Genomic DNA, 55,756 nt, shown 5'->3' with positions numbered 1-55,756 from the left:
GTTGGCCGTGGCGATGTGATCACCAACCGATGCTGCAATCCGGTGTCGACGTGCGGATGCCCAAAACGCACCCCAGAACCGGTCATAGGGCGAAAACAGGCCGCATCCGGGCGATCGGGGTGCGTTTTCATCCATCGGAGGTCGGTACCACGTCGGCATCTCCATGACACCGCTCCCACCGGCCACCCGAACACGCCATACTGACGCCCGTGACCGCGACCATGGCGCTGACCTATGCCGAGGCCGAGAACTGCTGGGTGACCTGGCAGTGGACCGACCGGCCCACTCCCGAGGCGGCCCGACTGCACCCCAATGTGCTCACCGCCGTGCCGCAGACGATGTCGGCCACCCTGCCCGATGCGGCACCGCAGGAGTCCATCGCCGAGGCCCTCGAGCGGGCCGGGAACGGACCCTTCGGATCACCCGGGGCCACCACCCACCTGCTCGATCAACTCGCCGACGGGCTGCTGCCCGGTGAGGTCGTCCTGGCGCTGCTCGACCGGGCCCAACGCGACGGCACCACACCCCGGTTGCGGATCCAGCCCTCCCCGGCGCTGGCCCAAGTGCCGTGGCCGCTGCTGCGGGTGCGGCTCAACGCCGACGGTTCCCGACGCAGTTGGCTGGCCGCGATCGCCGACGTCTGCCTGGGCGTACCCCGCGACGTCGCGGCCGACGCCGAACCGCCCGCCACCGGTGAGCAGGTGGTCGCGGTGGTCGATCCCCGAGTGCCCGGATATGCCGCCGACTCCGCCCTCGGTTCGGTACTCGGCCGACCCGACCTCACCGACCCCTTGGCCGCGCTGATCAGCCGGCACGGCCCCCGCCTGAACCCGCAGGTCGCCCAGTACCCCGAGCTGGTGCGTCGTCGCGATCTCGACCGCACCTGGCTGCGCAGCGCGCTGGCCGATGCCGCCCGTTTCCTCTATGTCGGACACGTCAGCGCGGCCGGGGTGGAGCTGGCCACCGGCGAATCCTCGTCGATGCACCTGAACTGTGTGGACCCGACCGGCCGCCATGCCCCGCTGACCGCCGCCGACATCCTGCGCGAACCGGGCTGGCGCTTCCCGTCCCGGGTGGCCCTGCTCGGCTGCGGGTCGGGCACCGACCTGCGCTACCCCGAACCCCTCGGCCTCACCCTGGCCGCGGTGCTGCGCGGTGCCCGGCTGGTGACGTCCTCGATCTGGACCCTGCCCACCGATGCGGCCCTGGCCGGCCAACCCCTGCGCCGACTGATCCTGGCCGTCGATGCCGCCCACGACTCCGATGACCCGTTGGCCGCGCTGGGGGCGTGGCAACTCGAACGGGCCGAGGCCTGGCTCGCCGACGGCGCCGAAGCCGACTCACCCCTGGTCTGGGCGGCGGTGGCGACGCACCTGCTCGGCTGAACCCCGGCCACCCGGAAACACCGAAAGCCGAAAACGCCGGGAAAGGCACGAAGCCCTTCCCGGCGCTGATCCGGATGTCGCCCGGAGGCGTCCTTCACTCGGTGAAGGCGTACTTGTTCGGGTCGGCCGGATCGACCGCCACGTTGTGCTGGGTGCCGGGGGCGTACAGGTGGGCGGTCACCGAGGCCACCAGTTGGTTGTTCTCGGCCAGGTAGGGCGGACGACCGGGCAGCGCGATCTCGGTCTGCACCACCATCCAGTCGAGGCCCGGATCGAGCTTCTCGGCACCCGGCACCGGGGTGAGGCTGCGCACCACGCCGGTGCCGCGCAGGCCCACCGACTGGATGCGCTTCAGTTCCTCACCGTAGGCCTGCAGCTTGGACACATTGCCGGCCGCGGCCATCGGGTTGGCCATCTGGGCGGCCGCCGAGGACATTCCGGCCGACCACCCGGCCTTCATGTTCGAGGCGGTCATCGCTTGCTTGGCCTGCTTGAACTTGTCGAAGAGTCCCATTGTTGTGCTCCTTGTCCTTGTCTTCTTCTCGTTGATCCCAACGCTAGGTTTCGGTCCCGGCTACCGATCACGGATTGCGCGTCTTCGCAGCGGGTGTACCGCCCCCGGCGGCGGCTCGACGGGGTCGGATCGTTGTATGGTCGAAGCCGTGACGATCTCGGTGCGCCCCATATCCAGCAGCGAACATCTGGCCTTCATCAACAGCCAGGCATCGGCGAGCTTCCTGCAGACCCCGGCCTGGGCGAAGGTCAAGAGCGAGTGGCGCAGCGAGTCGCTCGGCTTCTTCGACGGCACCCGGCTGCGCGGCGTCGCCCTGGTGCTGTACCGCCAGTTGCCGAAGATCAAGCGCTACCTGGCCTACGTGCCCGAGGGCCCGGTACTGGACGAATGGTCGGCCGAGACCATCGCCGAGTTCCTCGAACCCTTCCGTGATCACGTGCACCGCAAGGGTGCCTTCGCGCTCCGGATCGGCCCGCCGGTGGTGGTGCGGCGCTGGTATCCCGAAACCATTAAAGCCGGCATCGCCGACCCGAAGGCCACCCGGCTGCGCGATCTGCAACCCGATGAGTTCGTCCCCGAAGCAGTGCGGCTCGGCGCGAAGCTGGCCCGGCTCGGCTGGCTGCCCCCGAAGGCCGGGGACGGGTTCGCCGCCGGACAACCGCAGTACGTCTTCCAACTGCCGCTGGACGGCAAGGACGAGGCGGCCACCCTCAAGGGCATGAACCAGCTCTGGCGGCGCAACATCAAGCGCGCCGACAAGGAAGGGGTCGAGGTCACCCTCGGCACCCGCGACGACCTCGATGCCTTCCACACCCTCTACCTGGAGACCGCCGAACGCGACCGCTTCACCCCCCGGCCGGTGGAGTACTTCCGGGTGATGTGGGACGCGATGGCGGCCGAGGATCCCGACCGACTGCGGCTCTACCTGGCCCATCACGAGGGCGACCTGGTCGCCGCCACCACCTGGGTGCGGGTCGGGGAACACGCCTGGTACTCCTACGGCGCATCGCCGACCCACAAGCGCGAGGTGCGCGGCTCGAACGCCATCCAGTGGCGGATGATCCGGGATGCGATGGAGGCCGGGGCCACGGTCTACGACCTGCGCGGCATCACCGACGGCATCGGCGCCGACGACCCCGAGATCGGGCTGATCCAGTTCAAGGTCGGCACCGGCGGCCAGGCGGTCGAACTGCTCGGCGAATGGGACCTGCCGCTGAACCGGGTGCTGTACAAGGCCTTCGACTGGTACCTCTCCCGTCGCGGTTGAGGATCGTGTGACATTTTGTTCGCCTGTCGATCAAGAAGTCACACGATCTCGGCGGTGGGGCGCATCCCTGCCAGCGGAATCGAGCCGGGGCCCGCAGGAGCCCGCTGGCTAAGGTGGCAGGCGGTCTTGGCGAGTGGTTCGCCAGGGTCCCCGACATCGACCTGAGAGGAGGGGCCGTGAGCGCGACTCCCATCATCGACTGGTTCACCACCGGTGATGAGCCGGCCTTGCTGGGTACGAAGTGTGTTGCCTGTGGCACCGTCTACTTTCCCCGGCAGGACATCTTCTGCAAGAACCCGAGCTGCTCCGGCGAGGAGTTCGAGGAGTACACCTTCTCGCGCACCGGCACCGTGTGGAGCTACACCGACTTCCAGTACCAGCCGCCGGCTCCCTACATCGCCCAGACCGATCCCTATGAGCCCTTCGCGCTCGCCGCGGTCGAACTGCCCGAGGGCATCGTGGTGCTCGGCCAGCTCGCCGAGGGTTACTCGGTCGACGACGTGAAGGTCGGTTCCCCGGTCGAACTGGTCGTCGAGGTGCTGAACACCGACGAGACCGGCGACCGCACGATCTGGCGCTGGAAGCCCTGCGAGGAGGCGGCACGATGAGCGAGAAGGTCACCATTGCCGGTGTCGGCATGCATCCCTGGGGCAAGTGGGGCAAGCCCTTCGTCCAGTACGGCGTGCACGCCGCCCGCGCGGCGCTGTCCGACGCCGGTATCGCCTGGGACGACGTCGACCTGATCGTCGGCGGCGAAACCGTGCGCGGTGGTTACGCCGGTTACGTCGCCGGCTCCACCTTCGCCTCCGCCCTGGGCTGGAACGGTGCCCGGGTGGCCACCTCCTATGCCGCCTGCGCCACCGGCGCCCAGGCCCTCGACGTGGCCCGGACGAAGATCCTGGCCGGCCAGTCCGAGGTCGCCCTGGTGGTCGGCGCCGACACCACCCCGAAGGGCTTCCTGGCCCCCAATGCCGGGGAACGCTGGGACGATCCCGACTGGTTGAGGTTCCGGCTGATGGGCATGACCAACCCCGGCTACTTCGCCCTCTACGCCCGCCGCCGGATGGACCTCTACGGCGCCACCCAGGAGGATTTCGCCCGGGTCAAGGTGAAGAACGCCAAGCACGGGCTGAACAACCCCAATGCCCGCTACCGCAAGGAAGTCAGCGTCCAGGACGTGCTCGACTCGGCGGTGGTCTCCGACCCGTTGCACCTGCTCGACATCTGCGCCACCTCCGACGGTGGGGCCGCGATCGTGCTCACCTCGGCCGAATACGCCAAGAAGCACGGCCTGGCCGACCCGGTGCGGATCGACGCGATCTCGACGGTCACCCCGACCTTCCCGAACACCGTGATCGACATGCCGCTGTTCTCCACCGATTCGGCCGCGGCCGTGCCGGCGGGGGAGCGCACCTTCAAGGAGTCGATCGGGCACGCCGCCTATGAAGAGGCCGGTATCGAGCCCTCTGACGTGTCGGTGGCCGAGGTGTACGACCTGTCCACCGCCCTGGAGTTGGACTGGATGGAAGACCTCGGGCTGTGCGGTAAGGGTGAGGCCGAGCAGTTGTTGCGCGCCGGTGAAACCAGCATCGGTGGCCGGATCCCGGTCAACCCGTCCGGCGGTCTGGCCTGCTTCGGTGAGGCCGTCCCGGCCCAGGCGCTGGCCCAGGTCTGCGAGTTGGTCTGGCAGTTGCGCGGTCAGGCCGAAGACCGTCAGGTCGAGGGTGCGAAGGTCGGTATCACCGCCAACCAGGGCCTCTTCGGCCACGGCTCCTCGGTGATCGTCTCCCGCTGATCCACCCAAACAACGCAAAAGCGCCGGACCCACGATCGGGTCCGGCGCTTTTCACGTCCGGGGGAGTCCGGGAAACTCAGCCCTCCCAGTCGTCCGAAATGATCGCGATACCGGGCTCACCCTCGTGCAGGATCTTGCCCGGGTTCAGGTTGTTGCCCGGGTCGACGCCCTCGAAGAGCTTGCCGGTGATGAAGGTACCGGCGGTGGAGATGTCGGCCTCGATCCACGGGGCGTGCTCCAGACCCACCCCGTGGTGGTGGCTGATCGTGGCCCCGTTGTCGATGAACGACTGCTGCACGGCCCGCTTCACCTCGTCGTACTTGCGCAGGCTGTCGGGCGAATCGTCGGCGATCGCGAAGGTGAAGTAGAGGCAGGCGCCGGCGTGGTAGGAGTGCGACAGGTGGCACATGATGTAGCCGCGCACGCCCATCCGCTCCATCGCCTGTTCGGCGACCTCGATGGTGCCCTCGTAGATCTCCTCCAGCCGTGACCACGGGGCGGCGGTCTCCGACACATCGGCCACCGCACCCCGGTCGAGCAGGAAGTCACGAATGTAGGGGGTGTCGAACTTCTTCTGGTCGTACAGCGCGCCCGGGCCCTTGCCGACCAGGAAGCCGCCGTGCTTGGCAACGATCTCCTTGACCAGCGACTTCTCGTAGGCCACGTGCGACTTCGAACCCTCGTAGCCGATGAACGACATGCAGAGCTGGTTCAGATCCCAGCCGCGCCGCTTCAACACCGTCTGCAGCGCCTTGGTGACGTACTTCGACAAGCCCTTCGACTTGCGCTGGGTGGCCATCGAGAAGGCGGTCTCGCGCGAGTCCGACACCCGGGTCACCGACGGGGCGGCGTCCGACTTGGCGATGTCGTGCATCGCGCGCAGGCCCGAGGCCATATCGGGGAAGAAGTAGGCCAGAATCTGGCGTTCTTCGGGCACCCGGTGAATGTGCACCCACACCTCGGTGATCACACCGAGACGACCCTCCGAACCGATCACCATCTCGCGCACCGACGGGCCGGAGGAGTAGGACGGCAGCGGCCGCAGCTCCAGGATCTGCCCGGGCATCACCATCCGCAGGCCGCGGGTGATGTCGGCGATGTCGCCGTACTTGTCCGACTGCATCCCCGACGAGCGGGTGGCCACCCAGCCACCGAGGGTGGAGTGGGTGAAGGAGTCGGGGAAATGTCCCATCGTCCAGCCGCGGCGGCCGAGCTGTTCCTCGATGGACGGGCCGAGTGCGCCCGCCTGAATCCGGGCCAGCCCGGCTTCGGCGTCGATCTCCAGCACCTTCGACATCCGGCCCAGATCCAGCGAGATCACCGGACGGGTTTCGTTCGCCATCGGCTCCAGCGAACCGACGATGTTCGAGCCACCGCCGAAGGGAATCACCACCGCATCGGCCTCGACCGCGGCGTCCACGATCTTGGCGACCTCGTCCTCGGTGCCGGGGTAGACGACCACATCGGGCACCCGCTTGAAGTCACCGCGCCGCACCCGCACCAGGTCGCGCACCGACTTGCCGAAGGTGTGCACCACCCGGTCCATGTCGTCGGTGAACAGGTAGTCGACGCCGACGATGCCGCGCAGGGTCTCGCGAAGCTCGTCGGGCAACAGCGAGGCGGGCACCTCGAGGTCTTCGAAGGCCGGGGCCGGCGACTTGGCCTTGGTGGAGATGTCGAGTCCCACCTTCTCCAACACGAAGGGCTGCAGCTTCGGCTTGTCATCGGGGTTGAACGCGGTACCTTCCACGCCCCAGCCCCACCACTTCATGTGTTTCACGCCGGTCACGATGACTCCTTGTCGTTGTCGGGTTCGGATTCGTCGGGACCGTCGCCGGCCTCGTCGTCGGCCGCGGTGGCCTTCGCTTCCAACGCCTCGCGCTGGTAGTCGATGATGCGCGGGAAGCCGGTGGCCAGCGCGGTCTGGTCGTGCATGGTGAAGACCTGTTCGCGAATCCGTTCGGCGAACTTCACCGCGGTTTCGCCCTGTTCGGCCCACATCGGTTTGCCGAACACCACGTGCACCTCCGGGCGGCCCGGCACCGGCAACACATTGCCGTGCGGCATGGCCTGGCGGATGCCGACCAGGGCCACCGGCAGGGCCGGGACGTGTCGGCTGATGCACAGTGCAGCCGCCCCGGGTTTGAACGGGGCCATCGTGCCGTTGCGCGAGCGGGTGCCCTCGGGATAGATCAACAGCGGCACACCCTTGGACAGCAGGCCCCCGGCCAGGCCCTTGCGGTTGCGCATGCCGGTGCGTTCGATCGGGAAGGCGTTGAAGAACAACGCGGTCGGCGCGGCCCGCCACCAATGGGTGAAGAAGTAGTCGGCGGCCGCTCCGGTGGCCAGGTACTTCGACAGCCGGTACGGCAGCGAGGAGTGGATCACCGGGGTATCGAGGTGACCGTTGTGGTTCGGCATCACCACATAGGGCCCGTCCAGGGTGCGCAGGTTGCGTTTGCCGTGCACGTGAATCCGCGTCAGAGCGCGGATCACCGGGCGCATCACCAGTCGCTGGGCGACGAAACGCGCAGCGGTGTGTCCCCGCGACGTGTAGCGATCATCCCTTGGCACTGTTACAGACTATTGGGCCGGGAGGAAAAAGTCGCTCGGGCCCCGATATCGGACGCGCCTACTTGCGTCGCGTCGACACGAGGATGCTCGACACCTGCCGGATCACCACGCGCGGCACCAACCGGGCCAGCACGGTGGCAACCTTCCAGCCGATCACCGGCACGCAGACGACCTTGCCGGCCTCGCTCGCGGCCAGACCCTCGCGCACCACGTCCTCGATATCGACCCAGACGATGTTGGGCAGCTTGGACGCGTCGATGCCGGCCCGGTCGTGGAACTCGGTGCGCACCCAGCCGGGGCAGACCGCGGTGACCGCCACGCCGGTGCCGCGCAGCTCCACCGACAGGCCCTCGCTGAGGGTGAGCACGTAGCTCTTGATCGCCGAATAGTGACCCATCGTGATGTAGGCACTGGACGAGGCGACGTTGATGATCCGGCCCCGGCCGCGGGCCACCATCGCCCGGGCGGCGGCATTGGTGAGCACGAACACCGCTCGCATCATCACGTTGATCGCCCGCTCGTGGACGCTGATGTCCTCACCGAGCAGGGTGGAGTGCAGGCCGAAGCCGGCGTTGTTCACCAGCAGGTCGATCGGACGGCTCTGGTCGAGCAGCCGCTCGGCCACCCGCTGGGTGTCGTCATGATCGTCCAGATCGGCCGCCAGGATCTCCACCTCGATACCGAAACGCCCGCGCAGATCCTGTGCGGTGTCGGCGAGACGTTCGGAGTCGCGGGCGACCAACACCAGATCGGTGCCGCGGGATGCGAGTTCGGCGGCGAAGGCTGCCCCGATTCCCGAGGTGCCGCCGGTGACCAATGCAGTGGACATGGGGAACACCCTAGTAGCACCGGGCGACAGGGCCGGTCACAACCAGTTCGCGGGCTCGGCCAACACCCGGTTCAACCCGTACTAGGTCGCGCCGGTGGCCACCGGCGCCGGATCACACCACAGGATGCGCAACGGTGACAGGCGCCACCGGGCGGTCACCACATTGGCGTGCAGTTCGGGTTCGACCACCGGCAGCAGGTGCTCGGCCAGCATCACCAGGTCGCCCCCGATCACCGCAGTGTCGACATCGAAAATGTTGATGGTGTTCGCCAACACCCGTCCCAGCGCCGTGCCGGCCTGTCGTGCCGCGGCCCGGGCGGACGGGTCGCCGTCGTCCAGTCGGGCCAGCAGGTCTTTCGGGGTGGCGGTGATCGGCAGCCCCGCCGCGCGCAGCATCGCATGCCGGCCGGCGTACTGCTCCAGGCAACCCACCGCACCGCAGACACACGACGGTCCCTTCGGGTTGACCATGATGTGGCCGAGCTCACCGCCCCAGCCGTTCGGGCCGGTCAACACCTCTCCGTCGCGCACCAGGGCGCCGCCGATCCCGACCTCGCTGGAGACGTAGATGAAATCCTGCAGTTCCTGGGGGCTTCCGGGCCGGGGGCTGGCCACCATGCCGGCGGACAGATCGGCCTCATTACCCAGTACCGGGGTGATCCCGTCCAGATCGCCGATCAACTCACCGACGCGAACATTGGTCCAGTTCAGGTTCGGTGCCCACAGCACCGATCCGGACGCCTGGTCGACCAACCCCGGCACGCCGATCACCACCGACACCGGACGCATGTTCTGCTCCCGGGCCCGGGCCAGGCAGCGCCGTCCGGCATCGCCCAGCAGGCCCAGCACGGCGCGGGGGTCACGGTCGACGCCGTGCATCGGCAGCCACTCCTCGTCGACCAGGGTGCCGCGCAGGTCCACCACCCGGGCGCACAGGTGCTCGACGTTCACCTCCAGTCCCAGCGCCACCAGGGTTCGGGCGGCCGGACGCAGCGGCACGGCGGGGCGCCCCCGTCCCGCGGCGTGGGGTTCGAGTTCGTCGAGGAAACCACCGGTGATCAGTTCATCGACCAGCCGCGACACCGTGGATCGGGTGAGGCCGGTCTCCTCGGCCACCTGGGCCCGCGAGATCGGCTGGTCGGCGGCGTAGATGGTGGCCACGACCAGTTGCAGATTGGTTTGCCGCAGCAACGATTGGCTGACTCCCACACGTGGAAGGACGTTCCCCCGTCGCACCGACATGAAGTGATCCTAAACCTTCGGAGGTCCCGCCGGGAGGGTTCGAGGTGACCGTCCCGCCGCGCCGAATACGGGGATGAAACGGTTTCCGGATCCTTCGCCGTGGGGCACAATGTCCCGTTTCTTTATCAAACCGGAAGTGTATCCCGGCCCGATGGGGCGCGGTGATCGGCAGAAAACCTGTTGGGCACGAGACGTACGGTTCATTACGCTCAACCAGCTGGCCTCCCACTCGGGTCGACAGCCGACTCCCATGGAAGGAGGCCCGGTGGCGATCATCGAGGCCCATGGCCTGGTCAAGACCTATCGTTCCGGCGCCGTGCGCGCCCTGGACGGTTTGAACCTGACCGTTCCCGAAGGCACGGTAAAGGGACTGCTCGGGCCCAACGGCGCCGGCAAGACCACCACCGTCAAGGTGCTGAACACCCTGATCCGCCCCGACTCCGGTACCGCCACCGTGGACGGGGTCGATGTGCTCACCGATCCCCAGAACGTCCGCCGGATCATCGGCGCCTCCGGCCAGTACGCCGCGGTCGACGAGAATCTGACCGGGCTGGAGAACCTGGAAATGGTCGGTCGGCTGTACCACCTGGGCCGCAATCGGGCCCGGGCGCGGGCGGAGGAACTGATCGAGGCCTTCGATCTGGTGGAGGCCGGTAAGCGCCCGGTGAAGGGATTCTCCGGCGGTATGCGCCGCCGGATCGACCTGGCCTGCGCGATCGTGATCAACCCCCGAATCCTGTTCCTGGACGAGCCGACCACCGGCCTCGACCCGCGCAGCCGGCTCGCGCTGTGGGGCATCATCGCCGACCTGGTGAAACAGGGCACCACCGTCCTGCTCACCACCCAGTACCTGGAGGAGGCCGACCGGTTGGCCGATCACATCTCGGTGATCGACCACGGACGGGTGATCGCCGAGGGCACCGCCGACGAGCTCAAGGCCCAGGTCGGGGGACACCGGGTGGTGTTGACCGTCGTCGACGAGGCCGACGTCCCCGCCGCCCATGAGGTGCTGGCCCGGGCCGGGCACGGCGAGGTGCACCGCGGGGTGAGCAGTAACCGCGAACTCGAGGTGGCCGTCGACACCGGCCCCCGGGCACTGCAGAAGGTGCTCACCGACATGGCCGACGCCGGCATCGAATTGCATGACGCCGGCATGCGTCGTCCGACCCTGGACGACGTCTTCTTGACCCTGACCGGCCGCGCGGCCGAAGAAGTCGCCGATGAGGCGACCGCCGAGGAGAACTCATGACCACCACGATCAGCACCGCGACGACGGCGGGGCCACTGACTCCCGCCTTCAACGGCGGGCTGCGCGGGGCTCTTGCCGATGGCTGGACGATCACCTGGCGCAACCTGCAACGGCTGCGCCGTTCGCCCGACATGATCCTGTTCGCGGTGCTGCAGCCGATCATGTTCGTCCTGCTGTTCAGCCAGGTGTACGGCGGATCGATCCACGTCGCCGGAACCGACTACACCGATTACATGATGGCCGGCATCTTCGGCCAGACCGTGGTTTTCGGATCGACCTTCTCCGGCTCGGCAATGGCCCAGGACCTGAAGGAAGGCATCATCGACCGCTTCCGCACCCTGCCGATGTCACCGGCCGGAGTGCTGATCGGACGTACCAACGCCGACCTGGTGTTGAACTCCATCTCGATGGTGATCATGATGCTGACCGGTTTCCTGGTCGGTTGGCGCTTCCACAACGGAGTGCCCTCGCTGCTGGCCGGGGTCGGACTGCTGCTGATGTTCAGCTATGCCTTCAGTTGGGTGATGTCGCTGCTCGGAATGATGGTGCGCACCCCCGAGACGATCAACAACGCGGCCTTCATGGTGCTGTTCCCGTTGACCTTCATCTCCAATGCCTTCGTCCAGCCGCAGAACATGCCGAAGGTGCTCGAGGTGGTGGCCAACTGGAACCCGGTCTCGGCCCTGGTGCATGCCGCCCGCACCCTGTTCGGCAACATCGGCAGCGCCCCCACCCCCGACACCCTGCCGCTGCAACATTCGATCGTCACCGTGCTGGTGGGGTCGGTGGTGATGCTGGTGATCTTCGTGCCGCTGTGCGTGGCGCGGTTCCAGAACACCTCCTCGCGCTGAGGCGCGGTCGGTTCGGTCAGGAACCCTCGCGTCAGGAAACCCACTCGCGCAGTTGGGCGAGTTCGTCGACGTGGCTGGTGGCCGGCCCGGGCGTCTCCAAGCACAGTGGGGCGCCCGCCAGCCGCACCACCTCGGCCAACCCGGCCGGGTCGACGTGTCCCTGACCGATGGTGGCGTGCCGGTCGGCACCGGAATCGAAGGCATCGCGGGAATCGTTGACGTGCACCAGGTCGATCCGTCCGGTGATCGCCTTGATCCGGTCAACCAGGCCGACGAGTTCCTCACCCCCGGCGTGGGCGTGGCAGGTGTCCAGGCACAGCCCGACGGTGTCCCCGCCCTCGGCCTCCCCGATCGCGTCCCACAGTTGGGCGATCCGGTCGAGTCGACGGGCCATCGCGTTGGCACCGCCGGCGGTGTTCTCGATCAGCACCGGGGTGGTCATGTCCAGCCCATCGATGCACTTGCGCCAGTTGTCGAAGCCCAGCGCGGGGTCGTCCTTGGCGGTAACGTGCCCGCCGTGCACGATCACCCCGGCCGCACCGATCTCGGTGGCCGCATGGACGTGCTGTTGCAGCAGTTTGCGGCTCGGAATCCGGATCCGGTTGTTCGGGCTGGCCACGTTCAGCACATAGGGGGCGTGCACATAGATCTGCACCCCGGCCTCCTCGGCGGCCGCGCGCAGGGCAGCGGCCCCACCGGGGTACTCGACCTTCGGTCCCTTCCACCCCTGCGGGTCACCGAGAAAGATCTGCACCAGGTTCGCCCCGCGGGCCAGGGCCTCGCCGATCGGGTCGAGTTGGTCGACGTGGGCTCCCATCGCAACGCTCATGGCCCCGACTGTAGCCCGCCGCGCGGACGAAAACCGGGCTCGGTACGCCATTATCGTGCCCACCGGGCGGACTGATTGAATGGTGTCGTGCACGACGTACCTCCACATGACCCCCACCGGCGCGGCTTCGCCTCCGACAACTACTCCGGGGTGCATCCCGAGGTGCTGGACGCGATCGTCGCCGCCAATGGCGGGCACCAGTCGTCCTACGGCGCCGACTGGTACACCCACCGGTTGCAGGACGTGATCGGCCGACACTTCGGGGACGGGGCCGTTGCCTGGCCGGTGTTCAACGGCACCGGCGCCAATGTCACCGCGCTGCAGGCGGTACTGCCGCGCTGGGGCGCGGTGATCTGCGCCGAGGGCGCCCACATCAACAACGACGAGAACGTCGCCCCCGAACGGGTCGGCGGGATGAAACTGCTCGCCGTACCGACCCCCGACGGCAAGCTCACCCCCGAACTGGTGCGCTCCCGATCCGCCGGACGCGGCGATGAACATCGGGCCCAACCGGCCGCGGTGTCGATCGCCCAATCGACCGAGGTCGGCACCCTGTACACCCCCGACGAGATCGCCGCCCTGGCCGAGACCACCCACGAACTCGGCATGGTGCTGCACGTCGACGGATCGCGGCTGGCCAATGCCGCGGTCGCTCTCGACCTGCCGCTGCGCGCCTTCACCACCGACGCCGGCGTCGACATCATCAGCCTGGGTGCGACCAAGAACGGCGCGATGGGGGCCGAGGCGATCGTCACCCTGACCCCCGAGGTCGCCGACGGGCTGATCTTCCTGCGCAAGATCAACATGCAGTTGGCCTCCAAGATGCGGTTCCTCTCGGCGCAGTTGATCGCGATGTATGAGGCCGATCTGTGGCGCCGCAACGCCGAACACGCCAATGCGATGGCGCAGCGACTGCGCGCGGCGGTCGAGGACATCCCCGGGGTGTCCTTCGCCTACCCGACCCAGGCCAATGCGGTCTTCGCCCGTTTGCCGCAGGGGGTGGCCGATCGGGTGCGGGAACGATTCTTCTTCTACGACTGGGATCTCGACGCCGGTGAGGTGCGCTGGATGTGTTCCTTCGACACCACCGAGGCCGATGTGGACGAGCTGGCCCGGTTGGTGCGCGCAGCCTGCACGCAGTAGAGCGGTACCGAAACACCCACATCCCCCGTGCACCCACATCCCCGGGTACCAAAACCTCCAACTCACCCCCTCGGAAACCTCGATGACGGCCGAATCCGCGGGGTGAGTTGCCGGTTTTGGTACCCACCGGCCCCGGGCGTGTACCCGCGGGGAGGCATGATGGGGCCCATGAGCTACGTAGCCGCCGAGAACCGTTACGACGCCGGCATGCAGTACCGCTACTGCGGCCGCAGCGGGTTGCAATTGCCCGTGATCTCCCTGGGTTTGTGGCAGAACTTCGGCGATGACAAGCCGATGGAAACCCAGCGCGCGATCGTCCGCCGGGCCTTCGACGCCGGGATCACCCACTTCGACCTGGCCAACAACTACGGGCCGCCGTACGGGCAGGCCGAACTGAACTTCGGTCACCTGCTGGCCACCGACCTGGCCCCGTACCGCGATGAGTTGATCATCTCCACCAAGGCCGGTTACGACATGTGGCCCGGGCCGTACGGTCAGGGCGGCGGGTCGCGCAAGTACGTACTTGCTTCGCTCGATCAGTCCCTGAAGCGGATGGGACTGGATTATGTCGACATTTTCTATTCGCACCGGTTCGACCCGCACACCCCGCTCGAGGAGACGATGGCCGCTCTCGACCATGCGGTGCGCTCGGGACGAGCACTGTATGTGGGTATTTCGTCCTATTCGGCCGATCGCACCCGGGAAGCCGCCCGGATTGCTCGCGAAATGGGTACCCCACTGCTGATTCACCAGCCCTCGTACAACATGCTGAATCGCTGGGTCGAGAACGGTTTATTCGAAGCCGTTGACGATTGCGGAATGGGCATGATTGCATTCACCGCCTTGGCCCAAGGGGTATTAACCAGCCGATACCTGGACGGGGTACCGTCCGATTCCCGGGGTGCCCGGGGCGGCTCGCTGCGGCAGAGCCATCTTCGCGACGAGGTACTGGAACGGGTACGGGCATTGAACGAGATCGCCGCCGAACGGGGCCAATCCCTGGCTCAGATGGCGCTGGCCTGGGTGCTGCGCGACGAGCGGATGACCTCGACGGTGATCGGGGCATCGAGTGTCGCTCAGCTCGACGAGAACCTGGCCGCGCTGGAGAATCTGACTTTTTCGGATGCCGATTTGGCCCGTATTGATGGGCATGCCGTGGACTCGGACATCAATCTTTGGGCAAGGCATGTTGAAATGTGACCCTCGGGTATGCGTAGGGTTTATGGCTGATCTCCAAAGCACGCGAGTGATTGAAGGAGTAAATGAAAATGAAGAAGCACTATTTCGCAACCGCTCTGGCCGTCGGATCCCTGGCACTCGCCGGGTGTGCGGGGGCCGGTGATGACATTTCCGGTACTCCGGAAGACACCACGACGTCAACGAACCAGGAGACCGAGCAGCCGGCGCAGACCCCGGCAACCGACGCTCCCGAGTCGGACGCTCCGCAGAGCGACGCTCCGGAGAGTGAGCCGGCCGATGACTCCGACGGCGGCCAGCCCGCCGGCGACTTCACCAACGACGCCCTGCCCACCGCCGAGGACATGGAATGGCAGAAGCCCGGCGACTGGGAGGTCAAGCAGGGTGGTGAATACGACCCGATGAAGGAGACCGACACCTGTCAGCAGAAGGACTTCACCGAGCTCGTCGAGAACGACGACGATGCCAAGGCCGGGGCCTTCACGCTGAAAACCGGTGATGCGGCGACCGACCGTGCCCGCGCTGTGGTGATGAACTTCTCGGACGAGGAATCTGCCGAGAAGGCCTACGAGGAAATCCGCGGCTGGAGCCGTGACTGCACCGCCGATGCCGAGGGTGTCCCGAACCAGCAGAACGAGGTTGAGGTGTCCGAGGGCGAGGCCGAGTTCAGCGACTGGACTCGACCCGATGAGGGCTTCACCATGGTCGGCGTGACCCATCGCGAGAACCGGGTCGGCTGGGTCGTGATGGAGGTCAACGCTCAGGACAACAACTGGGACTACGAAGAGGGCGGCGAAGTCGGCCAGCTCCATCCGATGTTCCGCACCCTGCCCAAGGTGAACGAGCGCATCGTCAAGTGATAAATCTGGACCATGCGTAAATTCGGGAAGATCCTCTTCTTCGGGGGGCTGATCGCGACCATCGTCGCACTGGCGTTGGGTATCGGTGGCCTGGTGTACGCGCTGAGCGCCGTCACCAGCACCGTCCGCGACAGCCCCTCGGGGATGGGGGAGGTGAGCACCCAGAGTCCATCGGACGCCACCTGGTACGTCTTCGCCGATTCCCCCTCGTTCTCCGAGTGCGTGGCACGGGGGCCCGAGGGCGACGACATCGAAATCCGACGTCCGAATGGCTCGATGACCTTCACCGTCGATGGTCGCCAGGTGCATCGCATCGCCGAGTTCACCGCCGACAAGGCCGGTCAATACCAGGTCGAATGCGACGCGAATTCCGGCACGATCCGGCTGGTCGAGGCCGACAAGGCCACCGGCGGAATCGGGTGGATGATCGCCGCCCCGTTCCTGATCGTGGGAGGCATCTTCCTCGGCTTGCTCACCCTCCTGGGATTGATCCTGTGGTTGGTGGGACGCAGCCGGGAGAAGAGTGCTCCGGTGACTCCGGGGCCCTACAACCAGGGGCCACCCGGTAGCCCGCCCCACAACCAGGGCCCGCCCCGTCAGGGGCCACCGGGTAACCTGCCTTACCAGCAGGGTCCGCCCGCCTGAGTCGGGCGGAGCTCCGACCGGATCAACCGACCACAAGCAAACGGCGCGGATGTACACCATGACATCCGCGCCGTTTGCTTTGCCCTATACCTTCGGCAGCGGCGGAACCACCGCCGGCGTGGGCCCGTCATCGTTGAGCTCGGGCGGGGTACCGCCATGGTCGGCCCAGACATGGCGCGGAATCAGCCGGACGAGTTCGGCCAGGGCCTGTGGTGGCTGCGTCCCCCGTTCGCGCATCACATGGTCTTTCATCCAGACGGTCACCACGCCGCGTTCCAGGGTGAAGTTCGCATCGCGCAGTGGACTGTTCATCAGGGCGTGCATGAACCGGGGATGCACGACCTGATAGGCGAAGCGTTCGTCGGCGCAGCGCACATCGTAGGTGCGGTTGAACTCGGCGGATTCGAAGTTGATGTCCCGGCTGCCGTTCAACAACTCGCCGCGGTAGACCACCAGGGTGGGAAAGTCGGCGTCACCGGCGAACTGGGCGACCGTGGCCGTGATGGTGCGGCTCGACTTACCGACCCCGGTGTGGCGGGTGTAGTGGTACATGGTGAACGGCAGACCGTCCCAGGTACCGCTGATGATGTTGCTCGCGTGCGCCAGGCCACGACCGAAGGGCTGGGCCCTGAGGCCACCGAACACCCCGCGGGACTCGGCCAGGTGATGCCAGCCGCGGGCTTGGGCCCATTTCGCCCACTCCCGTCGCTGTCGGCGGATCTCCGGCATCAGTGCGAGTCCGGACAGGACCCCGATACCGACGACGACGGCTGCGGTGATCGCACCGGCGATGGACATGGGCGGCTCCGTTCGGTCAGCCGTGCTGGGGTGCGGCGATGCTGAAGTGGGGCGACGCCGGGCCGGGGCCCCGTCCGGGGTCGAGCGGCGGTGGCGCCACCCGGGCATCGGCCCACACGTGGGAAGGTACCAGCGCCAGCAGGTGGGTCAGCCGGGCCGCCATCTCGTCCACCTCGTAGGGGCTCAGCCGCTGGCGTTCCCACAGGGTGAACACGCCGTTCTCGATCGAGTAGTGGTATTGCCCGAGGGCGCCGTCGAGCAGGGCGGCCATGAACTGCGGATGCACGATCTTGAACACGAAGCGCTTGTCGAGGCCGCGCACGTCGAAGGCATCGTTGAAGTTGTCCGATTCGAACTGGATGTCCTTGGTCAGCGCCAGCCGCCGACCCGAACGGATCTGCATCATCGGCAGGTGCACCGCGGCGGTCGGAATCTGCAGCACCCGGTGGTGATAGGTCGTGCTCGACTTACCCGAACTCACCGTGTATTGGTACGTGAAGCCGCGAAACGGCACCCCATGATAGGTACCCTCGACGATATCGGTCGCCCGCCGGCTGCTGCCCCGTCCGAAGGGCTCCTGGCGCCACTCCCGGAAGAAGTTCCGGTCCAGATGGATGTACCTCCAGCCGCGTGATGCGGCGAAGGCCTGCCACTCCTTGCGTCGCTTCTGCGCCTGACGCACCGCAACCACGATCACCACCGCCACCGCGATCAGGATCAGCATGTTGAAGATGATCACCACAGACGGGTAGTCGAACACAGGAGCGCCTCCTTCCAAAGGGCCAATTGTGCTTGCCGGCGGGGTCAGCGGCTGTGCAGTGCCGTCCGGGTGCCGGGCAACCTACGGCCACTGTCGGGGCGCACCGAGGCCCGGGAACCGGCCCGGGTGCCGGCGGCCCGGCCGACCTCCGACTGCACCCCGGTGGAAGCACCCCGCCACGACCCGCGGACGTTGAGTCTGGCCCGTGCCGCCTCATGGGCGGCGGCCACCTTCTCGCGCTTGCTCAACAGGGCCAGCTCGGCCCCGGTCGGGTTCTCGGCGTGCTCATCGGCCCAGGCCCGCACCGCCTGTTCGTGGCCCTCGCGCAGGCGGGTCAGCACGCGCATCACGAAGGCCTCGTAGAACGACTTGCGGGCGGTGGAGGCGTGCATCGGCTTGTAACGCTCCCGTCCCCAACGGTCGTACTCCACCACCACTTCCTGCTTGTATTCGCCGGTGGCGATCCAGGCATTCGCCGCCCGCACCATCTGGGCCCGCAGGGATTCGAACAGGGCGTTGGTCATCGCGATGTCGGAGGGAAAACCGGTCGGGTACACCGCGGTGGAGTTGCTGGCGATGAAACACGACACCTCGTTGACCCGGGCGATGCCGGTGTAGAGCACCACGGCGATCCGCAGCCACCGTTGCCCGGGTTTGCCCAGCGGGTAGGTCTGCTCCTCGGGCAGTTCGGGAGTCTCGTCGGCCCGGATCGCCTCGCGGGCCAGAGCCAGGTCGATCGCATGCCGGGTGGCGAGCTCCTGGGCGGCCGCGGCGAAGGTCTCGGCCTCTGCGGCATTCGAGGTCGATTCGGCCTTGGCCAGCAGTTTGCCGATCGTGGCCGTCCAGTCCTTGGCCGGACGGGTCGCTGCGGCATGGGCGAGTTCCAACAGCCGGGCGTTGCTCGGCAACCCCAGGTCGTGCAACACCCGGTAGAAGTGGGTGCGGAAGGCCGGACCGTGCCCGGGCGGATCGCCGGCGGTGTGGGCGAGGTGATGGGCGAGTTCGTGCATCACCACCAGCCCGCGCATCGCCCAGGCACCCCCGATGTCCAGCGGTGGCACCCGAATCTCGCCGTCCACGTACTCGGCCTTGGTCGCACCCCGCCGGGCGCGCACACTCACCGGCGGGACACCGAGTCGAGCGGTGGCTTCGGCACAGAAATGGGCAACCTCGTCGATCGTGGCGAACAACGGGTCGGCTTCCGGAATCCAGGTGGTGCCGTCCAGCCGGACGGGCTCACCGCGGTCGATCCAACCGATCAACCGGTTCTCCGCGTCGTAGAGCGTGACGCGATCGGGGTCGGGGGTGGTCATGGGGCAATCCTGACATCCGGCACCGAAATATCCGGCCTCGGCGACAAACCGCAACCCGGGTGCACGCGTTCGACGACCGTCCCCGATCACGCCGCCCTCACGCCAGGTGCGTGATTGGGCCCGTCCGAGTTGTTCGTTCTGGGCGTAAGTGGGTTAGAAGGGTGACATGCGAATCATCAGCCGGCGGGTCGAGTACCTCGTGGACGCGATGGCGGCCTTCGAGACCTGCTTCGCCGACGGTGACCATCCGTGGTTGCTCGATTCCGCCCTGGCCGGGGCGCAGGCCCGATTCAGCTACCTCGGCTCTGCCGACGGCCCGCTGGCCCGGGTGCTGCGGGTGCACCATGGGCCCGGAGTGGAACTGCGCGAACACGGCGCCACCCGCCGGCTCGACCGCGACCTGCTCGATGTCCTGGTCGATGACCTCGTGGGGGACGTCCCGGTCGACGGCCCGCCGCCACCGCCGGGGTTCCGGCTCGGCTGGGTCGGGTACCTCGGCTACGAGTACGCGATGCGCCTGCTCACCGGCCTCGACGTGCCGGACGAAACTCCTGAGGCCGTGCTGGTCTTCACCGACCGGGCGGTGGTGATCGATGCCGTTGCCGGTGGGGCGTGGATTCTGGCCCTGACCGATGCGGCGCATGAGGCCGAGCAGCAGGCCTGGGTCACCGAGACCGCCGCCGTCCTCGCACATGCAACCCGTAGTCGTTCCTGCGTGGCGAACTGTCCCGCGCAGGAACGAGTTCCGGTTGCAACTGCGGACGTGACGGTGCGACACCCGTACCGGCGCTACCTCGACCTGGTCGAGCAATGCCGAGCACACATCGCCGCCGGCGACAGTTATGAGCTCTGCCTGACCAACCGGATCACCGTCAGCGCCCGCACCGACCCGTGGCAGCTCTACCGGCGGTTGCGGGACTCCTCGCCGCGTCCGTTCGGGGCCTATCTGGCCTTCGATGGGGGACGAGTGCTCTCGGCCTCCCCGGAGCGGTTCCTGTCGATCGGCATCGACGGCACGGTGGAGGCGAAACCGATCAAGGGCACCCGCCCCCGTGGCGTCGACGCCGAGGACGACCGGCGGCTGGCCGAGGAACTGGCCGGTGACGAGAAAGAACTCGCCGAGAACCTGATGATCGTCGACCTGCTGCGCAATGACCTGAATCGGGTCTGCCGGCCGGGCAGCGTGCACGTGCCGAAGCTGTTCGACGTCGAGACCTACCCGGGGGTGCACCAACTGGTCAGCACCGTCCGGGGGCGCCTGCGACCGGGGCTGACCGCTGTCGATGCGGTGCGCGCCGCCCTGCCCGGTGGTTCGATGACCGGTGCCCCGAAACACCGCTCGGTGCAACTGCTGCGCGAACTCGAGGACGGCCCGCGCGGGGTGTACTCGGGCGTGATCGGTTACTTCTCCCTGGACGGCTCGGCCGACTGGTCGATCGCGATCCGCACCGTGGTCTGGCACCCCGACCACCTCAGCTACGGCACCGGCGGAGCGGTCACCGCCGACTCCACACCCCGCGGTGAATGGGACGAAACCGTGGTCAAGGCCCGCACCCTCGGCACCGCCCTCGGGATCGACCTCGACGCCGTCCTGCCCACGGCGCCGGCGACCCAGCCCGCACTATGGCCGGGTAGTTACACCCGCCGCGATCAACGCTGGGTGCCCCTCGATGACCCGGACGGCGAGCTGCTCCTTGCCGATTCCTGGCGCCGAGCCGACGGACATACCCACCGCCTCGACCTGCACCGGGAGCGCTTCCTCACCAGTGCGGCCGAGATCCCCGATGCACCCGAAGATCTGGACGGCTTCTTCGATGCGGCCGCCGGCGCAGTGCCCGCATCCGGTGAGTGGTTCCCCCGAGTGCGTCTGCTGCGAACCCCCGACCGCATCCGAGCGGTCTTCGACCTCCGCCCCGGACCTCCCCGCCAGGACACCGTCGTGGTGGAGGTATTGCCTCCCGGTGACCCGCGCAGCAACCCGTCGGTGAAGGGCCCGGACCTCGACTTGGCCGGGGAACTGATCGCCCGAGCGCGCATCCGGGGAGCCGATGAGATCCTGCTCCGCACCGAGAACGGAACGGTGCTCGAAGCAGGCTGGTCGTCGGTGGTCTGGTGGGACGGCGACACCCTCGTGCTGCCGTCGTCCGACCTACCGGTACTGCCCGGCATCACCCGGCACCGGCTCGTCGACCTGGCCCGCGTCGAAGGCGTTCGCGTCCGCGAAGTCCACGCCGGAATCGAAGAGCTGGACGGCCGGGAGACCTGGCTGCTCAATGCCTACCAGGGGTTGCGGCTCGTCACCGGTTGGCTCGGAGCCGAGATCACCCCCGGCGCGGGGGAGCGGTTTGCCCACTGGCGAGCGCTCCTCAACACCTAGTTGCAGCGGGTTGCACGTGCGAGCTAGGAGGATGCTTGCCGTGCTCGCCATTCGGAGGCGAGCAGCGCGTAGCTGGCACCGTCCACCCAGCCGAGTTCGTGATGCAGGGACTCCTCGATGTAGAGCCCTTCCAAGCGCATCCCGGCCTTCTCCAGCACCCGGCGCGAGGCGGTGTTCATCGCGAAACAGCCGGCTTCGACCCGGCGCAGGCCGAGGTCGTTGAAGGCGATCTCCAGGATCGCTTCCAGGGCCTCGGTGGCGTAGCCACGGTTGGCGTGTGCCGGATCGATCGTGTACCCGACCTCACCCAACGAGCGGGCGGCCTCCTCGTCCGGCACCTGCGCCCAGGCGTCGCTGATCGACAGTTTCGCGTTGCCGACCAACCGGCCGTCGCGTTCGATCGCGATGCCGATGTAGTTCGGGTCGCTCAGCCGCTCGCCCAGGTGTTCCAACACCTCGGTGGGGGATGAATACGTGCGCGAGGTCAGCCCGTACACCTCCGGCAACGACAGGTAGGACGCGATGTCCGGAAAGTCCTGATGGGTGATCGGACGCAGCACGAGTTGAGCGGTGACCTTCGGCCACGTGATGGGCAATTCCGGACGCGTCACCGTGTTGCCTTCCCGAATCATGCTGCCTCCACAGGGGATGGCTGAGTAAGAACGTGCTCGTTCACCAGCAGTGCCGAAACTGCTTGGTGAAAACAGTGCAATCCCAAGCAGCCGTTTTTCAAGACCCTTTATTGTCCGAGACGCCGGTCGGCGCTCACTGGGGCGAAACTGTACCGACCGGCCGAGCGAGCAGATCCGGATGGTGCCGGGCCGCCACGTCGGGGTGGGCGCGGAGCCTGGCCTTGAGCATGTTCTCACCGAAGGTGCCCGAGATCGGGTTGTTCGGGTCGCGGGTCACCCCCGGCGCCAACGCCGCCAGTTCGTCCGGCAACTGCAGCACCGGGACGGTGGAATCGGTGGCCGGGTTGAAGAAGAAGGGAATCGACAGTCGCGACTGGCCGGGCGCCGGCGACAGCACCCGGTGGTTGGTGGCCTTGAGGTAGCCGTTGGTGGCGAACTCCAGCAACTCGCCGATGTTCACCACGAAGGCCCCCGGCACCGGCGGAACGTCCACCCAGTGCCCGTCGCGCTCGACCTGCAGCCCGCCCTTGCCGGGTTCGATCAGCAGCAGGGTCAGCACGCCGGGATCCTTGTGCGGCCCGACCCCCTGCCGGGACGCGACACCCTCGCGTCCGGGGTAGTGCACCAGCTTGATCAGGGTGGACGGCTCGACGAAGGCGTGATCGAAGAAATGCCGGTCGGCCCCCAGCGCTTCGGCCCACTCCTGCATCAGCCGCATCCCGATGGCCGACATCCGCTCACTCCACCCGGTGATGACCTCGCGCAGCTCCGGCAGGGCCGCCGGCCACTGGTTCGGCCCCTCCAACCGCAGGTAATCCGGCACGCCGGGGCCGGACGGGACGACCTCGCGTTCGGCCCCCAGGTCGATCTGTTCCCGCCAATCGACCGCCCCCTGGGTGAGCTCGCCACCGGTGCGGGTGTACCCCCGGAAATGAGGGCTGTGGAGCATCTCGATCGCCAGCTTGTCGGCCTCGGGCAGGTCGAAGAACCGCTGGGCCAACGCGAACAGGTCGCTGATCGTGTCCTCGTCGACGCCGTGACCGGTCAGATGGAAGAAGCCGACCTCGTGGGTGGCCCGGCGAAGTTCGGCACGAAAAGCGGCGGCGGACTCGGGGCCGTCGGCCAACTGCGACATGTCCAGTACCGGCAGGTTCGCCTCGGCCATCGACGCATGCTCCTCACTCGAACTCTTCGGACTCCTCCGCGGTGCGAAACAGCACCAGCTCGTCCGGGTCGAGCACCCCGCTGGTGCTCGCCAGGAGCCGTTCCTCGTTGTGGATCCGGGCTTCGGTGGCGCGGGCGCGCATCCGGCGCAGCTTCTCCAACGCCCCCGAGGTCCGCATCAACTCCTTGCCCTGCTGAAACAGCTCCTCCGATCCGCGAAGGTACTGACATTCGATGAAGATCTTGCTGGCGACCATGTGCTGGAACGTGTCATAGGCCGACTGCTTCTCCAGCGTCGCCATGTTCTTGACGATGTAGTCGATCTCTTCCTTGTGTGCCGGATTGCGCAGCAGTTGGAACTTCTTCTTGTACATCCGGTCGTCCAACTCGCCGGCCAGACCTTCCGGGGCGTCGTCCGACAGCAACACCACCAGATCCAGATCCGACCCGTTCACCAGCACCCCGGTACTGCGTTCGGGACGGGGTACCTCGTGCGACATGCCGTAGGCGATGTCCCCGGCCACCACCACGCAGAAGTGTTCGGCGGTGGCCGGGTCGTCCAGGTAACGGCCGCAGACGTCGTCGACGATCCGTCCGGCGAGCAGCAGTTTGCGGTGGGTGACCTTCGCGATCCGGTCGCGCACCTGTTCGGCACGCTCCTCGACCGCGGCGCGTTGGGTGAAGTGGCCGATCACGGTGTAATCGGCGAACTCCCGCTGAATCGACGGCGACAGTCGCTCATAGCCGGGCAGTTGAATGTCCAACCGGACGTAACGCTGACCGACGATCACCGAATACAACTCCCGGTCGAGCCGGCTCGCCCGCCACAGGTCGAAGGCATCGCGTCCGGTGGCCGACTGCAACTGCGCCCCGGTCATCGGGCCACGTTCGATCAGAAGATCGCCGAGGGTCATGCATGGCATTCTTCACCGGGCCCGGCCCCGTCCGCCGCTGACACACCGGTTACCCAGCGGGACCGTGGTTGTAGAAGCAATCACCTACCTGCTGTAGTTCCCTCAACTGAAGGAGGGGGCATGGAACTGTCGGACAAGGTGGCGATCGTCACCGGCGGGGCCGCCGGTATCGGTGGCGCGATCACCCGCATTCTGGTGCAGCGCGGCGCGAAGGTGGTCTTCGTCGACCTCAGCGCCGAGGACGGGAACAGCCTGGCGGCCGAACTCGGTGCCGAGCGGGCCATCTTCCTGCACGGGGATGTCAGCGACCGCGCGATCGCCGACCGGGCCGTCGCCCTGGCGGTGGAGAAGTTCGGACGGCTCACCTCGCTGGTCAACAACGCCCACGCCTCCCGGCAGAAGCCCTTCATCGAACACACCCGCGAAGACTGGGAGCTGTCCTTCGGCACCGGGTTCGGAGCGACGGTGAACTTCATGCAGGCCGCCTACCCCGAGCTGCGCAAACAAGGCGGCTCGGTGGTGAACTTCGGCTCCGGGGCCGGCATGGAGGGCCAGGCCACCCAGGCGTCCTACGGGGCGGCCAAGGAGGCGATCCGTGGCCTCACCCGCACCGTGGCGATCGAATGGGGTCCGGACGATATCCGGGTGAACGTGGTCTGCCCGCGGGCGCTCACCCCGGGGGTGGAACGCTGGCGGGACAACTACCCCGAGATGTATGAGGCCTCCCTCAAGCCCGTGCCCCTGGGACGCTACGGCGACCCCGACACCGATGTCGCCCCGATCGTGGCCTTCCTGATCAGCGACGACTCCCGGTACATGACCGCGCAGACGGTGATGGCCGACGGCGGCGGACAGAAGCTGCGCTGACGGAGCCGGTCCCGGTTCAGTCGCCGGTGCGCCCGTCCAGGGCCTCGGCGAGGAAGTCGGCGTGCCCGGCGTGCCGGGCATACTCCTCGATCAGGTGCACCAGCACCCAGCGCCGCGAGAATCGTCCCGGAGCCTTGGCCGGCCCGACGGTGGCAGCGGTCAGATCCCGGTCGGCGTCGGCGATCTCGCGGGAGCGCTGCACCGCGGCGAGCCACAGTCCGCGCAGTTCATCGGGGGCATCGTCGGCGGCCGAATGCCAGTCCCAGTCCGGATCGGCCTGCCAGTCGACCTTGTTCCACGGCACCGCGGAGGGCGCACCGGCCCACACCCGGGCGAACCAGAAGTCCTCGACGTAGGCCAGGTGTTTGAGCATCCCGCCGAGGGTCATCTCCGAGGGGGCCAGCGGACGGGCGAGTTCCTCGGCGGTGAAGCCGGCGGATTTGCGCTCGATCACCGCCCGGAAATAGTCCAGGAACCCGGTGAGGGTGTCCCATTCGTCGCCGTGCAGCGGTGGTTCGGTGAGCTCCATCCCGCCACAGTAGGGGCCGGGGCTGCTCCGGGTCATCAGCTTTTTCGGCGATCAGCCGGTCGTGGGCCGATCTTCGTAGGAGCGGACGAACACGGGCCGCTGCGGGGTCGATTCGGCCTCCAGGTAGCGGTAGCCGTCCTCGGCGAAGTCGGTGAGCTGCCCCGGACGGCGCACCCGGTTGCGCACCATCCAGGCGGCCATCGCACCGCGGGCCCGCTTGGCGTAGAACGACACCACCGAACGTTTGCCGCGGGCGCTGGTGTCCTCGAAACGGGGTGCGATCACCTCGAAGGCGTCGGCGTCCACCGCCGAGAAGTACTCGTCGCTGGCCAGGTTCACGATCACCGCCGCCCCGGGGGATTCGGCCAGGTCTTCCTGTAACCGTTCGGTGATCCGCGTCCCCCACCACTGGTAGAGGTTCTTGCCCCGGTCGGTGGCGAGTTTGGTGCCCATCTCCAGCCGGTAGGGCTGCATCAGGTCCAGCGGCCGCAGCACCCCGTACAGGCCGGAGAGAATCCGGACGGTCTTCTGGGCCTCGGTGAAGTCACGTTCGCCGAACTCGGCCGCCGCCATGCCCTGGTACACATCCCCGTCGAAGGCCAGCACCGCCGGACGGGCGTTGTCGGTGGTGAAGGGCAGCTCGAAGTCGTGGTAGCGCTGGGCGTTCAACGCGGCGAGCTCATCGGAGATCCGCATCAGGCCGGCGATCTCGGCGACCGGCTTGTCGCGCAGTACCTCGATCAGTTGCATCGACTCGTCCAGCATCCGGGGTTCGGAGTGCTTGCGGGTGGGCAACTTCGATTCGTAGTCCAACGACTTCGCCGGCGACAACAGCGTCAACATGGCCCCACCGTACCGGCCTCAGACTTGTTCCAGCAGCACCCGCACCCGGCCGTCCCAGGGCTGCACGGCGCGCAACAGGTCGGTCAGGTCGAGGGGGTAGACGGTCTGCCCGCCGGCAATCAACTCCTCCAGTTCGGTGGCGGAGAACCAGCGTGCCTGATCGAGCAAATCCTGTTCGGTTTCGGTCCAGCCCGCGGTCGAGATACCCGGACGCACCCGGTCGGTGCGCCACACGAAGAACTCCTCGTCCTGGCGCACGGTGCGGCGGGCGAACCGGAAGATCGCGCTGCGTTTCGCGACCGGGCCGACCAGTTCGGCCGGATCGACCACGAAGCCGGCCTCCTCGGCCAGTTCCCGCACTGCGCCGGTGCGGGCGTCCTCACCGGTGGCGATACCGCCGCCGATGGTGAACCACCAACGGTGATCGCCGTCGTCGTCATCGTGGCCCTCCAACAGCAGGATGTTGCCCTCGGCGTCCAACACCAGGACGCGGGCGGCGGCCCGCCAGGGGATGCCATCGGGGCCAGGCCGCCATTCTTCGCCGGGGTCGGCGGGAAGGTTCTCGCTCACCCGTCCGAGCCTAATCGCAGCCCAACAGGCCGGCTGCCATCCGGTGCAACTGGGCCAAGGTGTGCTCGCGGTCGGCGTGCCCAGCGTCGACCAGCTCGGCACCCCGCTGCACCGCGGCGTCCAGCAGGGCCAGGGCGGTCGCCCCGTCCGAGCCGGGCCGGTCGAGCAGATCGCGGATCTGCGGCATCAGGGCATCGTGTTCGGCGCGCACCCGCGGGTGGGCGAAGGCTTCGGGGACGGTGCGGGCCGCGGTCATCAGCGCGCCGTGCCGGCCACCGGCGAACAGGTCGAAGGTGCCCTCGATGTAGACCGCGAGCCGGGCGGCCGGATCGTCCCCGGCGGCGGTCAGGCGCTCGATCAGTTCGGCATTCCAGGCCGGAATCAGGTCCAACAGCAGTTGCACCATCAAGTCGGTGCCGTTGTGCACGTACTGGTAGATGCTCGAGCGGGCCAGGCCGACCGCGGCGGCCACCTCCGACAGGGGCGGCACCTGCCCACCGGAGCCGGTGATCAGCTCGGCGGCCGCATCGAGGATCGCCCGGTGCTGAGCGGCACGGTGCTCCACGACCGTGGCTGCGGTGATCCTGGGCATCATCCCCTCCTCGGCCGGATGTCACGCTGCCTTCCAGAGTACTTGGCGGGGTTCACCGCAGCCCGCGTCGAGGCGGGCGAATCCCCGCTGAACCGGACGCGTAGTGTGGTAGGTCACATTCGCCAAGGGAAAGGGAAGATCATGGACGACCACGTCTACCGGGTCATCGACCTGGTCGGTAGTTCCTCCGAGAGCGTCGAGGACGCCATCCGCAACGCCCTGCGCCGGGCTTCATCCACCCTGCGCGAGATCGGCTGGTTCGAGGTGACCCAGACCCGCGGCCACGTCGTGGACGGCGAGATCGGCCACTTCCAGGTGGTGCTGAAGGTCGGTTTCCGCGTCGAGGACGGCGACGCCGCACTCTGAGCTTCAGCGGGTGGACGTGTCCCCGGCGGCGGGATCCGGCAAACTGGTGCAATGTCGTTGCTCGATCACGCCATTTGGTGGCACGTCTACCCCCTGGGTGCGGTGGGCGCACCGATTCACGACCGGCCGGACCATGATCCGGGCCACCGGCTGGGACGGCTCACCGCCTGGCTGGACTATGTCATCGAGTTGGGCTGCTCCGGGCTGCTGCTCGGCCCGGTCTTCGACTCCACCTCGCACGGCTACGACACCCTGAACCATTTCCGGATCGACCCGCGTCTGGGTGACGACGCCGACTGGGACGCCTTCGTGGCCGAGGCCCACTCCCGCGGCCTGTCGATCGTGCTGGACGGGGTGTTCAACCACGTCGGCATCAACCACGCCCTGGTGGCCGAAGGGCCCGAGGGGCCGGTGAAGTTCTCCGGCGAACACGTCCACGGCTGGGAGGGCCACACCGACCTGGCCGAACTCGACCACGCCGACCCCCGGGTCGCCGATCTGGTCACCGAGGTGATGTGCCATTGGCTCGGCCGCGGTGCCGCCGGCTGGCGGTTGGACGTGGCCTACGCCGTCCCGCCGGAGTTCTGGCGCGAGGTACTCGGTCGGGTGCGCGAGCAATACCCCGAGGCGATCTTCATCGGTGAGGTGATCCACGGCGATTACGCGCGGATCGCCGCCGACGGCACCCTCGATTCGGTGACCGCCTACGAACTGTGGAAGGCGATCTGGAGCTCGCTGGTCGACGCGAACATGTGGGAACTCGCCCACGCCCTGGAACGGCACGATCAGTACTCGCGCAGCCTGGTGCTGCAGACCTTCATCGGCAACCACGATGTCACCCGGATCGCCAACCGGGTCGGCGATGCCGGGGTGGTGCCGGCCCTGGCGGTGCTGATGACCGTGCCCGGCATGCCGAGCATCTACTACGGCGACGAACAGGGCTACCGCGGCGAGCGCCTCGACGGGTACCACGCCGACGACCAACTCCGTCCGCCCCTGCCCGACACCCCCGAACAACTCGCCGATGCCGGACGTTGGCTGTACCGGGTGCACCAGCAGTTGATCGGCCTGCGCCGGCGGCACCCGTGGCTGACCCGCGGACGGATCGAGGTGGTCGCCAAGGACAACGCCTGGATCGAGTACGCGGTCACCGGTGAGGACCAACGGCTGGACGTGCGGATCGACCTCGAACCGTCCCCGGCGGTGCGGATCTCCTCCGGCGGGTCGCGGATCTTCGAATGGCGCTACGCCGGCTGAGCCCAGGGTGTTCGGGACGACTCAGGGCTGGCGGCGCGGTTCCTCCGATTCGATCCGCTGACCGCGCAACAGCCGTCCGGTGACCCGTTGGCCGAGCTGTTCCAGGGCGAGCCGGCCGACCAGTTGCTGGTTGGTGGTGGCCCGTTCGGTGCGGCCGTTGCTGATGAAGCTGATCGCCCAGTGCAACAAGGTGGTGACCCGGTTCTTGAACCCGGCGATGTAGAGCAGGTGCAGCGCCAGCCACATCACCCAGGCGATGAAACCGGTCAGTTCCAGCTTGCCGACCTTCACCACCGCGGAGTACTTCGAGATGGTCGCCATCGAGCCGCGGTCGAAGTAGCTGAACGGACGGTCGTCGGTGGGTCGTCCGGCGGCCCGGTCGGCGATCCGGGAGGTGACGTACTTGGCCTGCTGGATTGCCCCCTGGGCCACCCCCGGCACACCCTCACGGAAGGCCAGGTCACCGATCACGGTCACCTCCGGGTGTCCGGGCACAGACATGTCCGGTTCCACCACCACCCGTCCGGCTTTGTCGAGTTCGGCCCCGGATTGTTCGGCCACGGTCCGTCCCAGGTCGTTGCCCTGCACCCCGGCGGCCCACACCTTGCAGGCGGCCGCGACGGTGTGATCGGTGCCGTCCGGGCTGCGGTAGGTGACCGAATCGGCGTCCATGTCGACCACCGGGCTGTTCAGGATCACCTCCACCCCACTGCGTTCCAGGGAACGTTGGGTGGCCCGCCCGAGCTTCGGGCCGAAGGGCGGCAGCACCTGGGGTGCGGCGTCGATCAGCAGCACCCGGGCGCTGCTGGAATCGATCTCGCGGAATTGTCCGCGCAGGGTGGTGTTGGCCAGTTCGGCGATCTGGCCGGCCATTTCCACCCCGGTCGGGCCGGCGCCCACCACCACGAAGGTGAGCATCCTGCGGCGCTCGTCCGGGTCGTCGGTCAACTCGGCACGTTCGAAGGCCCAGAAGATCCGGGCCCGCAACTCCAGCGCGTCGTCGATGGTCTTCATGCCGGGGGCGAAGGTCGCGAACTGGTCGTTGCCGAAGTACGACTGCCCGGCCCCGGCGGCCACGATCAGCGAGTCGTAGCCGGTGACCGATTCGGATTCGTGGAACCGGTGCCGCACCGTGCGATTGTCCAGATCGATATCGGTCACCAAACCGGTCAGCACCGTGACATTGCGCTGGCGCTTCAGCACCTCCCGGGTGGACGGGGCGATCGCGCCCTCGGACAGGATGCCGGTGGCGACCTGGTACAGCAGCGGTTGGAACAGGTGGTGGGTGGTCTTCGCGATCACCGTCACGTCCACGTCGGCGTTCCTGAGGCCTTGCGCGGCGAACAAGCCGCCGAAGCCCGACCCGATGATCACCACATGGTGCTTTTTCATGCTTCATTCTCGCCGAGCCGAAGCTGTGCCAAACAGGCGGGGTATCCGACCGCGGCACACCCGAAATCAGGAACTTGTCGATTTATCACCGGTGGTTGGTGTCAGAATGCTCTGCATGAGCGAAGCCCAAGCGTTCGACTTCCTCGGCGACTGGTCGGGGCAGGTGGTCGCCACCGCGATCCATACCGGCAACCGGGTGCGTCCCGAACTGGCCGAGAAGATGGTGCTGCCCGACGACGTCCGATTCCGTGAGGAGGACCCCTTCACCGATCTGATCGGTGCGCTGATTCCGGCGCGGGTGGTGGTGCACACCTCACGCTTCGAGGTCGACCTGAACCGCCCCCGCGACGGCGCGGTGTACCGCACCCCGGAGGAGGCCTGGGATCTGGACATCTGGCGCGACCCGCCGTTGGATCAGGAATCGGTGGACGGCTCCCTGCAGATCTACGACGCCTTCTTCGACGCCCTGGCACCCCGGTTCGACGAACTGGCCGCCCGCGGGCCGTTCATGGTTTTCGACGTGCATTCCTACAACCATCGTCGCGACGGAGCCGATCAGGTGGCAGCGCCACCGGCGGAGAACCCCGAGGTGAACGTCGGCACCGGATCGCTGAACCGCGACCGGTTCGGGTCGGTGGTGGACACTTTCATCGAGGCCCTCGAGACGCAGGACTGCCCCGGGTTGGACGCCGACACCCCGCACCTCGACGTGCGCGAGAACGTCCGCTTCAAGGGCGCCAATCTGGCCCGCTGGACCCACGAGCGTTACCCCGACACCGCGGTGGTGCTTGCCCTGGAGTTCAAGAAGACCTTCATGGACGAGTGGACCGGTGAACCCGACATGGACCGGATCGACCACTTGGCCAAGGCCTTGGCCGGGACCGTCCCGGCGGTGGAGCAGGCCCTGGGGGCGCTTCGATGACGCCCTACTCGGGTGAGGCCGAGGCGGTGTCGGCCGAGCCGGCGCTGCTGTCGGCGGCCGACCTGGCGGCCGATCACCTGATGGCGGGGTTGGCCGACCAGGTGCGGTTTCTGCTGGAGGTCACCCCGGTCAATGCCGACGAGGTGCGCGCGGAGTTTCTCGCCGACCCGAACACCGAGCCGGTCTTCCACTACCGCGAACTGGACGTGCGCCCCGACGTCCTGTCCTCCCAACTGGACGCGCTGCCGCTGGAGAGCATCGAGGACCCCACCGTCGGCAACCTGCTGCGGGCCCGGCACCGGGAGATGGAACTGCGCGTCGAGATGTTGCGCGCCCGTGACACCCCCGACTTCCTGGCCCTGTCGATCGAACAGTACGGTGCCGTCCTGCCCCGGTTGCGCAAGGTCGCCACCGACCTGTTCGAACGGCTGCCCACCGGCAAACTGGACGACGAGCGGGTGGGGGCCGAGGAGTTCCTGGAGGCCGCCCTGGCCGAACTCGACTACTACCGTGAGATCGACCCCGATGTGGGCATTCATGCCGAGATCCGCGACGACGTCACCGGTGTGCTGGTCGACGGCGACACGTTGATGATCTCGGTGAATGCCACCGTCGCCCAGGGCCGGGTGCACGCCTTGCTGCAGCACGAGGTCGGCACCCATCTGGTGACCCAGGTCAATGGCGCCAACCAGCCGTTGAAGATGCTCGGCTCGGGGTTGGCGCACTACGACGAGACCCAGGAGGGTCTGGCGGTGTTGGCCGAGGTCGGCTGTGGCGGGTTGACCGCGGCCCGGCTGCGACAGTTGGCCGCCCGGGTGGTGGCGGTCGATTCGCTCACCCACGGAGCGAGCTTCATCGATACTTTCCGGCTGCTGACCGAAGCCGGGATGCCCGATGGTGGGGCCTACCTGACCACCATGCGGGTACACCGTGCCGGTGGGTTCACCAAGGACGCGGTCTACCTGCGCGGGCTGCTCGACCTGTTCGAGCACGTCGCCCATGGTGGATCGCTCGACATGTTCTTCCTGGGCAAGTTCTCCCTGGAGGACTTGCCTCTGGTTCAGGACCTGTATCGACGGGGCCTGCTGCAACCGGCCCGCATCCTGCCGCGCTGGCTCAACGACGACGAGGCGCTGAACCGGATCCGGCAGGCCGCCGGCACCGACGACCTGCTCACCCTGGTGAGCCACTGATGGCTCCATCCGAAACGCCGAGAAAGGCTGCACTGTGAAGATCGGTTTTGTGGTCAACGATGTGATGACCGAGAAGGACACCTACACCACCACCCGCCTGGCCCTGGCCGCCAGCCAACGGGATCACGAGGTGTGGCTGATGGGAATCGGGGATTTCGGTTACGAACCGGACGGCACTCTCTCGGCCCGGGCCCGCGCGGCCGACGGGTCGAAGAACTACCGCTCCCTGGAGCGCTACCTGGCCGATGTGCAAAAGCCCGACACCGAGAAGCTGGTGACCCTGTCGGACTTCGACGTGGTGATGCTGCGCTCCGACCCGGCCGATGACGCCACCGAGAACCCGTGGGCGAACACCGCGGCGGTCGCCTTCGGTCACCTGATGGCCGAATCGGGCGTGCTGGTGGTGAACGACCCGGTCAATCTGTCCAGTGCGCTGTCGAAGGCCTACTTCCAGCACTTCCCCGAGGTCGTCCGGCCGCGCACCCTGATCTCGCGCGATGAGGAGCGGATCCGCAACTTCGTGGAGGACCTCGGCGGCCGGGCGGTGCTGAAGCCGCTGCAGGGTTCGGGCGGGTCGGGGGTCTTCCTGGTCAACACCGACGAATCACCGAACCTGTCGCAGATCGTCGAGGCGATCGCCCGTGATGGTTACGTGGTGGCGCAGGAATACCTGCCCGAAGCCCAGGACGGCGACGTCCGGATGTTCGTGATGAACGGTGAACCGCTCAAGGTCGACGGTGCCTACGCCGCCTTCCGGCGCCGCTCGGAAACCAACGACGTGCGGTCCAACATGTCCGCCGGCGGCAAGGCCATCAAGGCCGAGGTGACCCAGGACATGTTGGACATGGTCGAGATCGTCAAGCCGAAGCTGCAGGCCGACGGCATGTTCCTGGTCGGTCTCGACATCGTCGGCGACAAGCTGATGGAGGTGAACGTGTTCACCCCCGGCGGACTCGGTTCGTGCGAGGCCCTCTACGGGGTGAACTTCGCCCCCGCGGTGATCGAGGATCTGGAACGCAAGATGACCGTGCGCGCCCACTACGGCGATGCCCTGTCGAATATCCGGATGGCGACGCTGTAATCGGCTGAGGTGAGAATGCGCCTCATGTTGCCTTGCGGATTCCAGACCGGGTAGGGCATTGGCAATGTACGCCAACCGCATCGTCCTTCGTGGCTGGAACGCCATCATCTCTCCGCCAGCAGACTCACCCCGCAATCGAGACAGGCTTGGCGTAGTCGCTTGTCCCGAGTCCACAGCCGGGCCCCGGGCGTGATGGCCACCGCGCCCAGCAGGTGGACGTCGACCGTGCTCAATCCGCGGCCCCACAAGGTGCGCTGTTCGGTCAGCGTCATGAACTCGTCGTGGCTGAGCATGGGAAATCGGTTGAGGTTGCCCAGTAGTTGCAGCACCGTGGCGCGATCTCTGATGGAGCCGAGCGCCAGTTCCTCGATGACCAGCGCGTGACTGCCCACCTCGTCGGCGCCCAGCGCGTCAACGAGGTGCGGATCCCCGGCGTGGAGGTGGTCGATCCACACCGAAGTGTCGACCAGTATCATGCCGCGCCGGATCGTCGGCGGGGTGCGGCCGTGGCCTGCTGGTCGGTGCCCCCGAGGGCAGCCAGCCGACGGGCGCTCTCGACTCTGACCAGGGTTTCCAAGCCCTCCCTGATCAGGGCCGATCGCTCGGTGACGCCGGCCAGCTCGCTGGCCCGGGCCCACAACTCGTCGTCGATCGTCACGGTCGTACGCATGGCTACCTCACATCGAAGGGGACGACACCCCCGCAGGCATCAGTGGGAGCATCATATGATGCTGATACTGATGATACCTCCGGCACTCTCCCCTGGGAGGGCGAGCCTCAGCGTCCCATGTTGAGGAACCGCGAGTAGTGGCCCTGGAAGAGGGTGACGATGTCGCGGGTGGGGCCGTTACGGTTCTTGGCCACGATGAAGTCGGCCTCACCGGCGCGGGGGCTCTCCTTGTCGTACTCGTCCTCGCGGTGCAGCAGGATCACGATGTCGGCGTCCTGCTCCAGCGAACCGGATTCACGCAGATCCGACATCGCCGGACGCTTGTCGGTGCGCTGGGTGGAACCACGGTTCAACTGCGAGATCGCGACCACCGGAACGTCCAGCTCCTTGGCCAGCAGTTTGATCTGACGGGAGAACTCCGAGACCTCGAGCTGACGGGATTCGACCTTCTTGCCCGAGGACATCAACTGCAGGTAATCGATCACGATCAGCTTCAGGTTGTGTTGCTGCTTCAGCCGGCGCGCCTTGGAACGGATTTCCAGCATGGTCAGGTTCGGCGAGTCGTCGATGAACAGTGGCGCCTCGGAGACCTCGCCCATCTTCTTGACGATCCGGTCCCAGTCGTCATCGTTCATCGGGCCGTTGCGGATGTGGCTGAGTGACACTTGCGCCTCGGCCGACAGCAGCCGCATGGTGATCTCGAGCTGGCTCATTTCCAGGCTGAAGATCACCGAGCACAGGCCGTTGTGAATCGAGGCGGCCCGGGCGAAATCCAGACCCAGGGTCGACTTGCCGATCGCCGGACGGGCCGCGACGATCACCATCTGGCCGCCGTGCAGACCGTTGGTGAGCTCATCGAGCTCGTCGAAACCGGTCGGCACCCCGGCCATTCCGTCGCGGGCGCCGATCGCCTCGATCTCGTCGATGGTGAGTTCCATCAACTCCGACAGCGGCTTGTAGTCATCGCTGCTCTTGTTGCGGGCGACATTCCACACCGCGGCCTGGGCCGAGTCGACGATGTCGGCGACCTCGCCCTCACCGGAGTAGCCCATCTGGGCGATCTGGATCGAGGCATCCACCAGGCGGCGCAAGGTGGCCTTCTCGGCCACGATGTTGGCGTAGAAACCTGCATTGGCTGCGATCGACACACTCGACAACAGATCGTGCAGGTAGATGTGTCCGCCGACCCGGCCGATCTCACCGCGCTTGGTCAGCTCGGCCGAGACGGTGATCGCATCGGCCGGTTCCCCGCGTCCGTACAGGTCGATGATGGCGTTGTAGATCAGCTCGTGGGCCGGACGGTAGAAGTCGATGCCCTTGACGATCTCGACCACCTCGGCGATCGCGTCCTTGGACATCAGCATCGCGCCGAGCACGCTCTGCTCGGCGGCAACGTCTTGGGGCGGGGTGCGGTCGGCCGTGCCGGTGGATGGGAAGGGAGCTTCGGCCAGGCTCACTGGGTCGGCCTCCTCGGGTCGATGGCGATCACGACAAACCTAGAACCCGGCACCGACACTTTCGGCGACCTCGGGCGCGAGGCACGTTAGTACCGATCCGGCACCGGAGCCCAACATTTATCCAGAGGGGGTGTGCACAGTTTCCGGAAAGGTGTGGAGACACGCGCGCACAGTTCCACACAGCTTGTGGAAAGTCTGTGGAGAAAACTCGGCGGACATCCCAGAAAGCTCTCTGGCTACGGGAAACATCATCCACCGGGGGTGGATGAAAATAGTTCGTGTGATGTCGACTACCGCCTCGGCGTGTCGCCGCTCGTCGGGCTGCTAAGCCGTCGCGGGTTCGCTCAGCGGGTCGTCGGCACAGTCCAGCTCGCGCACCGTGATCCGCTCCACGAAGTCGGGATCCGGCTCGAAGGACGTCGTCGGCGAGGCGACCGCCGAGGCACCCCACAGGGCGGCCCGGGCCAGGCTCTCGGCGGGGGACAGGCCCTCGACGGTGGCTGCGGCGAAACCGGCCAGCAACGCATCCCCGGCCCCGACGGTGTTCACCATTGGGATGTCATGACTGCGGGCCAGCAGCGTGGCGTGGTGGCTCACCAGCATCGAGCCGTCCCCGCCCATGCTGGCCAGCACCACCGCGTCCGGGTCGTCCGGCAGCACCGTCCGGGCAGCCTCGGCGACCTCGCCGAAGGTGCTGATGCTGCGTCCGGTCAGCTCGGCCAACTCGTGCACATTGGGCTTGATCAGGGCCGGACCAGCGGCGACCGCGGCGGTGAGCGCCGGGCCGGAGGTGTCCACCCAGACCGGACGCTCCTGGGCCTGCAGGGCCTCGATCAGTAGGGTGACGAAGGTGGTGGGCACCTCGGCCGGCAGGGTTCCGGCCAACACGATCAGCGCGGCATCGCGGCAGGCCTCGACCCCCTTGGCCACCAGCGACACCAGGTGGTCGTGGGCCAGCGGGGTGCCGGGCTCGTTGATCTTGGTGGATGATCCGGGAGCCAGCAGGGTGATGTTGGTGCGCACCTCGCGACCGGTGTCGACCACCACCGGCGTGACGCCGAGCCGTTCGAGTTCGCGCACCAGGAAACGCCCGGTGTCCCCGCCGGCGGGGAAGATCGCCCGCGTCGAGATCCCGGTGCGGCGCACCGCGCGGGAAACGTTGATGCCCTTACCGGCGGCCTCGCGTGAGGACTCGACGATGCGGTTGACCCCGTCCACTTCGAAGGAGTCCACCCGCACGGTCCAATCGACGGCCGGTGCGGGGGTGATGGTGACCACTTCGTGTGGCATGACGTGCTGCGGCATGACGCTGCCCTCCTGGTTGAGGCCAGCTTTTCATGGTCACCGAATGACGCGGAAGAAAGCCTCGCCCAATCGGCCGTGCCCTAGCGCGTGCTTGGCCGCGACCACCTCGCCCCACTTGCGCAGGAAGGCGTCGAGCTGGTCACCGAGGTGCCCGGTTTGGGACTCGTGTGCCCGCAGGGCGGCGACCTTGCGCTCGAAGCGGTCGGTGATGTCGACGGCGTAGTTGGTGGTGGGGTGACCCATCACCCAGAACTCCGGCACCGAGAACCGTTCCAGGCCCTCGTCGTGCAACAGTTCCGGGAAGGCGAACTGGTTCTCCGCGGCCGGGTAGATCGCGCGGATGGTGGCCTCACCGCAGGCCAGGTGGTCGGGGTGTGAGGCATTGATGCGCTGGTAATCGCGCTCCGACGACTGGATCACCATCCGTGAGGGCCGCACCTGGCGGATCACCCGGACGATGTCTTTCTGCAACTCGTGATGGGGTTCCAGCCAGCCGTCGCGGTAGCCCTGCAGGAAACGCACATCGGTGATGCCGAGTTCGGCCGAGGCCGCGCGCTGCTCGCGGTCGCGGATCTCCGGCATCCGTTCGTGCTGTTCGTCGTCGAAACCGCCCTGCTCGCCATGGGTGCAGACCAGCAGGGTCACCTCCCAACCCTCGGCCACCCACCCGGCCAAGGTGCCGGCGGCTCCGAAGTCGGCGTCGTCGGGGTGTGCCACCACTGCCAGGGCGGTCTTCGGTGCGGGTTCCTCGGCCGATTCCGGCTGCGGGCGATGCGGGGCGTCGTCGGCCTGGTGTTTGCTGCTCACTGCTGTCCCTTTCTTCGCTGCCGACCATACTTGCGACTTCAACGCGGTATCCGGACCTGTCCGAAGGGTGCAGTGGGAACTGCGCGCGGTTCACTGTGCCCGACCCTGTGTTTCCCGGCCGGACCCGGGTCAGGCGGTACCAAAACCCCCAACTCACTCGCCGGATTCGGCCCAAACCGGCGGAAGGCAGGGGTGAGTTGGGGTTTTTGGTACCCGGGGTGGGCAGGAACGAGGTCCGGTCACCGAGGCACTGCGACGGGCTGCACCGGCTTCACCGGTTCCACGCCCGCGCGTCGGTTCGGTCCTCGGCCCGAAGGGTGCTGCTGCAAACGGCCTGATTATTGGTGGCAAAGCCGTATAGGTGGATGGCGGGCCGAGAACAGGCATGTTGCAGCAGGGGCCCGATCGGCGAGTCCTCCCGTCACCCACCCGCACCTCCGCCGGGCTGTACCGAACCGGGTGAACACCCCAGTGAGAGCCGGATTGGGCTGCCCATCGAGCTCCGAAATGAACTCACCGGGAACGAGCTCGGTCGGTGTGGAAAGCCGATCCCGCAGACCCGAAGAGGCCCCGGAACCCCCACTTGTGCACACCCGGTGTGGATAACTGTGGAGAAGCTGTGCAGACACGCCGTGGGGCAGTGGAAGGATCTTGGGGAAGACCTTGTCGAAAACCTCAGAAAACGATTGTGACTACGGCAAACAGTGTCAGGTGAGGCCTGGTCCGGTGGTGCTAAATCGATAAGACCAGACCAGTGGGGGTAGTGGATCCACCCCCATAGTGGGTCCACTTGCTCACAGTCAACCCCCAGGATTGTGGAAAGTTGTGGCGATTCCCACACCGCTGGAAATTCCCCGATCCACATCAATCTTTGAAACCATACCCCCGTAGGGTATAGAGTCGGGTAGTGGAGGTGGGGCAATGTCCGAGACGAAACAACCGCAATCGGCCCCGGGGCACGGAACCCACGGGTATGCCGATCACAAGGCCGCACACCTGCAGCGGCTGCGCCGCATCGAGGGCCAGGTGCGTGGGCTGCAGAAGATGATCGAGGAAGACAAGTACTGCATCGACATCCTCACCCAGGTCTCCGCGGTCACCCGGGCCCTCGAATCGACTGCACTCAACCTGCTCGACGAGCACCTGCATCACTGCGTCGCCCACGCCATCCACTCCGGCGGGGCCGAGGCGGATGCGAAGATCAACGAGGCCTCGGCGGCAATCGCCCGCCTGGTCCGTTCCTGACCACCGACGAAACGAGGAAACCCATGGCCATCACCACCGCCTACACCGTGACCGGCATGACCTGTGGCCACTGCGCCGCGGCCATCACCGAAGAGGTCTCCGAACTCAACGGGGTCACCGAGGTCAAGGTTGACCACGAAACCGGCGAGATGAGCATCACCAGCGAGACCAAACCCGACTTCGCCGCGGTCAAGACCGCCGTCGAGGAAGCCGGCGACTACGAGGTCGCGGTCGCCTGACCCAGCCGGCGGCACCAACCCGCCGGCCAGCTGAGCACCACCCCCACCAGCCGGGCCCCGGCGCCCCCACCAAGGCTCCGCCGTGCCCGAAAACACCCGAAGGGAGCGAGATCATGACCATCACCCGCGAAGCACCCGAACAGGTGCACCTGGACATCGGTGGCATGACCTGTGCCTCCTGCGCCACCCGGGTCGAGAAGAAACTGAACAAACTGGACGGGGTCACCGCGACGGTCAACTACGCCACCGAACGCGCCACCGCCCGCTTCGAACCGGGTACCAGCGTCGAAGATCTGATCGCGGTGGTCGAGGGCATCGGCTACTCCGCCACCCTGCCCGATCCGGACGAGGACGAGGCCCGGGCCGACCGCACCACCAAGCTGCGCAACCGGTTCATCGTTTCCGCCGCGCTCTCGATTCCGATCATCGTGCTGGGCATGGTGCCGCCGGCCCAGTTCCCGGGTTGGCAGTGGGTGTCGTGGGTGTTGGCCACCCCGGTCGTGGTGTGGGGGGCCTGGCCCTTCCACCGGGCCGCCTGGCTGAACCTGCGGCACCGGATGACCACGATGGACACCCTGGTGTCGATGGGCGTCAGCGCCGCCTACCTGTGGTCGGTGTGGGCCCTGTTGTGGGGTGGGGCCGGCGAAATCGGGCTGCGGCACGGCTTCGACTTCTCCCTCAGCCGCACCGGCGGCATGGCGAATGTGTACTTCGAGGCCGCGGCCGCGATCGTCACCTTCATCCTGGCCGGACGCTGGTTCGAGGCCCGTTCCAAGCGCGATGCCGGGGCGGCGATCCGAGCCCTGATGGACTTGGGCGCCTCCGAGGTGACCGTGCTGCGCGATGGCACCGAGGAGCGGGTGCCGATCGCCGAACTGCGCACCGACGACGAGTTTTTGGTGCGGCCCGGGGAAGCGATCGCCACCGATGGGGTGGTGCTCAGCGGACGGGGCGCGATCGACGCGTCCATGGTCACCGGCGAGTCGCTGCCGGTCGACGTCGGCCCCGGCGATCAGGTCACCGGCGCCACGGTGAACACCGACGGACGCCTGGTGGTGCGCGCCACCCGGGTCGGCGAGGACACCAAACTCGCCCAGATCGCCCGCCTGGTCGAACAGGCCCAATCCGGCAAGGCCAAGGTGCAGCGCCTGGCCGACCGGATCTCCGGCATCTTCGTCCCGATCGTCATCGTGATCGCGATCGGCACTCTGATCACCTGGCTGCTGCTGGGTGCCGATGTCTCCTTCGCGCTGACCGCTGCGGTCGCGGTGCTGATCATCGCCTGCCCCTGTGCGCTGGGTCTGGCCACCCCGACCGCCCTGATGGTCGGCACCGGCCGCGGCGCCCAACTCGGCATCGTGATCAAGGGCCCCGAGATTCTGGAACAGACCCGCACCATCGACACCATCGTGCTGGACAAGACCGGCACCGTCACCACCGGGCAGATGGCCGTCGCCGAGGTGCTCACCCCCACCGGCGCGGACCCCGACGAGGTGCGCGGGCTGGCCGCGGTCGCCGAATCCGGCTCCGAGCACCCGATCGCCCGGGCCATCGCCGACCACGACAACCCGCCCGATGACGAACTGATCGACTTCCGCAATGTCGCCGGGCAGGGCATCCGTGCCACCGTTCGGACGGCCGGACGCACCCGTGAGGTGCTCGTGGGCCAACCCCGACTGATGACCGAAGCCGCGGTGACCGGCGCCTCCGCCGACCATCTGGACGAGCAGTGGGCCGACACCCTCACCGAGGCCCGCCGCGGCGGACGTACCGCGGTGCTGGTCGCCGTCGACGGTGAACTGTGCGGGGTGATCGCGGTCGCCGACCGGATCAAGGACGAGGCCGCCCGCGCGATCGGCGAGTTCGGCGAACTCGGCCTGCGGACCATGCTGCTCACCGGTGACCACACCGAATCCGCCCGCGAAGTGGCCGAACAGGTCGGCATCACCGACGTCCTGGCCGAGGTGTTGCCCGAGCAGAAGGCCGCCGAGATCGAACGCCTGCAGGCCGAGGGACGCCACGTCGCGATGGTCGGTGACGGGGTGAACGACGCCGCCGCCCTGGCCACCGCCGACCTCGGCATCGCGATGGGCACCGGCACCGATGCCGCGATCGAGGCCAGCGACCTGACCCTGATCCGCGGTGATCTGGTGCTGGCCGCCGACGCGATCCGGCTCTCGCGCCGCACCCTGGGCACGATCAAGACCAACCTGTTCTGGGCCTTCTTCTACAACACCGCGGCCATCCCGCTGGCGGCACTGGGCTTTCTGAACCCGATGTTCGCCGGTGCGGCGATGGCGCTCAGCTCGGTGATGGTGGTCGCCAACAGCCTGCGGCTGCGGGGGTTCACCCCGGTGGCCCGCAGGTCGGGGGAGTAGCGTGGTCTGAGGTACAGGCTGCGCGGTACCACAACGCGTACTGCCGACAGCACGCACTACCGACAAGGACGTGAGGTGGCGAGATGGGTATCAAGAAATCACTGGCCTGGACGACCCCGATGGTGACGGCCGCGGCCGCGATCGGCTCGGTCGCCACCCAGGACGGGATGGAAAGCCGCTGGTACAAATCCCTGAAGAAGCCGGCCATCCAACCGCCGGCGGTGGTCTTTCCGATCGCCTGGACCTCGCTGTATGCCGCGATCGCCGGCTCGGCCGCCACGGTGGACGCCGAACTCGGGGCCCGGCCGACCAAGGAAGCCGCCCGCACCCGCCGCAACTTCCGGATCGCCCTGTTGATCAACATGATCCTCAACGGCGGCTGGTCGTGGGTCTTCTTCCGCTGGCACAAGCTCCCGCAAGCGACGCTGTTCGCCGGCATCCTGGCCCTCAGCAGCGCAGACCTGACCCGCCGGGCCGCCGCGGTGAAATCGGGCGCCGGTGCCGCGATGGCTCCCTATGCGGCCTGGACGGCCTTCGCGACCGTGCTCACCGGCGCGGTGTGGCGGAAGAACCCGAAGAAGTGATCTGCATCCATCACGAACGCTGCGCCTGCATCAAGAGCGATGCGCGTACAGATCGCGCAACAGGGCGATCTCGGCGCCGTGGTGGATCAACTCCCGGTTGATGTGCAGCACCAGGGTCGACATCGGGTACTCCGCCCACGGCCCTTCGGCCGCACCGGACGAAGCCGCCAAAGCGGCCTCGTCCAGTTCTCGGACCCCGTTCGTCCAGGCCGCATAACCGGCATCGAGTTGGGCCAAAGCCTCCTCGGCCGTGCCGGCGTAGTGGTGAATCCGGTAGTCCATCGGCGGACCACCGAAATGGCCGGCGACCCGGGCGCCGAGCACCCCGACGATGATGTGCCCGAGGCGCCACGCGATGGTCGTGATCGGTACCGGATCCGGTTCGGGGAAGGCGAAATCGATCGTGAAATCCCCGGCGCCGGCGGCGATCGGGGCGGTCGACGTGCCACGGGGACGGACATTCCAGCAGTCGGCCACCGGCTCCCAGAAGTACTCCGCATCGCTCAGCCCGTCGAGCCGCGGGCGCAACTGGTTCACCCAGTGCCATTCGATCTGCTCGAGCAGTGTGCCGGTGAGATCCATCGACCCAGCCTAGGCAACCGCACCCCTGCCGGGAAGGTTCAGTCGAGGGCTTCGGCCAACTCGACGGCGTGCCGGGCCACCCGGGCGGCCTGATCGCCAAAGGATTCGGGGGTGCGGTCGGTCGCACCCATCGCGCCGCGCACCATCCGCGAGTAGACGTCCTCGAGAATGCAGGCGACCTTCCACCAGTTGAAGGCGAGGTAGTAGTCGATCGGCGCCGGGCCGAATGCCTCCTCATAGCGGGCGGCCAGTTCGGCCCGGGTACTGAACCCACCCACCGAGGTCGGCGGGGCGAACAGCGCCGTCTCGGCGTCGTCCGGTTCGGTCCAATAGACCAGCAACTGCCCCAGGTCGGCCAACGGGTCACCGATCGTGGCGAGCTCCCAATCCAGCACACCCTCGACCCGTCCGGACGCGTCGAAGACGCAGTTGTCGAGCCGGAAGTCACCGTGCACGATGCCCACCCGGGTCTGCTCGGGCACCCGCGCGGCCAGCAACTCGTGCGCCCGCGGCAGGTCGGCCGACTCCCGGGTACGGACGCGTTCCCAGTTGCCGATCCACCGCTTCAACTGCCGGGGGACGAAATCACGCCGGTCGAGCAGATGCGGCATCTCCAGCACGGCCGGGTCGACCCGGTGCAACTGCACCAGGGCGTCGACCAGCGCCGGACCCATCGCCGCCCGTCGCTCGGGCGCAATGGTCTCGGCCACCTCGGGGGAGGCCACCACCTGCCCGGTGAGTTGGCTCATCACGATGAACGGCGCCCCGGTCACCTCGGTGTCGGTGCACATCGCGAGCACCTCCGGCACCGGCACCTGCTCGTGCAGGGCGGCCATGATCCGGCCCTCCCGCAACACATCGTGCGCGGTGGCGGGGTGATCACCCATGGGCGGGCGCCGCAGCACCGCGGTCCGGCCGTCCTCGGCGGTGATCAGGTAGGTGAGGTTCGACCGTCCGGTGCCGACGCGGGCGAAGGACGCCCCCGACAGGCCCAGTTCGGTGGCCAACCAAGGACGCAGGGTGGCGGACTCAATACCCAGGATGCTCACGCCGGACACGCTAAGGCACCCGCGCCGGGCCCAACACGAACATTGCGGCAGCCGGGACGATCGCGCCGGTCGGGACGATTGCGCCGACCGGGATCAGGCAGCTATGAACGGCTGCATGGACGAGTCCGAGAAGGTGACCTTCAACGTCAGCCCGATGCCGTTCCTGCATCTGCCGCTGGCCACCGAACTGCAACTCGCCGACGACTGGCCCGAGCACACCAGCCAGGGTCTCGCCATCGACAAACTGCGCGACACCGGTTGGGCCGAGTCCGGCCGCCTACTGCACCGCGCCGAGGCCGACATCTCCTACCTGGTCACCGGCACCTTCTGCCCGGTCGATGACGACCTCGGGTGGCAACAGCACCGGCAGATCCTCACCGATGCCGTGCATTGGGCCGGTGACCACAGCGTCCCGATCATCTACTTCACCCCCGGCCCGTCCGGACGGCTGACCCCCGACCAAGCCGTCGACGCCTTCGCCCGTCAGGTCGCACCGCTGGTCGAGTTGGCCGAACGCAACGCCGTCACCTTGGCGGTGGAGAACACCGTGTGGGTGCGCTCCGACCTGGGTTTCACCCATTCGGTGCGCGAAACCGCAGCCCTCGCCGCCAGCGCCGGGCTCGCCCTGTGCGTCGACCTGTTCTGTGCCTGGCAGGAACAACACCTGGCCGACACCCTCACCCAGCACCGCGACCGGATCGTCATCGTGCAGTACTCCGATTACCAACTGGGCACCCACTATCAGCCGGCCCGCCGGGTGCCCGGCGACGGTGACATTCCGCTGCCGTGGCTGGTCGATCTGGTGCCGCAGATCGGCTACACCGGCCTGATCGACCTGGAACTGATCGGCCCGGCGATCGAGGACGAAGGACCCGAGGCCGCAGTGAGCCGGGGATTGGCCTGGCTGGCCGCCCAACGCTGGCACGGATCGTGACCCCCGCCCGGCCAGTGGCACGTTCGGTGTCGGTTCTGTGTGCACGCCGTAGTCTCGCCAGCGAGCACCAACCGTACGGAGGAACCCTGCACTATGAGCGGCACCATGAGCGAATCGACCCCAGCACCCCAGTACCACCCCGCGCTGCGCACCCGCGCGTGTGAACTGTTCGGTGTCGATTACCCCATCGTCCAGACCGGCATGGGCTATGTCTCGGACGCCAAGCTCACCGCCGCCACCGCCAACGCGGGCGGCCTGGGCATCCTGAGTTCCGGCCTGCTCTCCTACGAAGAGCTGGTGGCCGCGATCGACGAGATCAAATCGCTCACCGACAAGCCCTTCGGCGTCAACGTGCGTGCCGACCAGCCCGACGTCGAGAAGCGGATCGCCCTGATGGCCCGCACCGGCGTCAAAGTGGCCTCCTTCGCGCTGGCCCCCAAGCAGCCGCTGATCGAGAAGTGCAAGGAGGGCGGCATGGTCGTCGTCCCCTCGATCGGTGCCCGCCGGCACGCCGAGAAGGTCGCCGGCTGGGGTGCCGACGCGGTCGTCGTCCAGGGTGGTGAGGGTGGTGGCCACACCGGTTCGGTACCCACCAGCCTGTTGCTGCCCCAGGTCGTCGACGCGGTCGACATCGTGGTGGTCGGTGCCGGCGGCTACTTCGACGGCCGTGGCCTGGTCTCCGCGCTGGCCTACGGCGCCGACGCGATGGCGATGGGCACCCGCTTCATGATGACCAGCGACTCCCCGGTGTCGCAGGCGGTCAAGGACGTGTACCTGTCCAAGGGCGTCACCGACACCGTCGTCACCACCGAGGTGGACGGGGTGCCGCAGCGGGTGTTGAACGCCGGCACCGTCGCGAAACTGGAGAAGACCAACTTCATCACCCGACTGCTGCGGGCCGGACGCAATGCGCTGGCCTTCCAGAAGATCTCCGGCATCCCGATCCCGGAGATGATCAAGGAGGGTCTGGCGATGAAGAAGAACCAGGGCCTGACCTGGAGCCAGGTGGTGATGGCCGCGAACGCCCCGATGCTGTATCGGGCCGCCCTGTTGGAGGGCCGCACCGACATGGGTGTGATGGCCACCGGCCAGGTCGTCGGCCTGATCGACGATGTCCCCAGCGTCGACGAACTGATCACCCGCATCATGCGCGAGGCCGACGAAACCCTGAACCGCCTCGTCCCGACCAACTGAGCCGCGCAGCACGCGGACGCGAACTCCGAAAGGCAGAACTATGGGCAGCTTGACCGACAGAGTCGTTGTGGTGACCGGAGCCGGACGAGGGATGGGCCGCGAACACGCCCTGCTCGCCGCGCAGGAAGGCGCGTCGGTGGTGGTGAACGACTCCGGCGTGGACGCCGACGGCACCAACCCCGACGCATCGATCGCCGAGAAGGTGGCCGCCGAGATCACCGCCGCCGGCGGTACGGCGATCGCCGACACCCACGACGTGGCGACCACCGACGGTGCCCAGGCGCTGCTGGAATCCACCCTGGACAAGTTCGGGGCGGTCCACGGTCTGGTCACCAACGCCGGCATCCTGCGCGACAAGATGTTCGTCAACATGTCGGACGACGACTGGGACACCGTGATCACCGGCCAGTTGCGCGCCACCTTCGCCCCGGTGCGGGCCTTCGCCGCGCACTGGCGCGGCCTGTCGAAGTCCGGCACCGACCCGCAGGCCTCGGTGGTGACCGTTTCGTCCACCTCGGGCCTGCTCGGTCAGGTCGGGCAGAGCAACTACGGTGCCGCCAAGGCAGGCGTCGCCGCGATGACGCTGATTCTGGCCGAGGAGTTCTCCCGCTACGGCACCCGGATCAACTCGCTGGTGCCGGTCGCCCGCACCCGGATGACCGAGGACCTGCCCGGCATCGGTGAGATGGTCGCCGCCCCGTCCGACCCGAACGAGTTCGACGTGTACCACCCGGGCAATGTCTCGCCGCTGGTGGCCTGGCTGCTGACCGCCGACTGCCCCAAATCGGGCGCGGTCTACTACGCCAAGGGTGGCGAGATCCGGCGCTTCCGCGGCTGGAGCTACGACTGGACGATCGATCAGGGTCAGCGCTGGACCGTCGCCGAACTCGACGCCGCCCTGCGCGACCGCGACTGATCCACACCGAACGGAAAGCCACGCAGAAAGGGGAGGGCGCATGCTGGCCCATGTCGTGACCGAGTTGGGAACCCCCGACCGTCTGCAGTTCACCGAGGTTGCCGACCCGGTGCCGGGCCCGGGCCAGGTGCTGCTCGCGACGGAAGCGGCCGGGGTGAACTTCCCCGATGGGCTGCTGGTGGCCGGCACCTATCAGACCAAGCCCGAGCTGCCGTTCACCCCGGGCTCCGAGGCCGCCGGGACGATCCTGGCCGTCGGTGACGACGTCGAAGGCCTGTCGGTGGGGCAGCGGGTGGTCGCCTTCTGTCGGATGGGCGGTTATGCCGAACAGGTACTGGCACCGGCCGAGATGGTCTACCCGCTGCCCGATGCGGTGTCGGCGCTGGATGCGGCCGCGATGCCGGTGGCGCACGGCACGTCCTACCACGGCCTGGTCGACCGGGCCCGGCTGCAACCCGGCGAAACCCTGCTGGTGCTCGGTGCCGCCGGTGGGGTCGGGCTGACTGCGGTTGAGATCGGCCACCAACTCGGCGCCCGGGTGATCGCTGCCGCCTCCAGTGACGACAAGCTGGAGCTGGCCCGCAGCTACGGGGCCGACGAGCTGATCCGGTACAGCGACACCGACCTGGGCGATGCGGTCAAGGAACTCACCGGCGGTCGTGGTGCTGACGTGATCTACGACCCGGTCGGCGGTGATCTGGCCGATGCCGCGGTACGGCGGCTGGCCGTCGAGGGTCGCTACCTCAGCATCGGGTATGCGTCCGGGACGATCCCCAAGGTCGGCATGAACCGGCTGCTGATCAAGGAGGGCACCCTCTTCGGCTTCCAGTGGGGAGCCTGGGCGCGCCGCAACCCCGAACTGCAACGCCACAACATGGACGTGATGCTCGGCTGGGTCGCCGAGGGCAAGCTCCGTCCGCACATCGACCGCACTTGGCCGCTGGCCGAGGCTGCCGAAGCCCTGCAGTACGTCCTCGATCGCAAGGCCCGCGGCAAATGCATGCTCACCGCCGGCGAGGAGAACCGATGAATATCGACCAGGCGCACGCCGCCGAGTACGCCGCGCAGGCCAAACACCCGTACCGCACGGTGCACCGCGGCCCGGAGATCTTCGAGGAGATGAACCTCGCCCCCTCGGCCAAGGGCCGCGAGATGCTGGAGCGGGCGATCGACTTCATGGACGAGTTCGTCTACCCGGCCGAACCCGTCCACGCCCGGCAACTGGCCGAACAGGCCGGCACCGACCGCCGCCACGACCTGCCGCCGATCGTCGAGGAACTCAAGGCCGAGGCCCGCAAACGCGGTCTGTGGAATCTCTTTCTGCCCGATATTTCGGGGCTGTCGAACCTCGACTACGCCTACATCGCCGAGGTCACCGGCCGCTCGCCCTACCTGGCCCCGGACGCCTTCAACTGCAACGCCCCGTCCACCGGCAACATGGAAATCCTGCACCTGTTCGGCACCGAGGAGCAGAAGAAGCAGTGGCTCGAACCGCTGCTGGACGGGACGATGCGGTCGGGCTTCTCGATGACCGAACCCGAGGTCGCGTCCTCGGATGCGCGCAATATCTCCACCGCCATCGTCCGCGACGGCGACGAGTACGTGATCAACGGCCGCAAGTGGTGGACCACCGGGGTGGGTGATCCGCGCTGCAAGATCCTGGTGCTGATGGGACGGATCGCCCCCGACGCACCACCGCATCAGCAGCAGTCGTTCATTCTGGTGCCGGTCGACACCCCCGGGGTGACGGTGCACCGCTCGCTGCCGCTGTACGGCTACCACGACCAGCAGGGTCATGGTGAGATCACCTTCGACAACGTCCGGGTGCCGGTCAGCAATCTGATCGGTGAGGAAGGTTCCGGTTTCGCCCTGGCCCAGGCCCGGTTGGGTCCGGGACGGATCCACCACGCGATGCGCTGTATCGGCATGGCAGAACGCGCCCTGGACATGATGGTGCGCCGCTCGATGGAGCGCGAACCTTTCGGGCAGAAGCTGTCCGAGCAGGGGGTGGTGCGCACCTGGATCGCCGAATCCCGGATGGAAATCGAGATGGCCCGGCTGCTGGTCACCAAGGCGGCCTGGATGATCGACCGGGTTGGTGCCAAGGGTGCGGCCACCGAGATCGCCGCGATCAAGGTGATCGGCCCGCGGGTCGCCCGGCAGGTGCTCGACCGCTCGATCCAGGCCCACGGCGGCCTCGGCGTCACCGAGGACGTCCCGCTGGCCCGGATGTGGGCCTCGGCCCGGATTCTCGGCATCGCCGATGGTCCCGACGAAGTGCATCTGCGTACTGTGGCCAGAGTGGAACTGCGCAAGTACCGCTGAGCACCACCCGGGGCGAGGAGAACCATGGACAAGCTGCTGGACGGACGGGCCGTGGTGATCACCGGCTCGGGACGGGGACTCGGCCGGGCCTATGCCCTGGCTGCGGCCGCCGAAGGTGCCGCGGTGGTGGTCAACGACCTCGACCGGGACGCCGCGAACGACACGGTCGCCGAAATCACCAACAGTGGCGGACGAGCGATCGCCGGCGTCCAGGACGTCAGTGACTGGGATGCGGCGGGCGAACTGATCAACCTGTGCGTCGACTCCTTCGGCGCCATCGACGGGCTGGTCAACAACGCCGGGGTGCTGCGGATCAACCGTCCCGAGGAGCAGACCCGCCGCGACACCCTGGACGTGGTGAACTCCTCGGTGATCGGCACGGTCGCCTGCACCACCCATGCCCTGCAGCACATGTGCGCCGCCGGCCGCGGGGTGATCGTCAACGTCACCTCCGGGCAGCAGATGGGCGCCCCGGCGATGGCGGTGTACGGGGCGGCCAAGGCCGCGGTGGCAACCCTGACCTACTCCTGGTCGCACGATCTGGTCGCCGAGGGAGTGCGGGTGAATGCGATCTCACCCAACGCCCACACCCGGATGGCCGACGCCTACGAGGAATTCCTCGGCCCCCGGGCCGCCGGACAGAACGTCGGGATCAGCCCGGAACTCAACGCGCCGCTGGTGGTGTACCTGCTGTCCGAACTCAGCGACGGGGTGTCGGGTCAGGTCTTCCGCTTCGACGGGCAGTCGCTGATGGTTTGTTCCCATCCGGCGGTGATCGATCGGGATGCCTACCTACCCCCGGAATGCACTGCGCGCGACATCGCCTCGGTGGTGGCGAGCGAGTTGACCGGGCTGTTCCAGCCGGTCGGCCTGCGCCGGATCAAGCCGCCCGAGTTCAGCTGACCGGGTTCAGCTGACCGGGGAGTGGCACGGGTCCTTGCGCGATTGAGGACCAAGCCTTAAGACTTGGCGCATGAGCAGCGCCAAGGAAGCGATGATCGACGCCGCCGAGCGGTTGATCGCCGAACGCGGACTGGCGGCGCTGACCCTCAAGGACGTGCAGATCGAGGCGAAGCAGTCGAACAAATCGGCCGCCCAGTACCACTTCGGTTCCAAACGGGGTCTGCTCGCGGCGGTGGTGGAATCCCGGATGGAGCCGGTCAACGACCGACGCCTGAAGATCTTGAACGGTTGGGACGAACAGGGCATCACCCCCTCGCCCCGGCAGACGGTCGAGGCCATGATCGGCCCACTGGCGGCCGAAACCGTCGCCAAACCGGGCAGTTACTACGCCCGTTTCCTGCAGCAGGCGATCACCGATCCGGCCCTGTCCGACCTCTTCGAAGAAAGTCTGCAGGCCGAGAGCCTGCGCCGGATCACCAAGATCATGGCCGTCCATGCCCCTGTCGAAGGCCCGACCGCGAAACTGCGGGTCAGCGCCCTGATGACCCTGATCATGGTCACCCTGGCCCGGCACGAGGGCGAACACAGCTACCCCGCCGACAACGATCGGCTGGTGGCCGACCTGGTCGAGGTCGCCCTGGCGGCATTGACCGCTCCGCAAGCCGAGACCACCACCAACGTCCTGGCCACCCTGGCCGGGCAACCCGAAGGGAATCAGTGATGACCGATACCGCACAGCCTCCTCGCTTCGAAGCTCGGGTTGCCCCGCATCCGGCAGATCCGCTGGCCTCCTACGGCCCGCTGATCGCCGACCGCACCCCGGCCGGATTCCCCGACCGTCCCTATGAGCTGTTCGAGGTGCATCCCCATACCCCCACGATCGGCGCCGAGATTCGGGGCGTCCGGCTGGGCGGCGACCTGCCCGACGATGTGATGGGTGACCTGCACCGGGCCCTGCTGGAGTGGAAGGTGCTGTTCTTCCGCGACCAGGACATCGACCGGGCCGATCATCGCGCCTTCGCCAGCCGGTGGGGCGACCTGGAACACCACCCCTTCTTCCAACACACCTACGGCGGCCAGACCGATGTCGACGTCGCCACCCTGGCCAAGGACAGCGTGGTCAAGGGCGTGGAGAACCAGTGGCACAACGACGTCACCTGGCGCGCCACCCCGTCCCTGCTGGCGGTGCTGCGCGCGGTCGAGGTGCCCCCGGTCGGTGGTGACACCCTCTGGTCCGACACCGCTGCGGCCTACGACCTGCTACCCGACGACATCAAGAACCAGATCGAGTACCTCGAGGCCGAGCACGATTGGGTCAAGTCCTTCGGCCGGGGTCTGGACGATGCCGAGCTCGCCCGGTTGCGGGAGGCCTTCCCGCCGGTCACCCACCCGGTGGTGCGGGTCATTCCCGAAACCGGACGCAAGGTGCTGTTCGTCAACATCAACTTCACCCAGCGCATCCTCGGGATGTCGCAGGACGAGTCGAACGAACTGCTGATGAAGCTCTACCGGCAGGTGCAGCGGCCCGAGTTCCAGGTGCGGCTGCGTTGGCAGAAGAACACCATCGCGATGTGGGACAACCGCACCTGTCAGCACTACGCGGTCAGCGATTACGCCCCGCAGCGGCGGGTGATGGAGCGCATCTCGGTCATCGGTGATGCGCCGATCGGCCCGTCCGCCGGCTGAGGTCGATCGCGAGGTCGCCGACCGGGAAACTCGGCAGATAGTCCACGATCTTGGCGAGCCGCTCGACGGTGCGCCGAATGTCGGCCGGTTCGAAGCGGTCGGCCAGGGTGCTCACCCAGGGGCCCTTCACGTCGATCCGGTCGATGCCCTGATCGTGCAGAAACTGGATCAGCCTCGGGGTGGCCACGGCATGGCCGATGCGCTCATGGCCGGCGGTGATCAGGTAATCGCGGTTGAACTCGTGCCATTCGGTGTCGATGCCGCCGCCGGCCCGCAACCGTGACCGCAGCACCCGGACATGGTCGGGCACCCGGTGGGCGAGCTCGACCAACACCACCGGACGGGCGCCGGCCACCGCGATGAAATCGACCCCGGCGTGGTGTCCGGTGATCATCTCGCCGAGGTAATCCAGCGAGCGGATGCTCCACAGGTAGAACAGCACCGAGGGCAGTGCGGCGATCCGCTGGAAGTCGGTGCCCTGCCAACTGCCCAGGTACTCGGCCGGATCGATCGTCCAGGGGTCGAGCAGGCCCTGTTGCAACTCGGCCTCGAGCAGGTCGGCGACCGCGGCGAGCAGATCGGCGTTGGCGCCCCGGCGCCGTCCGGCCCCGTCGTGGGGAAACCAGAGCAACCACCGGCCGTCGGTGAGCAGGTTCATCGCCGGGCCGGGGCCGCGGTTGTCGAGGAGTTCCCACACCGGGCCGACCAGGGCCGATTCGATCAGTGCGGCATCGCCGTGGGCAGCCCAGACCCGGCCGTCGTAGGGGTCGCGGTCGGCGGGCAGTTGCACATCGGCCCGGGGCAGGTTCAGCAGCCGGGGCAGCACGGAGAAGTAGTCGTCGGTGACCAAGAACCTGGTCAGGCCCCGCGACAGCCGGGTGGCCAGGCCGGTCAGGTGGGTGGCGCGCATGCTCGACTCGGCCAACCGGGTACAGGCGTCGTTCGGGTAGAGCAGTTCGGGCAGGTATTCGAAGGCGTAGACCTCGCGTTCGCCCGCCACCCGGGTGCGGGTGCGGTGGTCGCGCATGTTCGGTTGGGCGAAGAACGGCAGCCCGAAGGTGGTGTGCACCGTGAATCGGTGCCCACGCCCGCGCTGCCAGTACCCGATACCGACCCCCGATGGATGAAAACGCACCCGAAACGACCCGATCCGGCTCATTCGCACCGGATGACCGGCTGTGGGGTGCGTTTTGGGACGGCACCCATTATGAAGGGCACTCACCCGGGGTGCAGTACCTCCAGTTCCAACAGATGTTCGGTGTTGAAGACCACCTCCACCGCTGAGGTGTACTCGCCGGTGTCGCGTTCGCGGATCACCAACTCGACCTGATCACCGTGGGGGGAGTGGTAACGGGCACTCACCCGGTACTTGCCGATCGGGATGCCATTGGTCTCGCCACCGTCGCTGCGCACGATCGTTTCGCCCTGGGAGCCGTCGATCAACGGCGCGGTGGGCTCGAAGGTCACTTCGACCAGCTCCATATCCTCGATACCCGGATGCTCGTTGCCCTGGTCGTAGTCGGATTCCCGGTATCCCTCGTAGATGTAGACCTTGCCGCCATAAAAGGCGTCCTCCGATTCGGGGCGGGGACCTTCGATTCGCCACTCCATATCCCGGATTGCCCCGGTGCTGCCGGCGAAGGCGGTTTTGTCGACGTGGAGGTCCTGTGTGTAGCGGTGACCCTCGTAGTCGACCTCGATCGTGCCGAACATGCGCCAGGTCAGGTTCGGCTCCGCGGACAGGTCGATCCGGTAGTAGCCGTTCTCATCGGTGACCCCGAACAGGTAACTACCGTGGTGGAGGGTGTTGTCGGCTCCGACCTGAACCCCGGGCAGCGGTTCGCCACGGGCGTTGGTCACCCGGCCCTTCACCACATTCGGCTCGATCTCGCCGGCATTGGCGGGTGCTCCCGCTGTCGGGCCGGAGTCGAAGGCGAAGCAGGCGGTCAGCGGCAGAATCAGCACCACCACCAGCGCCACCAAACCAGCATGCGGTCGTGTCATGCGCCGATGCTAGGTCGGTCACCGCGCCCACCGGGAGGCCCGAATGCGCTCAATGGCGGGGGTCAAGACCAAAGAACTCAACCCCATGTGACCTGCGTCGGATCGGGCGCCCCCGGGGCACGACGCCGGTCAATCGTCAGTTCGCCTTCCAGGCTTTGGAGAAGTCGAGCATCTGTTCGTTGACCTGCACGATGTCGTGGACATCCTCCTGCCAGGTGGCGAAGGCCGGGTTGCCACCCAGTGCGATACCGATCACGTCCTCGCGGTAGAGGGCTTCGACCTTGTGCAGCGCATCGCGTCGCGCGTCACCTTCGAGGATCGCGAGTTCCTCGACCAGCTTGTCCATCTCCGGGTTGGCGTAGCCCATGGCGTTCACCCGAGATTCCGAATGGAACTGCTGGGACACCCCCAGATAGGGGTCATCGTCACTGATTCCCTGCCCGATGGCGGCGAACTGGAACTTGCGGTCCACCAGAACCCGCTGGGTGAGGTCAGCCACGGTGCGTGGGCTCTCGAGTTCGACGTGGAACCCCACCGCCTCCAACTGAGCTTTCACGATGAGTGCCTGTTCGCGACCGTTCGGGTCACCCAGCGAGGTGTAGGTGATCGTCCCGTCCCAGCCATCTGCCTTGGCTTCCTCAACAAGTTCCTTGGCCCGCTCGGTGTCGAGGTCGGTGTCGATGTCCGGGTTGTGCCAGTGGGAAGCGGAGGTGAAGATCGTTTTGCCCGCAAGCCCGTAGCCGTCGTACAGACGGTCGAAAATGGCCTGTGGGTCCACCGCGAGAAAGAAGGCTTCGCGCACCCGACGGTCGTTACCGGGATTCCCTTCGGCGTGGTTGACGTAGATCACGCTGCCGAGGTTCGCCAAGGAGACGGCGCCGTAGTGGTCTTGTTCCCGGAGCTTGGCGATCAGTTCGGGGGAGCGAATCACCATCGCATCGACCGAATCGGCCTCCAAGGCATCCAGTTTCGTTTGGTCGGGGCCGAGCCAAACGAACCGCAACGTGTCGAGGTGGGGTTTGCCGTCCCAGAAGTCGGGGTTCGCTTTGAGCACGAGCTCTTCTTGTGGTTTGTACGACTCGAAGGTGAAGGCACCGGCTCCGATGGGCTTGAACTCGGGGCCGGCGATGGCCGCCGGTGCCACGATGAAACCCATCGCCCGACCCAGGATGTTCCGGAAACCGGCCATCCCCTCGGTGAGTTCGAACACCACGGTCAGGTCATCCACCTTGCGAACGCCCTTCCAACGCGGGCCGATGACACTCATGTCCGAACCGCGCTGCTCCACGTAGTAGTTGACCGATCCGACAACGGCGTCGGCATTGAGCGGGGTTCCGTCGGAGAAGGTGACACCGGGACGCAGTGAAACCGTCCACTCGGTGAAGTCCTCGTTCGGCTCGGCCGATTCGGCCAGCCGCGGTTCGAACTCGCCGGTCTCGGGCACGTACCGAATCAGTTGGTCATAGAGCGCGACCAATGTCGAGGCACCGGCAAAAGCCGACGCGAAGGTCTTGCTCGGGTCGGTCGT

Annotated in this window: 56 protein-coding genes (1 of these 56 only partly in view); 29 read left to right on the top strand and 27 right to left on the bottom strand. The window is 67.3% G+C overall.

Annotated elements, in window-relative coordinates:
• Window positions 1-209 precede the first annotated feature (209 nt).
• On the top strand, window positions 210-1,385 hold the full coding sequence (locus tag ACR4XW_RS06710; RefSeq protein WP_434759762.1) for a CHAT domain-containing protein: 1,176 nt from the start codon (window positions 210-212) through the stop codon (window positions 1,383-1,385).
• A gap of 94 nt (window positions 1,386-1,479) precedes the next feature.
• On the opposite strand, the gene ACR4XW_RS06705 is transcribed toward ACR4XW_RS06710, so the two are convergent.
• Complete coding sequence (locus ACR4XW_RS06705) at window positions 1,480-1,899, bottom strand: hypothetical protein (RefSeq protein WP_434759761.1); 420 nt, start codon at window positions 1,897-1,899, stop codon at window positions 1,480-1,482.
• Window positions 1,900-2,047: 148 nt separating this feature from the next.
• On the opposite strand from ACR4XW_RS06705, the gene ACR4XW_RS06700 reads away from it, so the two are divergent.
• The 3 genes from ACR4XW_RS06700 to ACR4XW_RS06690 all read left to right on the top strand — a co-directional run bounded on the left by ACR4XW_RS06700 (window position 2,048) and on the right by ACR4XW_RS06690 (window position 4,961).
• Window positions 2,048-3,166, top strand: coding sequence for a lipid II:glycine glycyltransferase FemX (locus ACR4XW_RS06700; protein WP_434759760.1), 1,119 nt, complete (start codon window positions 2,048-2,050; stop codon window positions 3,164-3,166).
• 176 nt (window positions 3,167-3,342) lie between these two features.
• Complete coding sequence (locus ACR4XW_RS06695) at window positions 3,343-3,774, top strand: Zn-ribbon domain-containing OB-fold protein (protein WP_434759759.1); 432 nt, start codon at window positions 3,343-3,345, stop codon at window positions 3,772-3,774.
• Window positions 3,771-4,961, top strand: coding sequence for a lipid-transfer protein (locus tag ACR4XW_RS06690; protein WP_434759758.1), 1,191 nt, complete (start codon window positions 3,771-3,773; stop codon window positions 4,959-4,961). The genes ACR4XW_RS06695 and ACR4XW_RS06690 overlap by 4 nt, the downstream gene beginning before the upstream one ends.
• 76 nt (window positions 4,962-5,037) lie before the next feature.
• Here the strand turns inward: ACR4XW_RS06690 and ACR4XW_RS06685 are convergent, their stop codons facing one another.
• The 4 genes from ACR4XW_RS06685 to ACR4XW_RS06670 all read right to left on the bottom strand — a co-directional run bounded on the left by ACR4XW_RS06685 (window position 5,038) and on the right by ACR4XW_RS06670 (window position 9,606).
• Window positions 5,038-6,750 (bottom strand): FAD-binding oxidoreductase, encoded by a 1,713-nt coding sequence (locus ACR4XW_RS06685; protein WP_434759757.1) that lies wholly within the window; start codon window positions 6,748-6,750, stop codon window positions 5,038-5,040.
• Complete coding sequence (locus ACR4XW_RS06680; RefSeq protein ID WP_434759756.1) at window positions 6,747-7,535, bottom strand: lysophospholipid acyltransferase family protein; 789 nt, start codon at window positions 7,533-7,535, stop codon at window positions 6,747-6,749. The genes ACR4XW_RS06685 and ACR4XW_RS06680 overlap by 4 nt, the downstream gene beginning before the upstream one ends.
• 58 nt (window positions 7,536-7,593) lie before the next feature.
• Complete coding sequence (locus ACR4XW_RS06675) at window positions 7,594-8,364, bottom strand: SDR family NAD(P)-dependent oxidoreductase (protein ID WP_434759755.1); 771 nt, start codon at window positions 8,362-8,364, stop codon at window positions 7,594-7,596.
• An 81-nt stretch (window positions 8,365-8,445) separates the two neighbouring features.
• The gene (locus ACR4XW_RS06670) at window positions 8,446-9,606 is read right to left on the bottom strand and encodes an ROK family protein (RefSeq protein ID WP_434759754.1); all 1,161 of its coding nucleotides are present in this window, start codon (window positions 9,604-9,606) and stop codon (window positions 8,446-8,448) included.
• Window positions 9,607-9,871: 265 nt separating this feature from the next.
• Here ACR4XW_RS06670 and ACR4XW_RS06665 point away from each other — a divergent pair, with 265 nt between their 5' ends.
• Both ACR4XW_RS06665 and ACR4XW_RS06660 read left to right on the top strand, forming a co-directional pair.
• The gene (locus tag ACR4XW_RS06665) at window positions 9,872-10,855 is read left to right on the top strand and encodes an ATP-binding cassette domain-containing protein (protein WP_434759753.1); all 984 of its coding nucleotides are present in this window, start codon (window positions 9,872-9,874) and stop codon (window positions 10,853-10,855) included.
• A complete protein-coding gene (locus tag ACR4XW_RS06660; protein WP_434759752.1) occupies window positions 10,852-11,706 on the top strand; it encodes an ABC transporter permease in 855 nt (284 codons plus the stop codon). Before ACR4XW_RS06665 ends, ACR4XW_RS06660 begins: the two co-directional genes overlap by 4 nt.
• Before the next feature lie 31 nt (window positions 11,707-11,737).
• Here ACR4XW_RS06660 and ACR4XW_RS06655 read toward each other — a convergent pair whose 3' ends face one another.
• Window positions 11,738-12,535 (bottom strand): deoxyribonuclease IV, encoded by a 798-nt coding sequence (locus ACR4XW_RS06655; RefSeq protein ID WP_434759751.1) that lies wholly within the window; start codon window positions 12,533-12,535, stop codon window positions 11,738-11,740.
• Between the two features lie 87 nt (window positions 12,536-12,622).
• Between ACR4XW_RS06655 and ACR4XW_RS06650 the strand changes: the two genes are divergently transcribed.
• The 4 genes from ACR4XW_RS06650 (at window position 12,623) to ACR4XW_RS06635 (ending at window position 16,380) form a co-directional block, all read left to right on the top strand.
• Entirely contained in the window at window positions 12,623-13,678 is a 1,056-nt protein-coding gene (locus tag ACR4XW_RS06650; protein WP_434759750.1) for a threonine aldolase family protein, read from the top strand.
• 168 nt (window positions 13,679-13,846) lie between these two features.
• Complete coding sequence (gene mgrA / locus ACR4XW_RS06645; protein ID WP_434759749.1) at window positions 13,847-14,878, top strand: L-glyceraldehyde 3-phosphate reductase; 1,032 nt, start codon at window positions 13,847-13,849, stop codon at window positions 14,876-14,878.
• Window positions 14,879-14,940: 62 nt separating this feature from the next.
• On the top strand, window positions 14,941-15,735 hold the full coding sequence (locus ACR4XW_RS06640; protein WP_434759748.1) for a hypothetical protein: 795 nt from the start codon (window positions 14,941-14,943) through the stop codon (window positions 15,733-15,735).
• A gap of 12 nt (window positions 15,736-15,747) precedes the next feature.
• Window positions 15,748-16,380 carry a hypothetical protein gene (locus ACR4XW_RS06635; RefSeq protein ID WP_434759747.1) on the top strand — a complete coding sequence of 211 codons (633 nt, stop codon included), beginning with the start codon at window positions 15,748-15,750 and terminating at the stop codon, window positions 16,378-16,380.
• 84 nt (window positions 16,381-16,464) lie between these two features.
• On the opposite strand, the gene ACR4XW_RS06630 is transcribed toward ACR4XW_RS06635, so the two are convergent.
• From ACR4XW_RS06630 to ACR4XW_RS06620, 3 genes are read right to left on the bottom strand one after another with little or no spacing between them, the layout of a single operon-like run.
• A complete protein-coding gene (locus ACR4XW_RS06630) occupies window positions 16,465-17,178 on the bottom strand; it encodes a hypothetical protein (protein WP_434759746.1) in 714 nt (237 codons plus the stop codon).
• Between the two features lie 16 nt (window positions 17,179-17,194).
• Entirely contained in the window at window positions 17,195-17,938 is a 744-nt protein-coding gene (locus ACR4XW_RS06625) for a type III secretion system chaperone family protein (RefSeq protein WP_434759745.1), read from the bottom strand.
• A gap of 44 nt (window positions 17,939-17,982) precedes the next feature.
• Window positions 17,983-19,251 carry a DUF2786 domain-containing protein gene (locus tag ACR4XW_RS06620; protein WP_434759744.1) on the bottom strand — a complete coding sequence of 423 codons (1,269 nt, stop codon included), beginning with the start codon at window positions 19,249-19,251 and terminating at the stop codon, window positions 17,983-17,985.
• Window positions 19,252-19,417: 166 nt separating this feature from the next.
• Between ACR4XW_RS06620 and pabB the strand changes: the two genes are divergently transcribed.
• On the top strand, window positions 19,418-21,628 hold the full coding sequence (gene pabB / locus ACR4XW_RS06615; protein WP_434759743.1) for an aminodeoxychorismate synthase component I: 2,211 nt from the start codon (window positions 19,418-19,420) through the stop codon (window positions 21,626-21,628).
• A gap of 23 nt (window positions 21,629-21,651) precedes the next feature.
• Here the strand turns inward: pabB and ACR4XW_RS06610 are convergent, their stop codons facing one another.
• The 3 genes from ACR4XW_RS06610 to ACR4XW_RS06600 form a co-directional block, all read right to left on the bottom strand.
• Window positions 21,652-22,260: a GNAT family N-acetyltransferase gene (locus ACR4XW_RS06610; RefSeq protein WP_434759742.1), complete on the bottom strand. Its 609-nt coding sequence runs from the start codon at window positions 22,258-22,260 to the stop codon at window positions 21,652-21,654.
• Window positions 22,261-22,393: 133 nt separating this feature from the next.
• The gene (locus tag ACR4XW_RS06605) at window positions 22,394-23,425 is read right to left on the bottom strand and encodes an isopenicillin N synthase family dioxygenase (protein WP_434759741.1); all 1,032 of its coding nucleotides are present in this window, start codon (window positions 23,423-23,425) and stop codon (window positions 22,394-22,396) included.
• Window positions 23,426-23,438: 13 nt separating this feature from the next.
• Window positions 23,439-24,338 (bottom strand): hypothetical protein, encoded by a 900-nt coding sequence (locus ACR4XW_RS06600; RefSeq protein ID WP_434759740.1) that lies wholly within the window; start codon window positions 24,336-24,338, stop codon window positions 23,439-23,441.
• A 120-nt stretch (window positions 24,339-24,458) separates the two neighbouring features.
• On the opposite strand from ACR4XW_RS06600, the gene ACR4XW_RS06595 reads away from it, so the two are divergent.
• Window positions 24,459-25,205 (top strand): SDR family NAD(P)-dependent oxidoreductase, encoded by a 747-nt coding sequence (locus ACR4XW_RS06595; RefSeq protein WP_434759739.1) that lies wholly within the window; start codon window positions 24,459-24,461, stop codon window positions 25,203-25,205.
• Window positions 25,206-25,221: 16 nt separating this feature from the next.
• Here ACR4XW_RS06595 and ACR4XW_RS06590 read toward each other — a convergent pair whose 3' ends face one another.
• The 4 genes from ACR4XW_RS06590 to ACR4XW_RS06575 are packed head-to-tail and all read right to left on the bottom strand — an operon-like array spanning window position 25,222 to window position 27,739.
• A complete protein-coding gene (locus ACR4XW_RS06590; RefSeq protein WP_434759738.1) occupies window positions 25,222-25,734 on the bottom strand; it encodes a DinB family protein in 513 nt (170 codons plus the stop codon).
• Window positions 25,735-25,785: 51 nt separating this feature from the next.
• A complete protein-coding gene (gene yaaA / locus ACR4XW_RS06585) occupies window positions 25,786-26,577 on the bottom strand; it encodes a peroxide stress protein YaaA (protein ID WP_434759737.1) in 792 nt (263 codons plus the stop codon).
• Between the two features lie 18 nt (window positions 26,578-26,595).
• Entirely contained in the window at window positions 26,596-27,147 is a 552-nt protein-coding gene (locus ACR4XW_RS06580; protein ID WP_434759736.1) for an NUDIX hydrolase, read from the bottom strand.
• Window positions 27,148-27,157: 10 nt separating this feature from the next.
• Complete coding sequence (locus ACR4XW_RS06575) at window positions 27,158-27,739, bottom strand: TetR/AcrR family transcriptional regulator (RefSeq protein WP_434759735.1); 582 nt, start codon at window positions 27,737-27,739, stop codon at window positions 27,158-27,160.
• 141 nt (window positions 27,740-27,880) lie between these two features.
• Between ACR4XW_RS06575 and ACR4XW_RS06570 the strand changes: the two genes are divergently transcribed.
• Together ACR4XW_RS06570 and ACR4XW_RS06565 are read left to right on the top strand one after the other, a co-directional pair.
• Window positions 27,881-28,105 (top strand): dodecin, encoded by a 225-nt coding sequence (locus ACR4XW_RS06570; RefSeq protein ID WP_434759734.1) that lies wholly within the window; start codon window positions 27,881-27,883, stop codon window positions 28,103-28,105.
• Between the two features lie 51 nt (window positions 28,106-28,156).
• Complete coding sequence (locus ACR4XW_RS06565; RefSeq protein WP_434759733.1) at window positions 28,157-29,362, top strand: alpha-amylase family protein; 1,206 nt, start codon at window positions 28,157-28,159, stop codon at window positions 29,360-29,362.
• A gap of 21 nt (window positions 29,363-29,383) precedes the next feature.
• Here the strand turns inward: ACR4XW_RS06565 and ACR4XW_RS06560 are convergent, their stop codons facing one another.
• Window positions 29,384-30,754, bottom strand: a complete 1,371-nt coding sequence (locus ACR4XW_RS06560; protein ID WP_434759732.1) for an NAD(P)/FAD-dependent oxidoreductase — start codon at window positions 30,752-30,754, stop codon at window positions 29,384-29,386.
• Between the two features lie 115 nt (window positions 30,755-30,869).
• Between ACR4XW_RS06560 and ACR4XW_RS06555 the strand changes: the two genes are divergently transcribed.
• From ACR4XW_RS06555 to ACR4XW_RS06545, 3 genes are read left to right on the top strand one after another with little or no spacing between them, the layout of a single operon-like run.
• On the top strand, window positions 30,870-31,676 hold the full coding sequence (locus tag ACR4XW_RS06555; protein WP_434759731.1) for an N-formylglutamate amidohydrolase: 807 nt from the start codon (window positions 30,870-30,872) through the stop codon (window positions 31,674-31,676).
• Complete coding sequence (locus ACR4XW_RS06550; RefSeq protein WP_434759730.1) at window positions 31,673-32,869, top strand: peptidase MATCAP family protein; 1,197 nt, start codon at window positions 31,673-31,675, stop codon at window positions 32,867-32,869. The genes ACR4XW_RS06555 and ACR4XW_RS06550 overlap by 4 nt, the downstream gene beginning before the upstream one ends.
• A gap of 34 nt (window positions 32,870-32,903) precedes the next feature.
• Window positions 32,904-33,950, top strand: coding sequence for a glutathione synthetase (locus ACR4XW_RS06545; RefSeq protein WP_434759729.1), 1,047 nt, complete (start codon window positions 32,904-32,906; stop codon window positions 33,948-33,950).
• A 104-nt stretch (window positions 33,951-34,054) separates the two neighbouring features.
• On the opposite strand, the gene ACR4XW_RS06540 is transcribed toward ACR4XW_RS06545, so the two are convergent.
• The 5 genes from ACR4XW_RS06540 to ACR4XW_RS06520 form a co-directional block, all read right to left on the bottom strand.
• On the bottom strand, window positions 34,055-34,426 hold the full coding sequence (locus ACR4XW_RS06540) for a type II toxin-antitoxin system VapC family toxin (protein ID WP_434759728.1): 372 nt from the start codon (window positions 34,424-34,426) through the stop codon (window positions 34,055-34,057).
• Window positions 34,423-34,620, bottom strand: a complete 198-nt coding sequence (locus ACR4XW_RS06535) for a type II toxin-antitoxin system VapB family antitoxin (protein ID WP_434759727.1) — start codon at window positions 34,618-34,620, stop codon at window positions 34,423-34,425. The genes ACR4XW_RS06540 and ACR4XW_RS06535 overlap by 4 nt, the downstream gene beginning before the upstream one ends.
• Before the next feature lie 107 nt (window positions 34,621-34,727).
• Complete coding sequence (dnaB, locus tag ACR4XW_RS06530; protein ID WP_434759910.1) at window positions 34,728-36,071, bottom strand: replicative DNA helicase; 1,344 nt, start codon at window positions 36,069-36,071, stop codon at window positions 34,728-34,730.
• A 330-nt stretch (window positions 36,072-36,401) separates the two neighbouring features.
• The gene (locus ACR4XW_RS06525; RefSeq protein ID WP_434759726.1) at window positions 36,402-37,382 is read right to left on the bottom strand and encodes a 1-phosphofructokinase family hexose kinase; all 981 of its coding nucleotides are present in this window, start codon (window positions 37,380-37,382) and stop codon (window positions 36,402-36,404) included.
• 36 nt (window positions 37,383-37,418) lie between these two features.
• Window positions 37,419-38,189 carry a PIG-L deacetylase family protein gene (locus tag ACR4XW_RS06520; protein ID WP_434759725.1) on the bottom strand — a complete coding sequence of 257 codons (771 nt, stop codon included), beginning with the start codon at window positions 38,187-38,189 and terminating at the stop codon, window positions 37,419-37,421.
• A gap of 921 nt (window positions 38,190-39,110) precedes the next feature.
• Between ACR4XW_RS06520 and ACR4XW_RS06515 the strand changes: the two genes are divergently transcribed.
• The 4 genes from ACR4XW_RS06515 to ACR4XW_RS06500 all read left to right on the top strand — a co-directional run bounded on the left by ACR4XW_RS06515 (window position 39,111) and on the right by ACR4XW_RS06500 (window position 42,635).
• Window positions 39,111-39,434 (top strand): metal-sensitive transcriptional regulator, encoded by a 324-nt coding sequence (locus tag ACR4XW_RS06515; RefSeq protein ID WP_434759724.1) that lies wholly within the window; start codon window positions 39,111-39,113, stop codon window positions 39,432-39,434.
• 23 nt (window positions 39,435-39,457) lie between these two features.
• Window positions 39,458-39,673, top strand: coding sequence for a heavy-metal-associated domain-containing protein (locus tag ACR4XW_RS06510; RefSeq protein WP_434759723.1), 216 nt, complete (start codon window positions 39,458-39,460; stop codon window positions 39,671-39,673).
• A 113-nt stretch (window positions 39,674-39,786) separates the two neighbouring features.
• On the top strand, window positions 39,787-42,051 hold the full coding sequence (locus ACR4XW_RS06505; protein WP_434759722.1) for a heavy metal translocating P-type ATPase: 2,265 nt from the start codon (window positions 39,787-39,789) through the stop codon (window positions 42,049-42,051).
• A gap of 83 nt (window positions 42,052-42,134) precedes the next feature.
• Complete coding sequence (locus ACR4XW_RS06500; RefSeq protein ID WP_434759721.1) at window positions 42,135-42,635, top strand: TspO/MBR family protein; 501 nt, start codon at window positions 42,135-42,137, stop codon at window positions 42,633-42,635.
• A 30-nt stretch (window positions 42,636-42,665) separates the two neighbouring features.
• Here ACR4XW_RS06500 and ACR4XW_RS06495 read toward each other — a convergent pair whose 3' ends face one another.
• Together ACR4XW_RS06495 and ACR4XW_RS06490 are read right to left on the bottom strand one after the other, a co-directional pair.
• On the bottom strand, window positions 42,666-43,217 hold the full coding sequence (locus ACR4XW_RS06495) for a DinB family protein (protein WP_434759720.1): 552 nt from the start codon (window positions 43,215-43,217) through the stop codon (window positions 42,666-42,668).
• A 38-nt stretch (window positions 43,218-43,255) separates the two neighbouring features.
• Window positions 43,256-44,266 (bottom strand): phosphotransferase family protein, encoded by a 1,011-nt coding sequence (locus tag ACR4XW_RS06490; RefSeq protein WP_434759719.1) that lies wholly within the window; start codon window positions 44,264-44,266, stop codon window positions 43,256-43,258.
• Window positions 44,267-44,381: 115 nt separating this feature from the next.
• Between ACR4XW_RS06490 and ACR4XW_RS06485 the strand changes: the two genes are divergently transcribed.
• From ACR4XW_RS06485 to ACR4XW_RS06450, 8 genes are all read left to right on the top strand, one after another.
• Window positions 44,382-45,200 carry a sugar phosphate isomerase/epimerase family protein gene (locus ACR4XW_RS06485; protein WP_434759718.1) on the top strand — a complete coding sequence of 273 codons (819 nt, stop codon included), beginning with the start codon at window positions 44,382-44,384 and terminating at the stop codon, window positions 45,198-45,200.
• A gap of 105 nt (window positions 45,201-45,305) precedes the next feature.
• A complete protein-coding gene (locus tag ACR4XW_RS06480; protein ID WP_434759717.1) occupies window positions 45,306-46,394 on the top strand; it encodes an NAD(P)H-dependent flavin oxidoreductase in 1,089 nt (362 codons plus the stop codon).
• 49 nt (window positions 46,395-46,443) lie between these two features.
• Window positions 46,444-47,310 (top strand): SDR family NAD(P)-dependent oxidoreductase, encoded by an 867-nt coding sequence (locus tag ACR4XW_RS06475; RefSeq protein ID WP_434759716.1) that lies wholly within the window; start codon window positions 46,444-46,446, stop codon window positions 47,308-47,310.
• A gap of 40 nt (window positions 47,311-47,350) precedes the next feature.
• Window positions 47,351-48,340, top strand: coding sequence for an NADPH:quinone oxidoreductase family protein (locus ACR4XW_RS06470; protein ID WP_434759715.1), 990 nt, complete (start codon window positions 47,351-47,353; stop codon window positions 48,338-48,340).
• The gene (locus ACR4XW_RS06465; protein ID WP_434759714.1) at window positions 48,337-49,635 is read left to right on the top strand and encodes an acyl-CoA dehydrogenase family protein; all 1,299 of its coding nucleotides are present in this window, start codon (window positions 48,337-48,339) and stop codon (window positions 49,633-49,635) included. Before ACR4XW_RS06470 ends, ACR4XW_RS06465 begins: the two co-directional genes overlap by 4 nt.
• Window positions 49,636-49,659: 24 nt before the next feature.
• Complete coding sequence (locus tag ACR4XW_RS06460) at window positions 49,660-50,538, top strand: SDR family NAD(P)-dependent oxidoreductase (RefSeq protein ID WP_434759713.1); 879 nt, start codon at window positions 49,660-49,662, stop codon at window positions 50,536-50,538.
• Between the two features lie 70 nt (window positions 50,539-50,608).
• Window positions 50,609-51,259, top strand: coding sequence for a TetR/AcrR family transcriptional regulator (locus ACR4XW_RS06455; RefSeq protein ID WP_434759712.1), 651 nt, complete (start codon window positions 50,609-50,611; stop codon window positions 51,257-51,259).
• Window positions 51,259-52,224 (top strand): TauD/TfdA dioxygenase family protein, encoded by a 966-nt coding sequence (locus tag ACR4XW_RS06450; protein WP_434759711.1) that lies wholly within the window; start codon window positions 51,259-51,261, stop codon window positions 52,222-52,224. The genes ACR4XW_RS06455 and ACR4XW_RS06450 overlap by 1 nt, the downstream gene beginning before the upstream one ends.
• On the opposite strand, the gene ACR4XW_RS06445 is transcribed toward ACR4XW_RS06450, so the two are convergent.
• The 3 genes from ACR4XW_RS06445 to ACR4XW_RS06435 form a co-directional block, all read right to left on the bottom strand.
• Complete coding sequence (locus ACR4XW_RS06445; protein ID WP_434759710.1) at window positions 52,187-53,359, bottom strand: hypothetical protein; 1,173 nt, start codon at window positions 53,357-53,359, stop codon at window positions 52,187-52,189. The two genes, ACR4XW_RS06450 and ACR4XW_RS06445, sit on opposite strands and share 38 nt — an antisense overlap.
• Before the next feature lie 83 nt (window positions 53,360-53,442).
• On the bottom strand, window positions 53,443-54,228 hold the full coding sequence (locus ACR4XW_RS06440) for a carboxypeptidase-like regulatory domain-containing protein (protein WP_434759709.1): 786 nt from the start codon (window positions 54,226-54,228) through the stop codon (window positions 53,443-53,445).
• 136 nt (window positions 54,229-54,364) lie between these two features.
• Window positions 54,365-55,756 carry the 3' portion of an ABC transporter substrate-binding protein gene (locus ACR4XW_RS06435; protein ID WP_434759708.1) on the bottom strand. 210 nt of this gene lie beyond the right edge of the window, so only the last 1,392 of its 1,602 coding nucleotides appear in the window; its start codon lies beyond the right edge, outside the window — the gene reads right to left on this strand; its stop codon occupies window positions 54,365-54,367.

Origin of the sequence: Pseudenemella bisphenolivorans (genome assembly GCF_051133435.1) — a bacterium.
Taxonomy (GTDB): Bacteria; Actinomycetota; Actinomycetes; order Propionibacteriales; family Propionibacteriaceae; genus JAAYAO01.
Note: the sequence above shows the minus strand (reverse complement) of the source record. Positions and strands in the feature narration are given on the sequence as shown.

Bases quoted from the DNA above. Each gene is read 5' to 3' on its own strand.
- ACR4XW_RS06485 (WP_434759718.1), top strand. From the start codon at position 44,382: ATGGACGAGTCCGAGAAGGTGACCTTCAACGTCAGCCCGATGCCGTTC.
- ACR4XW_RS06660 (WP_434759752.1), top strand. From the start codon at position 10,852: ATGACCACCACGATCAGCACCGCGACGACGGCGGGGCCACTGACTCCC.
- ACR4XW_RS06465 (WP_434759714.1), top strand. From the start codon at position 48,337: ATGAATATCGACCAGGCGCACGCCGCCGAGTACGCCGCGCAGGCCAAA.
- ACR4XW_RS06540 (WP_434759728.1), bottom strand. From the start codon at position 34,426: ATGATACTGGTCGACACTTCGGTGTGGATCGACCACCTCCACGCCGGG.
- ACR4XW_RS06510 (WP_434759723.1), top strand. From the start codon at position 39,458: ATGGCCATCACCACCGCCTACACCGTGACCGGCATGACCTGTGGCCAC.
- ACR4XW_RS06565 (WP_434759733.1), top strand. From the start codon at position 28,157: ATGTCGTTGCTCGATCACGCCATTTGGTGGCACGTCTACCCCCTGGGT.
- ACR4XW_RS06640 (WP_434759748.1), top strand. From the start codon at position 14,941: ATGAAAATGAAGAAGCACTATTTCGCAACCGCTCTGGCCGTCGGATCC.
- ACR4XW_RS06570 (WP_434759734.1), top strand. From the start codon at position 27,881: ATGGACGACCACGTCTACCGGGTCATCGACCTGGTCGGTAGTTCCTCC.
- ACR4XW_RS06595 (WP_434759739.1), top strand. From the start codon at position 24,459: ATGGAACTGTCGGACAAGGTGGCGATCGTCACCGGCGGGGCCGCCGGT.
- ACR4XW_RS06635 (WP_434759747.1), top strand. From the start codon at position 15,748: ATGCGTAAATTCGGGAAGATCCTCTTCTTCGGGGGGCTGATCGCGACC.
- ACR4XW_RS06515 (WP_434759724.1), top strand. From the start codon at position 39,111: ATGTCCGAGACGAAACAACCGCAATCGGCCCCGGGGCACGGAACCCAC.
- ACR4XW_RS06690 (WP_434759758.1), top strand. From the start codon at position 3,771: ATGAGCGAGAAGGTCACCATTGCCGGTGTCGGCATGCATCCCTGGGGC.
- ACR4XW_RS06470 (WP_434759715.1), top strand. From the start codon at position 47,351: ATGCTGGCCCATGTCGTGACCGAGTTGGGAACCCCCGACCGTCTGCAG.
- ACR4XW_RS06620 (WP_434759744.1), bottom strand. From the start codon at position 19,251: ATGACCACCCCCGACCCCGATCGCGTCACGCTCTACGACGCGGAGAAC.
- ACR4XW_RS06440 (WP_434759709.1), bottom strand. From the start codon at position 54,228: ATGACACGACCGCATGCTGGTTTGGTGGCGCTGGTGGTGGTGCTGATT.
- ACR4XW_RS06560 (WP_434759732.1), bottom strand. From the start codon at position 30,754: ATGAAAAAGCACCATGTGGTGATCATCGGGTCGGGCTTCGGCGGCTTG.
- ACR4XW_RS06525 (WP_434759726.1), bottom strand. From the start codon at position 37,382: ATGCCGCAGCACGTCATGCCACACGAAGTGGTCACCATCACCCCCGCA.
- ACR4XW_RS06670 (WP_434759754.1), bottom strand. From the start codon at position 9,606: ATGTCGGTGCGACGGGGGAACGTCCTTCCACGTGTGGGAGTCAGCCAA.
- ACR4XW_RS06460 (WP_434759713.1), top strand. From the start codon at position 49,660: ATGGACAAGCTGCTGGACGGACGGGCCGTGGTGATCACCGGCTCGGGA.
- ACR4XW_RS06675 (WP_434759755.1), bottom strand. From the start codon at position 8,364: ATGTCCACTGCATTGGTCACCGGCGGCACCTCGGGAATCGGGGCAGCC.
- ACR4XW_RS06535 (WP_434759727.1), bottom strand. From the start codon at position 34,620: ATGCGTACGACCGTGACGATCGACGACGAGTTGTGGGCCCGGGCCAGC.
- ACR4XW_RS06455 (WP_434759712.1), top strand. From the start codon at position 50,609: ATGAGCAGCGCCAAGGAAGCGATGATCGACGCCGCCGAGCGGTTGATC.
- ACR4XW_RS06450 (WP_434759711.1), top strand. From the start codon at position 51,259: ATGACCGATACCGCACAGCCTCCTCGCTTCGAAGCTCGGGTTGCCCCG.
- pabB (WP_434759743.1), top strand. From the start codon at position 19,418: ATGCGAATCATCAGCCGGCGGGTCGAGTACCTCGTGGACGCGATGGCG.
- ACR4XW_RS06600 (WP_434759740.1), bottom strand. From the start codon at position 24,338: ATGACCCTCGGCGATCTTCTGATCGAACGTGGCCCGATGACCGGGGCG.
- ACR4XW_RS06495 (WP_434759720.1), bottom strand. From the start codon at position 43,217: ATGGATCTCACCGGCACACTGCTCGAGCAGATCGAATGGCACTGGGTG.
- ACR4XW_RS06550 (WP_434759730.1), top strand. From the start codon at position 31,673: ATGACGCCCTACTCGGGTGAGGCCGAGGCGGTGTCGGCCGAGCCGGCG.
- ACR4XW_RS06610 (WP_434759742.1), bottom strand. From the start codon at position 22,260: ATGATTCGGGAAGGCAACACGGTGACGCGTCCGGAATTGCCCATCACG.
- ACR4XW_RS06555 (WP_434759731.1), top strand. From the start codon at position 30,870: ATGAGCGAAGCCCAAGCGTTCGACTTCCTCGGCGACTGGTCGGGGCAG.
- ACR4XW_RS06705 (WP_434759761.1), bottom strand. From the start codon at position 1,899: ATGGGACTCTTCGACAAGTTCAAGCAGGCCAAGCAAGCGATGACCGCC.
- ACR4XW_RS06590 (WP_434759738.1), bottom strand. From the start codon at position 25,734: ATGGAGCTCACCGAACCACCGCTGCACGGCGACGAATGGGACACCCTC.
- ACR4XW_RS06480 (WP_434759717.1), top strand. From the start codon at position 45,306: ATGAGCGAATCGACCCCAGCACCCCAGTACCACCCCGCGCTGCGCACC.
- ACR4XW_RS06655 (WP_434759751.1), bottom strand. From the start codon at position 12,535: ATGAGCGTTGCGATGGGAGCCCACGTCGACCAACTCGACCCGATCGGC.
- yaaA (WP_434759737.1), bottom strand. From the start codon at position 26,577: ATGTTGACGCTGTTGTCGCCGGCGAAGTCGTTGGACTACGAATCGAAG.
- ACR4XW_RS06605 (WP_434759741.1), bottom strand. From the start codon at position 23,425: ATGGCCGAGGCGAACCTGCCGGTACTGGACATGTCGCAGTTGGCCGAC.
- mgrA (WP_434759749.1), top strand. From the start codon at position 13,847: ATGAGCTACGTAGCCGCCGAGAACCGTTACGACGCCGGCATGCAGTAC.
- ACR4XW_RS06500 (WP_434759721.1), top strand. From the start codon at position 42,135: ATGGGTATCAAGAAATCACTGGCCTGGACGACCCCGATGGTGACGGCC.
- ACR4XW_RS06630 (WP_434759746.1), bottom strand. From the start codon at position 17,178: ATGTCCATCGCCGGTGCGATCACCGCAGCCGTCGTCGTCGGTATCGGG.
- ACR4XW_RS06575 (WP_434759735.1), bottom strand. From the start codon at position 27,739: ATGCCCAGGATCACCGCAGCCACGGTCGTGGAGCACCGTGCCGCTCAG.
- ACR4XW_RS06505 (WP_434759722.1), top strand. From the start codon at position 39,787: ATGACCATCACCCGCGAAGCACCCGAACAGGTGCACCTGGACATCGGT.